Raw genomic sequence first — 53,670 nt, 5'->3', positions numbered from 1 at the left:
AGCAGGCGGGAGACCTGTCCGAGCAGGTCGTGCTCCGGGGAGAAGTCCTCGAGCAGCGCGGGGTCCAGCGCGGGGGCGCGCATCCCGAGGATCGCGTCCTCCTTGGTGCGGAAGTAGTTGAAGAACGTCCGCGGGGAGACGCCGGCCGCCTCGGCGACGGCCTCCACGGTCGTGCCGTCGGTCCCGCGCTCGACGACGAGAGCCGCGGCGGCCTCGTGGATGGCGGCCCAGGTCTCGGCCTTCTTGCGGGCTCGAAGGGACGAAGGGGCGGTGGGGTGCATGGATGCATTATTGCAGTTCTGCACAAAATGCACCACGGCAAGAAGTTGGCGTCGTGCGCGGGGCCCCTCGCGTGGCGGTGCGCGTGCGTGCTCGACGGCTTCGGCCGCCGCCCCGGGCCGGCGCGGCTTCGGACCTTCGCCTCCCGCCCCCGGGGGGCACCCCGGCCGGGTTCAGGTCAGGCTGCCCGGAACCCGCGGCGGCCCGTTGCCGTGGTCGGGCGGTGACTGAGGTGGTGGCCGGCCAGGTAGTACCAGCAGGGCCACGCGAGCCAGGCCGTCGCTCCCAGGGCGATCCCGGCCCCGCCGAGGCCCCACCGGATCCAGCCGGGGGCCCGCTCGACGGCCGCAAGTCCTGCCAGGGGCAGCCCGAGCAGGAAGGACCCGCCGATGGACCGTCCCAGGCGCGCCAGACCGCGGGGGTAGCCCGTGTTCCTCATGAGTGACCTGTGTGCCTGCACGAACCACACGGCCTGGGCAGCAATGGCTCCGATGGAGATGGCTGTCGAGACGCCGAAATCCAGCCGCTTGAACACCAGGAGGAAAGAGCTCGCCGAACCCGCGGCACACGCTGTGACCACCAGCCATTTCCCTACCGCGGAGCCCGGCGTGTCCTCGAGGCGCCGGTGGACCTGCAGGATCACGGGGATGACCACCAGGTTGAAGACACCGCCCGATGCGTCGTTGATAGTGCCGAAGACGTAAGGCCCGTTCTTGGGCACTTCGACGGCGTACATGGCCCCGAGCGTCGCCACGCCGACAACGCCCACCCCCGCTGCGGCATAGGCGAACGTGGCGGCCGCGCGGTCCCCGGGCATCTCGATCAACGTGTCCATAATGCTCCTTCGACCGAGGCCGACCGCAGAAGAACTCTTCCGGGATCTCACGGACCTGACCGTGGATTCCCTCAGGCTACTCTTGCTCCGGCGTGTCGCCCATGGGTGCCTTCGCGCACAGTTTTCCTGAGCTGCCACGGATCCGCCCGCAGCTGCCGAACGGCGGGCGTGACGCCGGCTCCGTGCGCTGTCGGGCACATCGGCCTGGGTGGGACGGTGCTGGTGGGCCGCGCGGCATCCGGCGGGGTCAATGGTGTGCCTCGGATCCTCGCCGAGGCCGACCTCGTGCGACGGTGGCGGACCGACCGCGCTCGACAGGTCGGATCCGGCCGCCGTCGTCGTTGGAAGGGGCGCCCGCCGACTCAGGCCGCCGTGACGAGTTCCGTCCGGTCGGTGTACTCGAGACCGTGGGCCTCGCTCACGGAGCGGTGGGTCACGTGGCCGGCGGCGGTGTTCAGGCCGGCGGCCAGGGCGGGGTCGGCGGCCAGGGCGGCCGCCACGCCCTTGTCGGCCAGGGCGACCACGTAGCGCAGCGTGACGTTGGTCAGCGCGTAGGTGGAGGTGTTCGGCACCGCGCCGGGCATGTTGGCCACGCAGTAGAAGAGGGTGTCGTGGACCCGGAAGATCGGGTCCTCGTGGGTGGTGGGCCGGCTGCCCTCGAAGCACCCGCCCTGGTCGACCGCGATGTCCACGAGCACGCTGCCCGGCTTCATCCTGGCGACCATCGCGTCCGTGACGAGCTTGGGGGCCCTCGCGCCGGGGATGAGCACGGAGCCGACGACGAGGTCCGCCTCGGTCACGGCGCGCTCGATCTCGAGCGCGTTGGAGGCAATGGTGGTCAGCCGCCCGGCGTACTGGGCGTCGAGGACGCGGAGGCGGTCGACGTCGATGTCGAGGATGCTCACGTCCGCGCCCAGGCCCACGGCCATGGCGGCGGCGTTGGTGCCGGCCACGCCGGCCCCGATCACGGTGACCTTCGCCGGGCGCACACCGGGCACTCCGCCCAGCAGCACGCCCTTGCCCCCCGCGGGGGCGGTCAGTGCCGCGGCGCCGGCCTGCACGGAGAGCCGCCCGGCCACCTCGCTCATCGGGGCCAGGAGGGGCAGGCGGCGGTCGGCGGTCTGGACCGTCTCGTAGGCGATCGCCGTGACCCCGGCCTCGAGCAGAGCGGCGGTGAGCTCCGGCTCGGCGGCGAGGTGCAGGTAGGTGAACAGGACGAGGCCCTTGCGGAAGCGGTGGTACTCGGCGGCCACGGGCTCCTTGACCTTCAGCACCATGTCGGCCCGCGCCCACAGCTCGTCCGCGTCGGCCACGAGCTGCGCGCCGGCGGCGGTGTAGTCGTCGTCGGAGATCCCGGAGCCGAGGCCCGCGCCGGACTGGACCAGCACCTGGTGGCCCCGGCCGCGCAGCTCGTGCACGCCGGAGGCGGTGATCGCCACGCGCCGCTCGTTGTTCTTGACCTCGGTGGGGACGGAGATGATCATGGTGGGCCTTCCGCAGGAAATCTCAATGGGATGTCTCCAGGCTAGAATTTCCACCAACATCCGTGGGCCCATCTGAAGAATCTTCGGAAAGTCGTGCCGAACTGGAGGAATGATGGAAAAGGTGACCCCTGTCACACCGACCGCGCCGAAGGATCTTCGTCCCGCCCCGGAGCTCGACGACCTGGACCGGCGGCTGCTGACCCTGCTGCGCGAGAACTCCCGGATGACGAACCAGGCGCTGAGCGAGCGGCTCGGGATCGCCCCGTCCACCTGCCTGGCGCGGATGAAGACCCTCCAGCGCACCGGGGTGATCCGCCGGTTCACGGTGGAGGTGGACCCGCGGGCGCTGGGCCGGGGCATCGAGGCGCTGATCAGCGTGCGCCTGCGCGCCGGGGCCCGCCACCTGATGTCCTCGTTCAGCGAGGGCCTCAAGGAGGTCCCCGAGGTCTCGCAGTTCTTCTTCCTGGCCGGCGCCGACGACTTCCTCATCCACGTGGTCGCCCGCGACACCGACCACATCCGCCAGTTCGTCCTGGAGCACCTGTCCTCGAACCAGGCCGTCGCGGCCACCCAGACGAGCCTCGTGTTCGAGCACGTCCACGGCTCCGCGGAGCTGTGACGGCGCGGGCGACGCCGGGGCCGCCTGCGCGGAGGGGGCCGGGGTCAGAGCGCCTGGACCAGCACCAGCACCGCCGCCAGCGCGGAGGCCACAAGGCCCGTCCGGCGCACGAACTCACGGTCGATCCGCCCGTTGACCACCCCGGAGACCGCGAAGCCGAGCAGCATGGCCGGGGCCAGGACGCCCGCGAAGGCCAGCGTCCGCGCGTCGAGGGCTCCCACGGCGATCAGCGCCGCCAGGGACATCAGGGCGCCGACCAGGAAGAACGCGCTCATCGTGCCGCGCATCCGGGCGCGCGAGGACCCGTGCCAGACGAGGGCCATGGGCGGGCCGCCGATGGACGTGGCCGTCCCCAGGAGGCCGGAGGCGGCTCCGGCCACCGCGACCGCGGCCGGGCGTGGCTTCGGCTGCCAGCCGCACGCGCCCAGCAGCACGGCGAGCAGGACCGTCCCGGCGAGGACCAGGGCGAGCATCCGCGGTGGCAGGGCGGCGACCAGCAGGGCGCCGGCGGCCGTGCCGGGAATCCGCCCGGCCAGCGCCCAGCCCGTGCCGCGCAGGTCCACGGCGGTGCGGTCCCTCAGCACGCCGAGCACGGTGAGCCCCGTCGCGAGGAGGATGATCGAGCCCGGCAGGAGCGACGGGTCGAGCAGGGCGATCACCGGTGCCGCCAGCAGGCCGAGGCCGAACCCGATCGCACCCTGGAGGCAGGACGCCACGACCACCACGAGCCCCACGAGGGCGAGTTCCACGCCGGTCATTCGTCACCTTCTGGTCACTCAGGAGGGGTGCGCGGGCTGCGCCCCGGATGCCCTCACTGTGACACGACTGCGCATTTCGCGCAATTTTGAGCCGCGGCAGGACGGGGCAGTCCGCCGTCGTGCGCGGGGAAGTGCGCAGTTCTGGCCGCTCGTTCTGCGCGTTTGCGGGACGGGAAGGCTCCTTGGGGTCGGGCTGGGGCTCGCGCCGGAGCGGGACCGCCGGGACCCAGTGTTGCGCAGATCACGCAACTGTGTCAGGATCCTACTCATAACGCGCAAACAGGTGACCGACATCACGTCGGCACGGCCTGGCCGCGCACCATCAGATTGCACCCGTCGCGGCATCCACGAACGTCCGCCCAGGGTGACGTTTCGCAAGGAGGCGGACTTTGTCGACGCAGACCACAGCCGAGCCGACGACCGGCCGGCAGCAGCAACCGGAGCAGCACGCCATTCCCCGCGGCCTCGGCCTCGTCACGTCGCTGGGCCCGGGGCTCGTCCTGGCCATGACGTTCCTGGGCACGGGCGACCTCGTCAGCTCCTCGGTGTCCGGCGCCAACTACGGCTACGCGCTGCTCTGGACGCTCGTGCTCTCCCTGATCGCCCGAACCTTCATCATCTCCGCGATCGCCAAGTACACCCTGATGAATCGGTTCGGGGACACCCAGATCCTCGAGGGCTTCAAGCGCATCCTGCCCTGGCTGCCCGGCCTCATGGCCGTGGTCGTGCTGATCGCCGGCTTCGTCACCCAGGCCACCTTCCTCAAGGCCTCCGCCATCGGGCTCTACCAGCTGACGGGAGGGAGCTGGGGCGGCTCGTGGGGCAACTTCATGTGCGCCCTCGTGGTCATGGCGGTGACGCTGTTCATGGTCACCCGGAGGCGGAGCTTCGTCATCCTCGAGTACTTCGCGCGCATCGCCTCGGTCCTCATGATCGGCGCGTTCGTCTACGCCCTCTTCCAACTGGGGCACATGGACGTGGCCGGCTTCGTCCGCGGCATGGCCTTCGAGATGCCCGCCAACTCCCTGGACAGCGCGTTCGCCCCCATCGTGGTGGCCAGCGCGACCATCGGCACCATCGCCGGCAACATGCCGAACATGCTCTACTCCGGCTTCATGAAGGACAAGGGCTGGGTCGGCCCGCGCTACCGCAGGATCCAGCAGCTCGACCTCATGGTCGGCATGGCGCCGCTGCTGCTGATCAATCTGCTCTTCTGGATCGTCGCCGCCGAGTTCTCCCGCGAGAATCCCGGATTCGTGATCAACTCCGAGGCCGACCTGTCCGGCATGATGGGCCTCATCGTCGGACCCCTCGGGCCCGCCCTGCTGTGGCTGTGCATCTTCCTGGCCGCCATGACCAGCTTCCCGCCCCAGTCCCGCGGTTTCGCGCAGCTGGCGATCAACGGCCTCCACCTCTGCACGAGCGGCGGCCAGAAGTACCTGGGCGGCAAGGACGAGCAGGACCCCCTGTTCAAGCGGATCCAGATCGGGCTGTTCATCCTCCTGCCGCTCGTGGCATCCCTGCCGGCGGCCCCGAACCTCATCGCCCTGAACATCGTGGGCACGAGCGTCTCCACGGTCCTGAGCCTGCCGTTCATCGTGATCGGGATCCTGGTGCTCACCGGCAGCAAGAAGTTCATGGCCGACTACGCCGTGAACACCTGGTGGCAGACCGCGCTGCTGGCGCTCCTGGGTGTGATCGCGGTCGTGGTCGGCTTCCAGATCGCCATGAACATCCCGGACATGTTCGCCGCCGCCTTCTCCGGCCAGTAGCAGCCCCGGCCCGCCGGGCCTCCTGCGCCGCGGGAGGCCCGGCGGGCGTCCCGCCCGGAGCGGAGCCCGCCAACTGCCCGCGCCGACTCCGCGGGCCTCCCGCCGCCCCTCCACGGACTCTTCACGGAGACGCTCCGCACCCCGAAAGGACTCCACCCGACATGACCACCACGACCGGCGACCACGACACCGTCAGGACCGACGGGCGGCTGCACGCCGACGGCGACCTGACCTACGCCTACCTCCCCGCGCCGACCGTGCAGAGCCACGCGGCCAACCTCATGACCCTGCCCGACGGCCGGCTGGGCTGTGTCTGGTTCGGCGGCACCCAGGAGGGCGTGCCGGACATCAGCGTGTGGTTCTCGACCCTGGCCCCCGGAGCGGAGGCGTGGTCCGCGCCGCGGCAGCTCTCCGACGACCCCACCCGCTCCGAGCAGAACCCCATCCTCTTCCCCGCGCCCGGCGGCGACCTGTGGCTGCTGTGGACCGCCCAGCACGCCGGCAACCAGGACACGGCCGAGGTGCGGCGCCGGATCTCCCGCGACAGCGGGGAGACCTGGGGGCCGGTGGAGACGCTGTTCCCGCCGAGCGAGGCCGGCGGCGTGTTCGTGCGCCAGCCCCCGGTCGTTCTGTCCTCGGGCCGGTGGATCATCCCGGTCTTCCGGTGCCTGTCCGTCCCCGGGCAGAAGTGGGTGGGCGACCACGACGACAGCGCCGTGATGATCTCCGACGACGCCGGCGCCACGTGGCGCGAGGTGCTCCTGCCGGGCAGCACCGGGTGCGTGCACATGAACGTCCAGGAGCTCGGCGACGGCACCCTCCTCGCGCTGTTCCGCAGCCGCTGGGCCGACGCGATCCACGAGTCCCGCTCCCGGGACGGCGGTGAGACCTGGGACGAGCCCACGCCCACGGAGCTGCCCAACAACAACTCCTCGATCCAGTACGTCCGTCTCGCCGACGGCCGCCTGGCCCTGGTCTACAACCACCGGCGGGCGGACGCCTCCACGGAGCGGCGCCTCTCCCTCTACGACGAGATCGACGACGACGGCCTGGCCCCGGAGCAGGCCGCCGCCGTCGAGCCGGAGCCGCGGGAGGGGGAGCGCACGGCGTTCTGGGGCACGCCCCGGGCGCCCATGACCCTCGCTCTCTCCGACGACGACGGACGCAGCTGGACCGTGTTGCGCGACCTCGACACCGGTGACGGGTACTGCCTGTCCAACAACTCGCGCGAGGGCCTGAACCGGGAGTTCTCCTACCCGAGCATTCACCAGGGTCCCGACGGAACGCTGCACATCGCCTACACGTACTTCCGGCAGGCCATCAAGTACGTCCGGCTGGACCTCCCGCGCGTGTGAGCGGACCGGCGCCAGACGTGCTGGTCACGGGTTGCGGCTCCGGCATCGGCCGGACCGTGGCGCAGGAGCTCCTGGGCGGCGGCTCGGTCGCCGGCCCGGTGCTCACGGGGTGCGGAGGGGCGTCGCTCCAGCGGCGCCGTCCTCGCGCACGTCGGACCCGTCGCCCGCGCCCCGCGGGTCCCGGCCGGCGCGCTCGCCGCGCCGGACCCGCACGGCCTCGGCGGCGTCCTCGGCCACGAGGTCCGCGTTGACGGCGGCGCCGGCGAACACCCCGGCGCCGGCCGCACCCGCGACCGTGGCCGAGAGGTCATCGGCGTTGCCGGCCGCCCACACGCCGGGGACCTCGGTGCGGCTCATGGGTCCCGTGGCGATGAACGCGCCCATCGGGTGGTCGCTCGGCTTTCCCCCGAGCTGCTCGAACAGCTCCGTACGGGCGAGGAACCGGGGGGCCACGACCAGCGCGTCGACCGGGACCTCCCCACCGTCGTCGAGCACCACGGCGCGCAGCTCGCCGTCCGCGGAGCGCAGCCGGGCGACCGTGCCGTCGACCACGCGGACGCCCAGGGCGGCCAGCTGCTCCTCGGCGTCGTCGCCGGGATCCGGCATCGTGTGCCGGAAGAGGGTGATCTCGTCGCTGAGCCGGCGGAACATCAGGGCCTGGTGGATGCTCATGGGGCTCGTGGCGAGCACGCCGATCCGCCGGCCGCGGACCTCCCAGCCGTGGCAATAGGGGCAGTGCAGCACACTGTGGCCCCACAGTTCGCGCACGCCGGGGATCTCGGGGAGCTCGTCGACCAGGCCCGTGGCGAGCACGAGGCGCCGGGCACGGACGGTCCCGCCGCTCGCGAGCTCCACCGCGAACACCTCCCGCTCCCGGCGCGCGGAGACGGCGAGGTCGCGGCGGATCTCCGCGCCGTAGCCCTCGGCCTCCCGGCGGCCGGCCGCGAGGAGCTCGAGCGGCGGGACGCCCTCGCGGCCGAGCACGTTGTGCGCGCCGGTGGAGGGGGCATTGCGCGGCTCTCCGGCGTCCACCACGAGCACCGAGCGGAGGGAGCGTGCCAGCGTGACGGTCGCGCTCAGCCCGGCCGGGCCGCCGCCGATCACCACGACGTCGTACTGCTGATCCGTGGACATGGGGGTCCCTTCCCGTCGGTCGCTCCCCGGAACTGTCAGGACTCCCTGTCGCGTCCGGAGCGTGATGCTTCCACGGTAGGCCGCCAATGCGTAGAGCGCATACACTCTTGCTTATGACGCAAGAAATGGTCCTCGACACCGTGGTCCGCCGTCGCATCCGCGGTCTGCGGCTGGCGCGCGGATGGTCTCTCGACACGCTCGCCGCCCGCTGCTTCCTGAGCGCGTCGACGCTGAGCCGGCTCGAGACCGGCCACCGCAGGATCGCGCTCGACCAGCTGGTGCCCATCGCCCGGGCGCTCGACACGACCCTCGACGAGCTCGTGGCCTCCGAGGACGACGAGGACGTGGTGATCCGCCCGCGGCCCGACCACGCCCGGGGTGTGACCACCTGGCTGCTCTCCACGGAGCGGGCGCTCCACGGGATGACCGTGGCCAAGATGCGCTTCACGGCCGATGAGCCCGTGGCGCCCGACCGGCTGGCGGTGCACCCCGGCCGGGACTGGTTCACCGTGCTCGCCGGCACCGCCCGTCTGCAGCTGGGGGAGCGGACCGTCCTGGTCGCGGCGGGACACGCGGCGCAGTTCTCGACGATGGTCCCGCACGCCATCAGCGGCCACGGCGGTCCGGTGGAGATCCTCACCGTCTTCGACGCCGAGGGCGAGCGAGCGCACCTGCGCGGAGAGAGCGGTTCCGGGGCCACCCCTGGTCATACCTAGGACTGCTAGGGTTAAATACCTAGTACATCTAGGTGTCAGGAGGCGCCGTGCGTATCGACAAGGACCTGGTCGCCGCCTCGGCGACCCCGCTCGTGCTGGGGATCCTCACGGAGGGCGACCTGTACGGGTACGCGATCCTCAAGCGCGTGGGCGAGCTCTCGGGCGGGTCCATGCAGTGGACCGACGGGATGCTCTACCCGCTGCTGCACCGACTGGAGCGGCTCGGCTTCGTCTCGTCCTCGTGGGGCACCTCCGAGTCCGGTCGCCGGCGCAAGCACTACGCCATCACCCCGGCGGGCCGGGCGGCGCTGGCCGACCGTCAGGAGCAGTGGGCGGTGGTGGCCGACGCGCTGCGGCAGGTGTGGCAGTCCGCGCAGCGGCCGCCCGCCGTCACCGAACGGTGGGCGTGATGGCGCTGCACGCGGAGCTCGAGGCCCAGATCGACCGGTGGCGGGGGTACGTCCAGCGGCGCCAGGCGATCTCGCCGGCCGACGTCGAGGAGCTGGAGGACCACCTGCGCGAGCAGGTCGCCGACCTCCGGGCGACCCGGCTCGACGACGAGGAGGCCTTCCTCGTGGCGATCAAGCGCCTCGGCAATCTCGACTCCGTCTCGCGCGAGTTCGCCCGGGAGCACTCCGACCGGCTGTGGAAGCAGCTCGTGCTCCTGCCCGAGGACGGTGCGGACACCGGCGCGCCGTCGTGGCGCGAGCTCGCCGTCGTCCTCGCGCTCGCCGTCGGGGCGGGACTGGCGGTCAAGGCGGGACTGACCTGGATCGACGACGGCGACGTGCTCGCGCGCAATCTGGGCCTGCTCGTCCTGCCCTTCCTCGCCGGCTACTTCGCGTGGAAGCGCCGGCTCACCGGGACCGTGCTCGCGTTGCTGCTGGTCCCGTTCGCCGCGCTGGCGGTCGTGCTCAACGTCTACCCCTTCGTGCCCGGCGGCTCCACCGCCCTGCTGGCCGCGCTGCACGCCCCGGTCCTCCTGTGGCTGCTGGCCGGGATCGCCTACGTCGGGGGCCGCTGGCGCTCCGACGCCCGGCGCATGGACTTCGTCCGCTTCACCGGCGAGCTCGCGATCTACTTCGTCCTCCTGGCCCTGGGCGGTGGCGTCCTCGTCGGGCTGACGGCCGGGGTCCTCCAGCTCGTGGGCACCGACCTCGAACCCGTCCTGGAGGCCTGGATCCTGCCGTTCGCCGTGCCGGGGGCGCTCGTCGTCGCCGCGTGGCTGGTCGAGGCCAAGCAGAACGTCGTCGAGAACATCGCGCCCGTGCTCACCCGGGTCTTCACGCCCCTGACGATTCTCATGCTCCTCACGCTGCTGGGCGTGCTCGCGGCGGCAGGCGGGCTCGTCGACGTCGACCGCGAGCTGCTCATCCTCATGGACGCCATCCTCGTGCTGGTCCTGTGCCTGCTGCTCTACGCGATGTCCGCGCGGGACGCGCTCGCGCCGCCGGGACTGTTCGACGCGCTGCAGCTGGTCCTCGTCGTCGCGGCCCTCGCGGTGGACGCGGTGATGCTCACCGCGATGCTGACCCGCATCGCCGAGTTCGGCCTCAGCCCCAACAAGATCGCCGCGCTCGGGCTGAACCTCCTGCTGCTGGTGCACCTGGCCCGCGCGGCCTGGCTCGGGGCGGGGTTCCTGCGCCGGCGGCGGCCGGTCGCCGCCCTCGAGCGCTGGCAGACGCGGTACCTGCCGGTCTACGGCGTGTGGGCGGCCGTGGTCGTCGTGGCCTTCCCGCCGGTCTTCGGTTTCGCCTGACACCCGGAACCGGTGCTCCCCGGGCTGTCGATGCCACCGTTCGCGAGGAACGCGAGAAGTCGCGCCCCGGGGCCTGGGACCAGGCCTTGGCGTGTCGGTGGTGGCCGGCAGAATGGGCTCATGACGGCGACGGCGCGGCGGCGAAAGGTGACTCCGGAGCCTGGTGAGGAGCTGCTGGAGTGGTCCTTCTACCTGGCGGACGAGAGCACCGGTGCCCGCCGGGAGGAAGTGCGTGCCGCCGCGACCGGGCTGCGGGAGGCCGTGGCGGCCGAGGGGCGGGCGTTCGGGGCGCAGGTGCGGTGCATCCACCGGTTGTGGCTGGCCGCCCAGGCCGCCCGCACGGCCGCACGGCACGAGGCGCTGGCCCAGGCCGAGGCCGCCGCTGCGGGCGGGGGCGAGGCCGTGCGCCAGGGCCCGTGGGGTGTGCTGCTGGAGCCCGAGCACGAGCTCGTGGTGGACGTGGCCGCCGAGGTCGGCGCCGCGATGCGCCTGCCCGCCGGCACCGCCCGGGCCCGGGTGCAGGAGGCCGTGGTGCTGGCCGAGACCCTCCCGGAGGTCCTGGCGGCCCTGGAGGAGGGGCGGATCGGGGCTGCCCAGGCCGCGGTCATGGTGGACCAGTGGCAGGAGCTCATCGGGGAGGACCCGATGGAGGTCCCCGGGCACGCGCCGGTCCCGCCACCGGTGGAGGCGGTGCACCGGCTGGTCGCCGAGCTGCTGGAACGGGCCCCGCACGCCACCGCCGCCCAGCTGCGCTCGATGGCCCGGGAGCGCCGGCGCGTGCTGGTGGCCGAGGCCGATGAGCGCGGCCGCCGTGCCGCGCGCAAGCACCGGGCGGTGTGGGTGGAGGCGGCACCCGAGGGGATGGCCTACCTGCACGCGCTGCTGGAGGCTCCCGTGGCGGTGGCCGTGCACAGCCGGCTGGAGGAGCTCGCGGCCCTGATGGGCGAGGAGGTCCCCGCTCCGGGTCTGGGCCTGTTCCCGGACCTGGACGTCCCCGAGCACGCCGAGGCCCGCTCGGGCGGAGAACTGCGCGCGGATGCGCTCGCGGACCTGCTGCTCTACGGGGTGCTGCCGCAGGAGCCCAGCTTCCCGCGCGGAGTGCGGGCGACGGTGAGCGTCATGGTCCCCGTCTCCGTGCTGACCGCCGAGCACCCCGCCGGAACGGACGCCGCGCCCACCGGCGCCGAGACGACCGGCGCGGCGACCGGGGCCGGTTGCCCGGCCCCGGTGCTGTCGGGGTACGGGCCGATCAGCGCGGAGGTCGCCCGGCAGCTGGCAGCCGGGGCCGGGGCGTGGCACCGGCTGCTCACGCACCCGGTGACCGGGGTCGTGCTGGACCACGACCGCACGGTCTACACGGTGCCGGCGGACCTGCGCCGGCTGGTCGAGCTGCGTGACGGGACCTGCCGGTTCCCCGGCTGCCGGCGGCGGGCCGAGGCCTGCGACCTGGACCACACGGTGGCCTGGGCCCAGGGCGGGGCCACGGCCGAGCACAATCTGGCCGCCCTGTGCCGGCACCACCACCGGATCAAGCACCGGACCGGTCACCTCGGGGCCTGGACGGTGCGCCGGGTCCCGGCCCCGCCCGGGGGCGGGAGCCGGGCGATCCTCTCCGGATCCGGGGCCGAGCTGGAGTGGATCTCCCCGGGCGGCCTCGTCCACCGCACCGTGCCCGAGCACCAGGTTCCTGGCCCCGGTCCCCGGATCGGCGATCCACCGCCCTACTGGTCGGACGAGGACCCGGCGCCCTTCTGAGGTGAGGGCGCTCCGGCGCTCTCCCCTCCGCCGCCGAGCCGTGCGCTACGGATGTCAGGGTCGGTGCCGGTCGGTGAGCATTGGCGATCGCGCGTCGACGGGTCGGTGCAGACGGCTCGGTGCAGACGGGTCGGTGCAGACGGCTCGGTGCAGACGGCTCGGTGCCGACGGATCCGCACCACGGCGGTGAGTCCGGCGGCGGAGCCGAGCGGCCCGGCGACGAGTCGGGCCCAGGCAGCGACTGCGCCCGCCGCACGTCGGTGGGCAGGGCGGCCACCGGTCGTGCGTCAGCCGGCCGTCCGCACTCGGGCCGTACGCCCTGGGGCCGTGCAGGTGTGGGGAGCGGGGGTGTCGGCCGTGCGGCGTCAGCCGCGCGCCTGGTCCAGGTGTTGGCGGGCCGCCTGCTCGAGGTGGGTCAGGTCCGAGGCGATCGTCACGAAGGTGAAGCCCTGCGCGATCCGCTGCCGGGCGATCTCGCCGCCGGGAGTGTGGATCGCGGCGATCCTGCCGGCCGCCCGGGCTGCGGCGAGCACCCGGTCGATCGCGGCGTCGAAGACGTCCTCGACCTCCGGGTCGTTGGGGAATCTCCCGCCGACGGCCAGGCACAGGTCCGAGGGTCCGATGTAGACGCCGTCCACGCCCTCGACCGCGCAGATCGCCTCCACGTTCTCCAGTCCCTGCGGGGTCTCGATCATCACGAGGACCAGCACGGAGTCGTCCGACTCGGCCGGGACGGGACCGACCCGCAGACCCGAGCGCATGGGCCCGTAGGAGCGTGCCCCCGCTCCGGGGTAGCGTGCGGCGCGCACCGCGGCGGCGGCCTCCTGGGGCGTGTCCACCATCGGCACGATCACCCCGCGGGCCCCGGCGTCGAGCGCCTGCCCGATGACGGCCGCGTCGTTCGCCTGGACCCGGACGATTCCGGCGGGCCCGTGCCCGGCGTCGATCGCCATGAGGTTGTGCAGGATCCCGGAGTAGCCCATGAGGCCGTGCTGGCCGTCGAGCGCGATGTAGTCGTAGCCGGTCATGGCCAGCCGCTCGTTGGAGACGGGCGAGTCGAGCACCGACCAGTACCCCAGGGTCACCTCCTGGTTCCTGGCCTTGCGGATGACGTCTGCTGCGGGGTGGTTCACGTCGGTGCCTGTCCTTCGGATCGGGTCGGGTCGGGTGGCGTGGATCGTTCAGCGGTTGTACGCGGGCATGGGGCCGCGCAGGTCGGAGCCCACCCGGTCGCACGCCTCGAGGAGCGAGTCGTCCAGCGGGCCGCGGGCGAGGACCTCCAGGTTGGCCATGAGCTGGTGCGGCTTGGAGCCGCCCAGCAGGACGGACCCGGTGGCCGGCTGCGAGACCAGCCACCGCAGTGCGAGCTCGATGAGCGGCATCCCGGCGTCGTCGGCGATCCGGGCCAGCTCGCCGATGGCGTCGAAGAGCTGCTCGTCCCAGTACCTCTCCTTGTACATCGCCGCCAGCCGGGAGCCTTGGAAGCGGCCGTCCTCCGGGACCGCGTCGAAGCGGTGCTTGCCGGTGAGCAGCCCGCCGCCCAGCGGGTTGTAGACCATGGTGTGCAGGCCGGTGGTGCGCGCGAACTCCGCGTACTCCTCCTCGATCCGCCGGGCCAGCAGGTTGTACAGCTGCTGGGCGACCATCGGGCGCGGGGCCCCGTTGCGGTCCGCGGCGGCATTGACCTCGGCGATCTGCCACGCCGCGAAGTTCGAGACGCCCAGAGCGCCGACCTTCCCCTCGTCCACCATGGCCGCGACCGTCTGGAGGGTCTCGTCCAGGCCGGCTCGGCGGTCGGGCTGGTGCAGGTAGAAGAGGTCGACGCGGTCCACGCGCAGCCGCCGGAGGCTGCCCTCGAGGGCCAGCCGGATTCCGCGCGCCGAGAGCGGGGAGTGCTCGCCGGCGTCGGGGTGCGGCATGCCGGCCTTGGTGGCCAGCACGAGCTCGTCGTGGCGGTCCGCCAGCAGGTCGCCGAGCATCGTCTCGGTGGCCCCGCCGGCGTAGCCGTTGGCGGTGTCCACGGCGGTGATGCCGGCCTGCAGGGCGGCGTCGAGCATCGCGGCGGCGCCGTCCCGGTCGACGGTGTCGCCGAAGGTCATGGTGCCCAGCACCAAGGTGGACATCGGGGTGTCGATGCCGGGGAGGCGGACGGTTTCCATGCGGGATCTTCTTCCTGTGGTGGAGAGCGGTGGCTGGTCGTCGTGCTGCACTCCTCACGGTGCCATGGTTGCGCGAAGTGCGCAACTAGTTTAGCGTGAAACACGCAATCAATTATCGAACCACGCCTGGAGGAGGTGAGGGCATGCGAGTACTGGCTCTGGCCGACGATCTGTCCGGCGCCAACGAGGTGGCCGCCGCGCTCGCCGCCCTGCCCGGCGCCGGCGATGTGGATGCGCACTCCGTGCAGTCCGCGCAGTTCGTGCCCGTGGCGGTGCACCTCGTGCCGACCGCACGACCGCACGACGACGAGGTCGTGACCGTGGTCAACACCGACACCCGCCGCGACGCGGCCCAGGAGGCCGCGGAGCGTCTGCACGGGATCCTCGCGGCGGCCTCGCCCGGCCGCACGATCTTCCTGAAGTTCGACTCGCTGATGCGCGGTCACCTCGGGGTCCAGCTGCGGGAGGCCCGCAGGACCGCCCCCGTCCTGTTCTGCCCCGCGGTGCCCGAGCTGGGACGGACGGTCCGGGACGGTGTCCTGCACGTGGGCGGGCGCCCGCTGCACGAGTCGGACCTGTGGGCCGTGGAGCCGTGCCCGCCCGCGCACAGCATCGCCGCGCAGCTGGCACCGGTTCCCGTGCGGCACCTGGACCTGGACACTGTCCGGGGCGACGAGCTGGGGGAGGTTGCGGTCCGCGAGGCCGCGGACGGCGCCGTGCTCGTGTGCGACGCCGAGGCCCCGGCCGACCTGGAGCGGATCGCCGCTGCCGGTCTCGCCGGAGGTTTCGTCCTGGCCGGCGCCGCCGGTCTGGCGGCCGCCCTCGGCCGGTGTCTTCACCCGGAGCTCGGCCCCGGCGGGGCCGGGGCCGCTGGTGACGTCGCGCCGCCGCACCCGCGCCGCACCGGCGTCCTCGTCGCCCTCGGCACCGCCAGCGCGGCCGCCCGCCGGCAGGTCCAGCGGCTGGAGTCCGCCGGCGTGACCGTCCACCGGCTGCGCCCCGAGCAGATCGCCGGCTTCTCCCTGGAGCACGAGGGGACCGTGGCCGTCACGGTCGACGCCGACCCGGACCCGGCTCTCTCCGCCGCGGTCACCGCCGGGCTCACCACCCTCGTGCGGCGCCACCACGCGGACCGGCACCTGGTCCTGAGCGGAGGCGAGACGGCCCAGGCCGTGCTCGGGGCCCTGGGCATCACCAGGCTCGTCCCGCTGCGCCAGGCGCACCCCGGCGCCGTGGTGACCGCGACCGACGACGGCCGCCTGGTCACCACCCGCCCGGGCAGCTACGGCGGCCCGGACAGCCTCCTCGAGATCCTCACCACCATGCAGACCCTGCAGGACACCACCGGAAAGGTCCCATCATGAGCACTCCCTCCGCCTCCGCCGTCACCGAACGCCACCGGGAGGACCCCGACGGAAGCGGCGTCCCCTTCGTCGCCGTCACCATGGGCGACGGCGCCGGCATCGGCCCGGAAGTGACCGTGGCCGCCGTGCTCGACGAGTCCGTGCTCGCCGCGTGCCGCCCGGTCGTCGTCGGCGACGCGGCGCGTCTGCGGATGGCCGCCCGGAGCATCGGCCTGGCGATGGAGCTGCGGTGCGTCGAGGACGTCGCGGACGCCGTCTTCGACGGCCACACCGTGAACGTGATCGACCTCGGCCTGCTGCCCGAGGACCTGCCCTGGGGGGAGCTCTCCGCGGTGGCCGGCGACGCGGCCTACCGGTACATTGAGGTGGCCTCCGAACTGGCCATGGCCGGGAAGGTGCAGGCGATCTGCACGGCTCCGCTCAACAAGGAGGCGCTGCACGCCGCTGGACACCTCTACCCCGGCCACACGGAGCTGCTCGCCGCGCTGACGGAGACCGAGGAGGTCTCCATGATGCTGTCCACCCCGAAGCTGCGCGTCATCCACGTCACCACGCACATCGGCCTGCTCGACGCCGTGGCGAGGATCGAGCCCGGCCTCGTGCGGCGGACCATCGAGCGAGGCCACGAAGCCCTCGTCCGCGCCGGCATCCCGCACCCGAGGATCGGCGTGGCCGCGATCAACCCGCACGCCGGGGAGAACGGGCTCTTCGGCTACGGCGAGGAGGCCGAGAAGATCACCCCCGGCGTCGAGGCAGCCCGAGCCATGGGCATCGACGCGGTGGGGCCTCTGCCCGCCGACACCCTCTTCTTCCTGGCCGGCCGCGGGGACTACGACCTGGTCGTGGCGATGTACCACGACCAGGGGCACGGGCCGGTGAAGGTCCTCGGCATCGAGGCCGGGGTCAACATCACCGTGGGACTGCCCGTCATCCGCACCTCGGTGGACCACGGCACGGCCTTCGACATCGCGGGCCGGAACATCGCGGACTCTCGTAGCATGGTCGAGGCCCTCCGCCAGGCCGCCGAGATGGCCACGCGCTGAGCGGTCCACCACCCCGAGGACGAGCGGAGCACTCCATGACCTTGCCGGCCAAGCTCAGGCGCGAGCAGATCTACGACCTGGCGAAGACCAGCGGGCTGGCCTCGGTGGAGGAGCTCTCCGAGCGCTTCCAGGTCACCGCCTCCACCATCCGCCGGGACCTCGCCCTGCTCAACGAACAGGGCCGGCTGGCCCGGACCTATGGCGGGGCCATGCCCCTCGACCCCCACCCGGAGGCGTCCCTGCGCCAGCGCGTGGGGGAGGCCTACGAGGAGAAGCAGGCCCTGGCCCGGTGGGCCGCCGCCCAGGTCCGGACGGGAGAGAACGTGCTGCTGGACGGCGGGTCGACGGTCGGCGCGCTCGCGCACCAGCTGCGCAGCCACCAGGACCTGGACGTCACGGCCATCGGGATCAACACCCTGCAGGAGCTCAACGGGTGCCCCGGCATCCGCCTGTACTGCCTGGGCGGTCAGCTGCGTGAGACGAGCCAGAGCTTCTTCGGCCCGCTCACCGAGCTGGGCCTGGCGCGCATGACGTTCGATCGCGTCTTCCTCGGGGCCGACGCCGTGACGGCCGAGCACGGGATCTGCGAGGCCGACCTCCTGCAGACGCGGCTCAAGGAGCTCATGGCGGCGCGCAGCACCCACGTCTACGTCCTCGCCCACGGCGGGAAGATTGGCATCCGCCCGTTCCACGCCTGGGCGGACCTGCCCCTGCCGTGGACGCTCGTCACCACCGACGACGCCCCCGCCGACGAGATCGAGCGGATGCGCGAGCGGGGCGTCGTCGTCGAGATCGTCGGTCCCCGCCCCGGCAGGTGACGGCCCGTCCGTCGTGACGGGCGGCCGGCTCACGGGCGCCGCGCGGCCCCGGCGATCTCTGCGGCCGGCCGCTCGGGTGCGGTGATGCCGGCCGCGTGACCGTGTCCCGGCGGGACGTGGACCGAGCTGTCGGGGAGGACCGCGGGGGAAGCGCCCTGGCCCGTGTCCATGGTGATCCCCCGGGCCGGGATCTGGCGCGTCGCCAGGATCCCGCACCTCCTGCCCTCTTGACAGAGATCCGCTACATGTCAGAGGAGGTTGAGCAGCAGGACGTAGGTCGCGGTGCCGGCGCCGACGCTCAGCAGCGTGCGGCGGCCGCCCAGCAGGTGTGCCGCCGCCGTGACGGCCACGGCGACCACGGCCAGGACGGCCGCCGGCGGATCGGCCGTGATCGTGGTGCGCAGCGTCGACCCCGCCAGGATGGCCAGGATGCCCACGGGCAGCCACGCCGCCAGGGTCAGGACCAGGGTGGAGTCCCGCAGCGTCGTGAGCGCGGCGAAGGGCACCGCCCGCAGGGCGACGGTGATGGTGAAGACGATCGCCAGCACGGCGAGGACGTAGCCGGTCTCAGGCACCGGTGGCCTCCTTCGCGGAGTTCTTCCGGGCGCGGTGGCGGGTGAGACCGTAGCGGGCCAGCAGCAGGACGAGGAACAGGATCAGCGCCGCGAAGAGCACCTGACCGGGGGCGGCGACGAGGGCGACGGCGAAGCTCAGGGCGGCCAGCAGCAGTGAGGGGATCTGCCGGCGGGTGCGGGCCGCGTCCAGGGTCAGCGTGACGAACAGGGCGCACAGGGCGAACTCGAGCCCCTCGACCGGACCGGGCATGAACGAGGCGATCAGCACCCCGGTCAGCCCGCCGCCGACCCAGTAGGACTGGAACGCGACCTGCATGCTGATCAGCCGCCACGGGGTCCACGACTCCCGGGAGGCGGCGGTCACGGCGTAGGCCTCGTCGACGAGCGCGTAGACCGAATAGGCCTTCGCGAGGCGGTTCTTCACGACGTGCAGCGGGAAGGAGAAGGCGTAGAAGACGTGCCGGAAGTTCACCAGGAACGTCGTCAGCGCCACCGTGGCCAGGGGTGCGGCGGCGACCAGCATCCCGACGAGCAGCAGCTCCAGGGAGCCGGCGAACCCGGCGATCGAGAGGGCCGGAGCCACCCACCAGGGCAGGCCGGCCTGGATCACCAGCAGTCCGAAGGCGATCCCGAGCGGGTACATCCCCAGCCCGGCCGCCAGCGAGCCGCGCACCCCTCGGGCGATCTCGCGGCGGCGGGAGAAGGAGGCCGGCGCCGCGGGGGGCGTCACCCGTGGTGCGGCGGTGCTCGGGGAGGTGTCCGGGGCCGGTGCCGGGCAGGGAGCTGGGGTCGTGTCCGGCATGGTGGCCGGTGCGGTCATCGTCACCCCTCGATCGTTGCACCATTCCCGGGGCACGCGATTGCGGATGTTGCCCGTGGATGAGGGTCTAGCGCAATATTGTTCTGTGGACCGGACGGACAGAGCAATCATCGACATCCTGGAGCACGAGGGGCGCATCGCGAACGTCGACCTCGCCGAGCGGGTCAACCTCACGCCGGGTCCCTGCCTGCGCCGGGTCCAGCGATTGGAGGCCACGGGCGTGATCCGCGGCTACCACGCCGAGATCGACCCGGGCGCCGTCGGGCGCGGCTTCGAGGTGATGCTCGACGTCGACCTGGCCCGCTTCGACCGCGAGAGCGTCGACGCCTTCGAGCAGGCCCTGGCCGCCTTCGAGGAGGTGGCCGAGTTGCACCGCCTGTTCGGCTCGCCCGACTACTTCGTGCGCATCGCCGTGGCCGACCTCGAGGCCTACGAACGGTTCCTCCGCGACCACGTCCAGACGCTCCCGGCGGTCCAGAGGGTCTCCTCGCGCTTCACCATGAAGGCCATCAAGCGCTGACGCGCGGTCCGGCGGTGCGCCCGTGGGCCCGGCCGTTCAGGCCCCTGCCGGGATCCTCCGGGCCGGCCGTGCGGGGCCGACGTCGTCGGCCCCGTCGTCCTTCTCGGCCAGGGCCACGTGACGCTCCGTGACCGCCGCGGCGAGGTCGAGGTCGTGCGTGACGAGGACCAGAGCCGCGTCGTGCTCGGCGACCTGATCCATGAGGCTGTGCACGGTCTCCTCCTGGGTGAGCAGGTCGAGGCGCGAGGTGGGCTCGTCGGCGAAGAGCACCCGCGGCTCCACGAGCATCGCGCGGATGACGGCCAGTCGTTGCAGCTCGCCGCCGGAGACCTCGCCGGGCCGCCTGCCCAGGAGCGCGGGGTCGAGGCCCAGCCGGTCCAGCAGCGTGCCGATGCGTGCCGGGTCGGCACGGTGGCGCCGCACGACGTCGTTCAGGCTCGCCCGGAGCGGTACGCGCGGGGCGAAGGCCGCGGACGGGTCCTGGTAGAGCTTCTGCGCCCTCCCCGCCGCGAGGTCGGGGTGGTGGTGGACCGACCCGGCGTCGGGTCGGACCAGCCGCAGGAGGACCCCGCCGAGCGTGGTCTTCCCGCACCCGCTCGGGCCGGAGAGGGACACCCGCTCACCGGCGGCGATCGCCAGGTCCACGTCCGTGAAGACCGGGCGGCCGCCGTAGGTCTTGGTCAGTCCCGAACCCTCGATGAGCGTGGTGCCGGGCTTCCTGCCGGTGTCCGTGCCGCGCCACGGCGGGTTCCAGCGGTGCGGCTCGGCGGCGAGCAGCCGCCGGGTCCAGGGGTGCTCCGGGGCGCCGAGCACCTGCTCCACCGGGCCCTGCTCGACGACGTGGGCCCGGCGCATGACGAGCAGAGTGCCGCTCAGTGCCCGGGCGAGGTCCAGGTCGTGGGTGATCGTCAGCAGCGAGCCTCCCCGCTCGACGTGCCGGCCGAGCAGGCGCGCGAGGGCGTCGCGGGATCCGGCGTCGAGCCCCTTGGACGGTTCGTCGGCGATGAGCACCTCCGCCCCGCCGATCGTCGCCGCCGCGAAGGCGACCCTCTGGGCCATCCCGCCCGAGAGCGTGTGCGGGTGGGCGCGCTCCACCCCGGCCAGCCCCAGGTCCTCGAGCCGGTGCCGCGCCTGCTCCAGGGCCCCCGTCCGGCCGCTCCGGCCCCGCAGGAAACCCGGGTGGCCCTCCGCGACCTGGCGGTGCACCCGCATCGTCGGGTCCAGCGCCAGGACCGGTTCCTGCGGGAGCATCGCCAGGTGGCGACCCCAGAGTCTGCGCCGTGCGCGCGTGCCGGCCAGCGGGGTCCGTCGGTTCCCCAGCAGGATCTCGCCGGAGACCCGCAGGCCGTGCGGGAGGCTGCCCATGAGGGCGTGGGCCAGCAGCGACTTGCCGGAGCCGCTCTCGCCGACGATCGTGACGGCCCGGCCCGGGGGGAGCGTGAGGCGGGGCACGTCCACGAGGGCGCGGCCCTCGTGGTCGATCCGGACGTCGAACAGGTCGATGGTCATCGGCGGACCTCCTGGGAACGCAGGCCGAGCAGCCCCACCAGCAGCAGGAGCAGCACCGCGACGGGGGCGAGCACCATCCAGGGGGCCTCGTGGTAGTAGGGGAGGGACTCGGTGACGAGCAGGCCCAGCTCGGCGGTGGGGGGCTTGAGCCCCACGCCGACGTAGCTGAGCGTGGACATGGCCAGCACCGCCGTGGCCGTGCCGAGGGTGGCCAGGGTGAGCAACACGGGGGCGAGTTCTGGCCACAGGTGGCGCCGCAGCACGTGGACCGGGCCCAGCCGGAGCAGGCCTGCAGCCTCCACCGCGGGGCTCGTGAGCACGCTGACGGACCGTGCGCGCACCACCCGGAAGTACTCGACCCACTGGGCGAGCGCGATCCCGACGTAGATGGTCCACAGCTCCCCGGAGGCCAGCGTGGCGAAGATCAGCACGACGAGCAGCGCGGGCAGGGCGAGGAAGACCTCGGAGGCCCCGAGCAGCAGCTGGTCCAGCCACCCGCGCCGCCAGGCGGCGAGCAGGCCCAGGGCGGTGCCGGCCACGGCGGCGGTCGCCACGCACAGCACGGCCAGTCCCAGCGACAGCCGGGTGGCGTGCGCCAGGCGGGCGATCACGCTGCGTCCGAGGTGGTCGTGGCCGAGCGGCTCCCCCGGAGACGGCGGCTGGAGGAACTGGCTCAGGTCCTGTCCCGTGTGCTGACGCCAGACCAGGGGTCCGACGAGGGCGAACAGCACGAGGGCGGCCAGCAGGGCGCCCGAGAGCAGCCGGGTGGCCGGGGTGCTCCGGGAGCGGCCGGCCGCCGCCCACCAGGAGCCCGGCGCGGGTGCCGGGCCCCCGGTGGGGCCGTCGTCGGGCAGGGCGGCGTCGACGCGCCGCTGAGCGGGGGCGCTCACAGGTCCTCCCTGGTTCGGGGGTCGAGGGCGAGGACGGCGAGGTCCACGAGGGTCGAGACGATCACCACGATGAGGGCGAGCGCCAGCACCGTGGCCTGCATGGCCGGGATGTCGCGCCAGAAGACGGCGTGCACGAGGGCGTGGCCCAGCCCGGGCCACGCGAAGAGGCTCTCCACCACCACGACGCCCTCGACGAGGACGAGCACCTGGACCCCGACATAGGCCACCAGGGTCACCCCTGCGTTGCGCAGGACGTGGCGGATGAGCACCACGTGCCGGCCCAGGCCCTTGGTCTCGGCGAAGCGGACCTGCTCGGAGTCGAGGACCTGCGCCACGGCGTCGCGGGTCACCCGGGCGAACAGGCCCGAGAGGCCCACCGCCAGGGTCAGGGCGGGGAGCACGACGCTGCCGCGCTCCCCGTGCCCGGCGGCGGGCACCCAGCCGAGCTGGACGGAGAAGACGATGATCAGCACCAGGCCCAGCACGAACGGGGGCAGCGCGCGCACCACCGCCACCCACGCGTCCGTGAGCCGGTCGACCACACCGCCGCGGGAGCGGGCCGCGAGCACGCCGGCGGCCGAGCCCAGGACGACCGACACGGCCAGCGCCGCGGCGGCGAGCTGAAGCGTCGCACCCAGGTGGTGGCTCAGCTCGTCGGTGACCGCGGCGCCGGTGACGAGGGACGTGCCGAGGTCCAGGCGCAGGGCGTCGGACATCCAGCCGGCGAGCTGCCGCCAGGCCGGGGCGTCGAGCCCCAGCTGCGCGCCGACCTGCGCGGCGGCCGTGGCGTCGACCTTGTCGTAGCCGTACCGTCCGGCCGCGATGCGGAAGGCGATGTCCCCGGGCAGGTTCTGCACGATGACGAAGCAGGTCACCGTGACCACCAGCAGCACGGCGACGGCCTGGGCGGCGCGCCGGAGCAGCACCCGGCCCGCGGCCCGGACCAGTGAGGGCGCGTGGGGCGCGCGTCCGGCCGGTGGTCGCGGGATGCGGGGAGCGGAGAGGGCGGGGGCGGTCATGCGGGGTCCTGCAGCGAGACGGACGCCAGGCCCCAGCCCCGCTCGAGCGGGTCGAGCTCGAAGCCCTCCACGGACTCGCTCACGACGGCGCTCTGCCGGTACCAGGAGACGGGCACGACCGGCAGCTGCTCCTGGAGCGTGGCGGCGATCCGCTCGCGGGCGGCGGCCGTCCCGGCCCCGCCGTCGTCCGGTTCTGTCGCGAGCCGCTCCATGGCGGAGAGCAGCTTCGGGTCGCTCCAGTTCATGGCGCCCCAGTCGCCGCCCTCTGCCGGGTAGTCCTTCAGGAGGGTGACCGTCGGGTCCGGGACGAGGGCGAAGTTGCGCGTGAACAGCGCCATCTCGAGCGAGCCGTCCCCGTGCCCGGCCGGGATCTCGCTCGAGTTGTCGACGCGCACCTGGACGTCGACGCCGACCTCGGTGAGCGCGGCCTGGACGGCGGTTGCCATCGTGGGCAGCTCGGGGCGGTCGGGGAAGGTCAGCAGCTCCAGGCGCAGGGGCTCGCCGTCCTTCTCCCGCACGCCGTCGGGGCCGGGCGTCCAGCCGGCCTCGTCCAGCAGCGCGGCGGCGTGCTCGGGGTCGTGCCGCAGGGGCTCGAGGCCGTGCTGGTGCCACGACTCGAGGGTGGGTGGGAACATCTGGGTGGCGGCGATCTCGGGGTCCCGGAGCACGGCCGTGGCCAGGGCCGGGCGGTCGAGGGCCGCCGACAGCGCTTCCCGGACGCGGAGGTCGGCGAGCGCGGGGTGCTCGTTGTCGAGCTTGAGCACGATGGCGCGGGGCAGCAGGGCCGACTCGACGCGCACGCCCGGCTTGCCCTCGACCCGCTGCAGGCTGGTCGGGTCCATGCCGAAGGTGATGTCCGCCTGCCCGCTCTCGGCCATGAGGGCCCGGTTCTCCGCGCGGCCGACGCTCTCGTACACCACCCGGTCGACCGAGGGGGCCTCGCCGTCGTAGTCGTCGAAGGCCTCGAGCTCGATCCGGGCCGGTGGGGCGACGTCCACGACCCGGTACGGGCCGGAGCCGACGACCTGCGACACCGTGCCGTCCTCCGCGTAGGAGGAGGGCGCGAGGATCTGGGTGCTGGTCGCCGCCAGCACCGCCGGCAGCGGCGCGAACGGCTCGGAGAGCTCGACGACGACGGCGTCCCCCTCGGGGCGCACCTGCTCGATCGGGGCGACGGCGATCGTGTTCGCCTCGGAGGAGCGGGCCGTCTCGAGCGCGGCGGCCACGGACCGTGCGTCGACCGGCGTCCCGTCGTGGAACCTCGCCCCCTCCCTGAGGGGGAACTCCCACATCAGCCCGTCCTCGGAGGCCGTCCACCGGGTGGCCAGTCCCGGGCGGAGCTCTCCGGTGCCGTCGGACTCGACGAGCGTCTCGGCCACCTGGAGCCGGGTGAAGATCCCCTCGGCGGTCTCGGGGTCGAGGCCGTGCACCTCGTAGGGGCCGATGACGTCGAGGACCGCGCCGTCCTCGGCCGCGGCGGCGACCTCCCGCTCCGGGGGCGCGCCGGTGCGCGCCGTCAGGACGATCGAGGTGGCGGCCACCACGGCGGTGGCCAGGAGGAGGGGGCGGTGTGCGGGCATGAGGAGTCCTTGTCCGAGGGGAGGGTGGGCCGTCGTCGGCGACGGCAGACTATCTGCTAATGATAATCATTCGCAAATACCGCGTGCACGGCGGCCCCGGAGGTCGTGCATCAACGTATTGTTATCCGTTTATGGATCTGGTGTACTGGTGAACGGGCTTGTCAGGGGCCCCCCGACACCAAGGAGGCGGTCATGGCCGGGCACGAGAACCAGGCGGAGCACACCAAGGCGGAGCACGCCCACGGGGACGACTGCGGGCACGAGTCCGTGCAGCACGACGACCACGTGGACTACGTCCACGACGGGCACAAGCACGCCGAGCACGACGACCACTACGACGAGCACTGAGCCGATCCGCCGGTGCCGTACCGACCAGGCCCCCGCCGCGTGCGGGGGCCTGGTCCATGCGGCTCTCCCGGCCGGACAGCCGTGCTGACCATGCGGCTTCCCTGGCACGGAGGATGCGATGACTCCCGACGGCGCTGATCTGGAGGCCGCGGCCCGGCTGTTCAGGGCGCTGGCCACGCCGTCCCGGCTGCGGCTGCTGTGCCTCCTGGGCGAGGGGCAGGCCACCGTCTCGCAGCTGGTGGAGCGGTCGGGGCTGTCCCAGCCCCTGGTCTCCCAGCACCTGCGCATCCTGCGCGAGACGGGTCTGGTGACGCTGACCCGTTCCGGGCGCGAGGCCGTGCACGCCCTGGCCGACACCCATGTGGGGCACATCGTGGCCGATGCGGTGGCCCACGCCGCGGAGCCGAGGAGCGCCTCCGGCGAGGTCCGAGGAGCTGCGCCGGAGCAGCGGTCCTCCGCCTGAGCCGTCGGTCAGCCCTCGTGCAGCCGCGGGGGCGGGCCGATGCCGCACACGGCGTCGCGCAGCGCCGCGGGAACGGCGTGGTCGGGCCGATCGAGCTCCTGAGGGCCGCCGGCGGCGATCCAGTGCCGCAGGGCGTCGAACCGGGCGTCGTCCTCGAGGCCGCTGAGCCACGCCATGGGGCCGATCCGTCCGCTGCTCCCGTCCCGCCGCGCGACCGCGGCGACGCACGCCAGGTGGCAGCGTCCCAGGCACGGCGAGGTGATGAGCACGCTCCCCCGGGTGCCCCGGATCGTGGAGCTGATCCGTCCCGTGCGGTCCTCGCCGCCCGTGAGCCGGTGCAGCGCGGTGCATCGCGTTCCGCCGCACCAGGCCAGCAGGGGCCCGCTCGCATCGCCGTGCCGGCCGGGGCGGGGCATCCTGCGGGGCAACGTCCTCCTGCGGTGGTCGGGTGGTTCCGGGGCGCTCATCGGAGCGTCCGGCCGGGCGGCGGTGGAGGGCAGCAATTGCCGCACGTGCTCGTGTCGGACCGCTCGGCGGTCTGCCGGCCGGCGCGCGCCTTCGCCGCCTTCTTCCGGGCCTTGGCGCGTACTGGGCTCTTGGGCATCGGGATTCCTCTCGGGTCGGTGAACGGCGGGGGCCGGCGGGGCTCCGCTCCCCGCCGGCCCGCCGCCGGTTCGGGAGTCAGCCCTGGCGGGCCTTCATGCGGGGGTTCTTCTTGTTGATCACGAAGGTCCGGCCCCTCCGGCGGACGACCTGGGCGCCGGGGGCCTTCTTCAGGGCGCGCAGCGAGTTGCGTACTTTCATCTCTTCCTCTCCTGTCCTCTGCTCATCTCGTTCTCTCCGTCACTGGCTTCCTGGCACGTTCTTCACCGCCTCTCCTGCCCTGTCGCTGTCTGCCCGCGCGGCGCCGGGCCGGCCGGGGCCGTCGTGCGCCGCTGCCGGACGTGGTGGGGGTGCGGATCCCCGGGGTCAGTGCGCGGCGCCGATCCCGAAGGGGTCGGTCAGTCCGGTGATCCCGGCTGCCAGCTCCGCCTGGGTGAGCCGGCACGAGGCGAGCAGCCGTGCCATCTCCGCCGGGTCGAGGTCCTCCCCGGTGGCGGTCAGCACCGTGGCGTGGTCCCCGGGGCCGTCCGGGACGAGGGGCTCCGCGCCGCCCTCCGCGGCGAGGAGGTCGGCCCGGTCCTCCGCCGGCCACGGCCCCGTGTTCTGCAGCCACACGCGCGGCCCGATGCCCTGCAGGACGAACCGGTACTCCGGGGCCACGGCCAGCCAGACCTGCCCGCTCAGGCGGCAGCAGCCCTGGGCCAGGACGGACAGTGCCCGGTGGAAGCGCTCGGGGTGAAGGGGGCGGTCCACCCGGTGCACGACCGTGGTGAAGGGCGAGGCCGGTGTGGAGTGCGGCTCGGGTGCCGGGCGCCCGGGGGTGGAGCGCCGGAGGGCCTCACCCCGGTGGTGGCCGCCCCGGCGGATCCCCGCGCCATGCTCCACGACGTCGGCGTGCGGTGCCAGCTCGCGCAGCAGCTGGATGCCGCGGAGGCGCTCCGGGGCGCTGACCGGCACCGGGTCGGGGTCCGCCGCCAGCACCGTGTCGTTGAAGGCCAGCTCGCCGACGAGGAACTCGCCGGGCGTCCTGTCGTCCCCGGCTGCCGTCGTGAGGCCGGTCTCGGCCAGGGTCTGCCCGTCCCAGAGCTGGTCCTCCACCGCGGCGGGGGAGCAGGCGAGAACGGCCGAGTCCACGGTGGGCGGCTGGTCCAGGTGGTGCTCGAGGGCCTGGATCGCCGTCGACGCCGGGACCCCCGCGGGCAGCCCCAGGACCACGTGCTCCTCGCCGTCGGCGGCCAGGCGGCCGAGGGCGGGTGCGAGGTCGAGCCGGACGGCGCAGCTGGGGCACCCGTGCTCGAGGGTCGTCTCCACCCGCTCCGCGGGGGATCCCCGGCGGAACGTCCGGCGCACGGCGCGGCCGTCGTCCAGGAGGTCGTGCACCACCACGACGGCGTGCGGGAAGGCCTCGGCCAGGATCTCGCAGGCCTGCCGGCGGCACAGGGCGTCCAGGGAGCTGATGACGGCGAGGTGCATGCCCTCACTCTACATAAGAATCATTCTCATTTTAACCGAGTGTGTCGCACCGCGTGGGGAGGCCTCCGCCGGAGGCCCGGCACGGACCGCGAGGGGCACGACGGCGTGGTGGGAGGCCGGCCCGGCCCGCGCGCGGGTGGGCTCAGCGGGTGTTCCGGGTCGGGGTGCGGAGCCCGACCCAGGCCATCTTCACGGCCAGCACGGTCGCGGCCGCGGTCAACCGTGCGGTCCGGCGGTCACCGCCGCGCCAGGCCTGCCGGACCGACCGCTCCGCCGCATAGCCGGCCGCCATGAGGAGACCCAGCACGCCCAGGGTCCGGGCCGCGCGCGGGTCCGGGCGGGCCAGCAGCCGCGCGGTGCACACCCCTTGGAGGACCAGCATGATGCCCGGAGCGGAGAGGTTCGTGCCCATCAGCACCGCGTCGCGCCCGAGGTGCTCCCGGGAGCCGCGCAGAAAGCCGACGTCGTAGGCGGTGCGCTCCCGCAGGGCCTTGCGCAGACCGGCCAGTCCGAGTCCGAGCTGCACGGCGGACACCAGGGCCAGGTAGTACCTCATGGTGGTGCTCCTTCGCTGCGCCGGGCCACTGCCCGGGGCCGGACCGTGGCACCACCCCACCCGACGCGGGGCCGGTCGTCAAGGGGTGCAGTCCGATCTGCCCGTGCCGGGCGTCGGCCACGCCTGCACCGGGGCATGGCCGCCGATGCGGCCGTCGCGGCCTCGTCGGCGCGGCGGCGGACCCGTCCCGCCCGGTGCGCCGCAGCGGGCAGGAGTCGTAGGATCGCGGACGGCGCGCCCGCCGTCGAGCGCGCCCGGCACACGGCAGTCAGGAGCGTCCATGGACCACCGCGGCACAGGCCAGGCGCGGCTCATCCTCCTGGGCGCGATCGCTCCGATCGTGTGGGGCACCACCTACGCCGTCACCACCGAGCTCCTGCCCCCGGGCCGGCCCATGACCGCCGCCGTGCTGCGCGCGCTGCCGGCCGGTCTGCTCCTGCTCGCGATCACGCGGCAGATGCTGCCGCCCGCGTGGTGGGGCCGCACGGCGGTGCTCGCCCTGCTGAACTTCGGGGCATTCTTCCCGCTGCTCTTCGTGGCCGCCTACCGCCTGCCGGGCGGCCTCGCGGCCGTCGTCGGCTCCGCGCAGCCGCTCGTGGCGGCGGCCCTGCTCCTCCTGGCGTTCCGCCAGAGGACCCCGCTGCCCCGGCTGCTGTGGTCGCTGGCCGCGGTGGCAGGCGTGGCCGTGGCCGTGTTGGCCGGGACCGTGACCGTGGACGCGCTCGGGCTCACGGCGGCCGTGGCCGGCACCTGCGCCATGGCCGCCGGCGTGGTGCTGGTCCGCCGCTGGGGGACGCCCGAGGGCATGAGCGGCCTCGCGGCGACGGGCTGGCAGCTGACCCTCGGCGGGCTGATGGCCGTCCCCCTCGTGCCGCTGCTGGACACCGGCCCCTTCGTCCTGGACCCGCCCGCGGTGGCGGGCTACCTGTGGCTCGCCCTGCCCGGCGGGGCCATCTCCTACGCCGCCTGGTTCCATGCCGGGCGTCGGGTCCCGCCCACGAGCCTGACCTTGCTGATGCCCCTCGTCCCGGTCACGGCCGCGGTGCTGGGCTGGATGCTGCTGGGGGAGACGTTCACGGGGCTGCAGGCGGCCGGCTTCGGCCTGGCCCTGGTGGCCTCGGTCATGGGGCAGCTGTGGGGGACGTCCCCGGCCCGGCGGCCCCGTCCGGATCCGTAGTTCCTCACCGGACCGGCCGGTCAGGGGTGCCTGCCGCTCAGCGCCCGCGGTGCGAGAACGTGACGTGCGTGACGCCCGACGGCGTCGTGACCGACTCGACGGTGAAGCGCTCCTCCAGGGCCTCGAGGCCGTCCCACAGGCGGACGCCGCGACCCAGCACGATCGGCACCACGACCAGGTGCATGTGGTCGACGAGGTCGGCAGCCAGGAACTGCCGGACCGTCGTGGGGCCACCGCCCAGGCGGACGTCGAGCCCGCCCGCCGCCTCCCTGGCCTGGGCCAGGGCGTCCTCCGGCGAGGCGTCGACGAAGTGGAAGGTCGTGCCTCCCTCCATCTCGAGCGGGGGACGCGGATGGTGGGTCAGCACGAACACGGGCGTGTGGAAGGGCGGGTTCGGTCCCCACCAGCCGGTCCACTCCTCGTCGGCCCATGGACCGCGCTGGGGGCCGAACTTGTTGCGGCCCATGATCTCGGCGCCGATGCCGTCGTCGGTCATCTCGGCGAGGGCGTCGTCGACCGAGCGCGAGCCGCCGGAGCGGCCGTGGACCGCCCGTCCCCTGCGGGTGCCGAAGAACCACTGCATGAGGCGCTGGTCGGCGTGACCGAAGGGCGCCTCGAGGGACTGCCCCTCGCCCGTGCCGAAGCCGTCGAGCGAGACCGCGAAGTTGTGGACGCGCAACGATGACATGGGAACCCCTCGCGTGGTCGGTGCGCACTGCCGTACCCCGCCATCGTGGTCCGCACCGGGCCGGGGTGGCAACCGGTTCGCGGGACGTGACCGGGCGAGCGCCCCGGTGGCCGGCGTCCGCCGGTGCGGGCCGGCCCGGTGGCCGTCGCCCGGGCCGCGGGGTCGTCGGCGCCAGGGAGAGGGCCTCGCCTCCTGCCCGACGTCGTACAGTGGCGGACCATGGAGATCAGGTGGCTGGAGTCCTTCGTCGCCGTCGCGGAGGAGCTGCACTTCGGCCGGGCCGCCACCCGGCTGCACATGGCACAGTCCCCCCTGAGCCAGACGATCCGCAAGCTCGAGAAGGACGTGGGTGCTCGGCTGTTCGAGCGCAACACCCGCAGCGTGGACCTCACCGCGGCGGGCCACGCCCTGCTCCCGCACGCCTACCGGATCCTCGAGGAGGTCGGCCTGGCACGCAAGGCGCCCACCGCGGCGCCGGGCAGCGTCTACGGGAGGGTCTCGATCGGCTTCTCCGGGGCGCTGAACCACCTCACCCTGCCGCCGCTGGCCCGTGCCCTGCGCCAGCGCCACCCCAACATCTCGCTCAATCTGGTCGGGCGGGTCATGTCCGGGGAGGCGGTCGACCGGCTCGTCGCAGGGACCCTCGACCTCGCCTTTGTGGGCCTGCCGCTGAACCCGGGCGCGGTCGCGACGCGGCTCATCGCGCGCGAACGGCTGGGCGTCGTGCTGCCCAGCGACCACCCGCTGGCCGAGCGCGACGCCGTGGACCTCCGCGAGCTCGCCGAGGAGGCGTTCATCGCCATGCCCCTTCTCTCCGGGTCCTCCCTCAACGACAGCGTCATGCGCGTCTGCACGGCCAGCGGCTTCCGCCCGCGCGTGGTCCAGGAGGTGCCCGACCCCTTCATCATGATGACCCTCGTCTCGGCCGGCGTGGGCGTGAGCATCATGACCGAGGGCGTGGTCGGGATCGTGCCGGCCGGGTCGGTGTTCCGGCCGCTCGCCGGGGTGCCGCAGTTCCACGACCACGCCCTCGCGTGGACCGCGGGCAGCGCCTCCCGGGTGCTCGGGGCGGTGCTCGACGTCGCCGCCGAGGTCCTGCCCACCCCCGGGGCCTGAGTCCGGCGGGAATTGGAATTGTGTGCCCTGGACACAAAGTGATTGACCGATTCTATGTTGGACGCGGCACAGTCCCGGTGGAAGAGTTGCCGAGTGTTCCCCGTTCCGCCGGCATCCGGCGGCGTGGACCGCGTTCCCGCGGCCCGTGATCGCCCCCGGGGGGCGATCACGGGCCGGACGCACCAGGGACCCGCTCGGCTCCCGGCAGCGATCCGGCTCCCGGCAGCGGCCCGGAACCCGGAGACGGCCAGGAGACCGGAACCACCACGGACGACCGGCGTCCCACGACGCCGGGGATCGGAGCAGGACGATGACATCCCCGCCAGCACCCGCCGGCCGGCCCCCGCTGGGCCTCGCCCAGCTCTCCCTCGTGGGCACCGCCCCACCGGACCTGGTGCTCGTCGCCGCCGAGGCCGGGTTCGACTTCATCGGGGCGCGCGTGCGGCCGGTGACCCCGGCCGAGCGCCCCTACGACCTCTCCCCGGGCTCGCCCATGCTCCGGGACGCCCTGGCCCGGATGCGGGACACGGGGGTCGCCGTGCGCGACATCGAGTTCCTGCTCCTCGACGGGACCGATCAGCGCGAGGCGTGGCTGGCGATGATGGAGGCCGGACACGCCCTGGGCGCCGGCTCCCTGACGGTGGCCTGCGCCGACGAGGACACCGCCCGCGCCACCGACACCCTCGCCCGGATGACCGAGGACGGCCGCGGCTTCGGCATCGTCCCGACCCTCGAGCCGATCTCCTACCAGGCGGTCCGCTCCGTGCCCGCCGCCGCCGAGCTCGCCCGGCGGGCCGGGTGCCGGATCGTGCTGGACGCCCTGCACTTCCGCCGCTCCGGCGGGACGCCCGAGCAGCTGCGCGAGCACGCCGACGTCGTCGAGATGCTCCAGCTGTGCGACGGCCCGGCCCAGCGCCCCGCCACCAGACAGGACCTCGTGCACGAGTCCCGCGCCGAGCGCGGCATCCCCGGCGAGGGGGAGTTCGACCTGCCGGCGCTCGTCGCCGCGTTCGGCCCGGACGTGCCGCTGAGCGTGGAGACCCCCTCGGAGCGGCACCTGGCCGAGCTCGGCGAGCAGGGCTGGGCCCGCCGCCTCCACGACGCGGCGCAGGCCGTGCTGGCCCGCGCCGAGGACCTGAGGGGAACAGCATGAACCCCCACCACAAGACCCCGGACGACGACGGCCACGGCACGGTCCCGGCGGAGTGCGACCTGCTGGTCGTGGGCTCCGGAGCCGGCGGGCTCTCGGCCGCCGTCACCGCGGCCCACCACGGGCTGCAGGTGCTCGTCGTCGAGAAGGCCCCCGTGTGCGGCGGGGCCACGTCCTGGTCCGGGGGCTGGGCGTGGACCCCCGGCAACCCCCTCGCGAAGACCGACGGCGTGGACGAGGACCGCGAGACGTTCCGCACCTACCTGCGCCACTGCCTCGGGGAGAACTACCGGGAGGACAAGGTCGAGGCCTTCCTGGAGGCCGTCCCGCACATGGTCGGCTTCTTCCACGGGAAGACCTCCCTGCAGTTCGTCCCGGGGGCGAAGATCAAGGACATCTACGGCAAGGTGCCGGGCGCGGGCACCGGCCACCGCTCCGTCGGGCCCCGGCCGCTCAACGCCCGCCGCATCCGCCCCGGGATCCGGGCACTGATGCGCCACCAGCTCTACGAGACGTCCTTCCTCGGCATGGGGGTCATGGCCGGGCCGGACCTCGCCAAGTTCCTCTCCGCCTCCCGGGGGGATCCGCGCGGCCTCTTCCACGCCACCTGGCGCTTCGGCCTGCACCTGGTGGACCTGCTCGTGCACCGCCGGAACACGCAGCTGGTCAACGGGACCGCGCTGACCGGGCGGCTGCTGACGTCCGCCGACGAGCTCGGCGTGCGGATCCGCGTGTCCACCCCCGCCCGGCGGCTGCTGACCGACGGGACCGGGCGCGTCACGGGCGCCGTCGTCGAGGGCCCCGACGGAGAGCACACCGTTCGGGCCCGCCGCGGCGTGGTGCTGGCCGCGGGTGGCTTCCCGCAGGACGTGGAGCGGCGCCGCCGCCTGTTCCCCCGAACGCCCACCGGCCGCGAGCACTGGACCCTGGCGCCGCAGGAGGCGGACGGGGACGGCATCCGGCTGGGCGAGCAGGCCGGGGCGGACTTCCGCACCGACGTCGCGTCCCCCGCGGCCTGGTGCCCGGTCTCGCTGGTGCCCTACCGCAGCGGCCGGATCGGCACGTTCCCGCACATCATGGACCGCGCCAAGCCCGGCAGCATCGGGGTGCTCGCGGACGGCCGGCGCTTCGTCAACGAGGCCAACGGCTACTACGACTACGTGGCGGCCCTGATCCGGGCCGTCCCGGAGGGCGAGCCCGTGCAGGCCTGGCAGATCGCCGACTCCCGCTTCGTGCGCCGGTACCCGCTGGGCATGGCCAAGCCGCTGCCCGTCCCACTGTTCCCCTACCTGCGCTCGGGCTACCTGAAGAAGGGGCGCACGCTCGAGGAGCTCGCCGGCGCGTGCGGGATCGACCCCGTGGCGCTCCGGGAGACGGTGCGGCGGTTCAACGAGAGCGCCCGTCGCGGGGAGGACCCGGAGTTCGGGCGCGGGGAGACCGAGTTCAACCGCTACGGCGGGGACCCCCGCGTGGGCCCCAACCCCTCGCTCGCCCCGCTCGAGAAGGGCCCGTTCTACGCCGTGCGCATCGTCCCCGGCAGCTTCGGGACGTTCGCCGGGCTGGCCGCGGACCCTCGTGCCCGGGTGCTCGACCGCAACGGCGAGCCCGTCCCCGGCCTGTGGGTGGCCGGCAACGACCACGTCAACGTCATGGGCGGCCACTACCCGGCCGGCGGCATCAACCTCGGCCCGGCTCTGACCTTCGGGTACGTGGCCGGGCGGGACGCCGCGGGCGTCACGCGCTACGAGGACGAGGCCGCCGTCCCGGCGGGCCGGTAAAGTCGGTCGCGCGTCGCCCCCGAACGGGCGCGCAGCGCCCACCTCGATCCAGGACCGTGCCATGACCTGCACCTCGTTGCCCTCCGCGGCGATCCCCGACGTCCCGCCCGCCGCCGGCGGCCGACGGGACCCGCTCTGCGCCGGCCTGGACATCGGCGGGACCGCGATCAAGTACGCCGTGGTGGACCCGCTCCGCGGAGCCACCGTCGGGCCGGTCCGGAGGGTCCGCACCCCCCATCCCGCCACCCCGGCGGCCGTGATCGCGGCGCTGCGCGGCGTGCTGACCCAGCTGGAGAGCGAGCTCGGGGGCGGCACCTCGCTCACCGGGGTGGGAGTGGGCGTCCCCGGGATCATCGACGACGGCGTGGCGCGCTCCGCCGTCCACCTCGACGACTCCTGGATCGGCGCCGATGCCCGCAGGCTCATCGCCGAGGGGCTGGAACGTCCGGCGGCGGTGCTCAACGACGCCGACGCGGCCGGTCTGGCCGAGGTGCAGTTCGGTGCGGCCCGTGGAGTGGGTGGCACCGTCCTGATCATCACACTGGGCACCGGCATCGGTTCGGCGCTCTTCCGCGACGGAGTGCTGATGCCCAACACCGAGCTGGGGCACATCTGGTTCGAAGGCCGCGACGTGGACGGCTGGGCCGGTGCCTCCGCGCGCGTGGCGGAGGGCCTGGACTGGCCCACCTACACCGACCGCGTCCAGCGGTACCTGTCCCACCTGGAGAAACTGATCAGCCCGGACCTCGTCGTCCTCGGCGGGGGGATCAGCGAGCGGCAGGAGCAGTTCCTGCCGCACCTGCGGCTGCGGGCCCGGGTGGTGCCCGCCCGGCTGCGCAACGCCGCCGGCATCGTCGGCGCAGGGCTCCAGGCCTACCGGGAGAGCCTGGCCGCGCGGTAGCACCCCGGCCGGCGAACGGAAGGCCGCCATCCCCGGTCCCAGGGGCCCGAAGCGGAGACACGCTGCGCAGATGTGGGGACACGAAACCGCTATATATATGCGAACTCATCAGGAATAATAGGGCGTGTTCCACCGGAACCGGCCACGAACCCCGCCGCCTCTCTGGGCAGCCCCCAGCTCTCGAGTACTCCCAGCGCGGTGGATCCGTTGCTCCGCCTCATCAGATCCGAAGGATTTCCCCCATGCGTCACTTCTCTCGCATCGCCCTGGGCTTCGCCGGGGCAGCCGTTCTCGTCGGCTCCACGGTGATCCCCGCGACGGCCGATGACACCCCTGTCAGTGCCAACGTCAGTGGTTACGGGCTCGAAATCGCTGTGCCCGAGACCAACAGTCTGGCCTTCGGCGAGGTGACGCCGGGCCAGTCTCCGACTCTCGGCGTCAGCGGCGTCACCGTGACCGACCTCCGGGCCGGAACCACTCCCTGGGTCGCCAGCGTCAACATCAGCGGCTTCACCGCTGACGGGGCCCAGTCGGTCGACGGATTCGCCCTGGGATACGCCCCGGGCCTGGCCACGTTCACCAGCGGCATCGGCGTCGCCGGAGTGCCCACGACCGTGGACCCCGTGCCCACCACCCCCGCGAACGTCCAGCAGCCCGTGTCGGTGCTGGGCAACAACACCGCCACGTGGGACGCCACCGTGACACTGCACGTTCCGGGCAGCGCTCTCGAGGGTTCTTACGGGACCACGCTGACCCACTCCGTGCTGTAGGCGCCGCGCGGCGGGGCGGCTCGGCCACCGGCCGCCCCGCCGCGCCACACGGTCCGCCCCCAGGACCTCCTCGTGAAAGCACCCTCCATGACGCCCCAGCCCGCCGTTCTCCGGCCCCTGCTCGTCGCGATCGCCGCCGCCCTGTTGCTGGCCGTCACGGCGCTGCCCTCTCCGGCCGGACCACTCTCAGGGACCCGCGCCCAGAACGACGCTCCGACCCATTCCTCCACGGGCGTGGGCATCCGCTTGCTGGACATCCCCACCGAGACCCGTGACGATCCCCGGGCCCAGTCCTACATCGTGGACCACGTGGAGCCGGGCGAAACGGTCGAGCGCCGGATCGAGGTCGCGAACCGCTCCTCGTCCCCGCAGGCCGTGCGGGTCTACGCCGCGGCGGCGCGGATCGTCGACGGCTCGTTCCAGCCCTACGACGAGTCGCCCAACGAGCTGTCCACCTGGATCACGACCGACCCGAGGCAGGTCGAGCTCGGCCCCGACGAGCAGGCCGAGTCGCTCGTGACCATCCGCATCCCCGAGGACGCTGCCGAGGGCGAGCAGTACGCCGCCGTCTGGGCGGAGGTCCGCGGCAGCGAGGAGAAGCAGGGTGAGGTGGCACTGGCCCACCGGGCGGGCGTTCGCGTATACCTGTCCGTGGGAGGGGGCAACGGCCCGCCAGCGGACTTCAGCATCGGGACGATGACCGCCGGGCGCGACGACGACGGCAATCCGGTGGTGACCGCCGAGGTGACCAACACGGGCGGCCGGGCCGTGGACCTCACCGGAGAGCTCTCCCTCGCCGAGGGGCCCGGCGGAGTCAGTGCCGGCCCGTTCGCGATGGACGGCGGGGCCACCATCGCGCCCAAGGGCCGCAGCCAGGTGCGTGTCGTCCTGGACCCGGAGCTCCCCGCGGGCACCTGGACGGGGACCCTGGAACTCACCAGCGGCCTCCTTTCCCGCGAGACCACGGGGGAGCTGACGTTTTCCGAGACGGGCCCGCCCGCACCCGTCGAGACCGGGACCTTCGCCTGGTGGTGGATCGCCGCGGCGATCGTGCTGGCCCTGCTGTTGTTCGTCGGCGCCCTCTGGCGACGTCGCGCCCGCCGGGCCACCGCGGCCTCCGTGCGGGAATAGTCCGCGGACAGCGCCGTCGCGGTGTTCGCCCGGACGTCCTGGCCCCCTCGGGGCCGGCCGCGAGGTCGCCCGCATCAGCGGGTCGAAGGACAATTTGCTGTCCGCGGAGAGGGGAAGCCGTCCCCACCATGTCCTATTCGCAGTCACGGTCCCACGACGCTGCGACTCTCGACCCCGTCGTCAACGACCGGGAGGAGGTCGTCATCACCCGCGCCGGTCGCGAGCCGGTGGTGATCGAGGCCCTGGACGAGCATCGGGTGGTGCACCTCGTCGCCGGGGACGAGACCCGCATCGCCGCCTGCCTGTACCGCTGCGGCTCCCGATCCTCACCACGGCAGAGCGCCCGGCCCACCGGGGCCGGGCGCTCGCGCATTGGGGTTCCGCTCGGGCTACAGGGTCGACTCGTCGACCGGGGAGATCTCCACGACGATCGGCTCGTCGAAGACCGGCTCCTCCGTCCCGGGCTCCTCATCCGTCGGCTCCTCGGTGACCGGCTCCTCGGCCGCCGGCTCCTCGGTGGCGGGCTCCTCAGCGACCGGTTCCTCGGCGGTGGCACCCTGATGTGCCGGTGACCAGAGGGGGCTCCGCTAGAACGGCACCTCGGTCGCGAGCAGCCCTTCGCCGGCACGGCGGCCCGAGACCGTCCGGCAGAACTCCACGGCGCTGAGCTCCAGCTCGGGGGCCGGCGCGGCCCCGGTGCGGGTCCACGTTCCTCCGGCCGGTCCCGTCAGGACGAGCCGGAACGGCCGCCCGTGCCGGACCGCCCACTCCTCGACGACGTCGGCGACGATCGCGCCGTCGTGCTCCGCCGTCATCGGGACACCGCGGCCGGTGGCGCGCTGCAGGTCGATGCGGTGCATCCACGGGTCCCGCGTGAGGACGGTGTCCAGCAGGTATCCGATGGTCCACCACTCCTCACGACCGCCGACGTGCTGGGCGGGGTTCATCCGCCGGGAGCGGACGAGCGCCGGGGTCATGCGGCGCCCTCGGGCGGCCCGGGGGCCCTGGTGACGGATCTCGCGGCGCAGCTGCTCCGGGCCGGCGTCGGCGCGCTCGGCGACCTGCAGGGCCGTGAGCGCGTCGATGTGCTGGATCCCGGAGGCGGACGCCTCCCGGGTGGCCTTCCGGGTCTGCCGGAGCGTCTCGATCGGAGAGGCGGCCATCGCCATCATGCCGGCCACGTGTGCCACGAGTTCCCGCACGGTCCAGTCGGGGCAGTCCGTGGGGCGGTCCCAGTCCGGGGCCTGCAGGGATTCCACGGCGTCGGCCACCCGCCGGTACTCCTCGATGGCCAGGCGCATGGCGACGGCGCGGTCAAGGGCCGAGCGCCGGGGGGTCTCGCGAGTGCCGGTCGTTGTCGTCGTGTTCATGGCGGTCTCCTTCGTCGCTCACAGGTCCAGGTTGTCGGCGTACATGTCCACGGCCCGGTCCAGCAGGCGGGCCCACCGGTCGCCACCGGGGTCGTTGGCGAGCTGGGCGTCCACGAGCCCGCTGAGAAGGGCGGTCCACAGGTCGACGTCCTCGTCCCGGGTCACACCGTGGGCGGCCGCGGCGGCCTTGAACCGCTCCAGGACGTCGACGGCCGGCGCGTACGCCTCGGCGCTCGGCACGAAGTCCGGTACGGCGCGCGCGTTCATGAGCTGGTTCCTCGTCGGGTCGCTGACGCAGAAGTCGAAGTAGATGTGGGCCACCGTCCTGAGCCACTCGCGCGCGTCCCCGGTGGGGTCCTCCGGGACACCTGTCTCCATCGCGGCGAGGCACTCCCGCCACGCCTGCGCGAACATCGCGTCGATGATCGCATTGCGGGAGTCGAAGTGGGTGTACAGGGACGGGGCCTGCATACCGACCTCGCGCGCGACCTCGCGCAGCGTGAACCCGGACAGGCCGTGCTCCCGGGCCAGCGCCCAGGCGGTCTCCAGGATCCTGCCGCGCACCAGCTCACGACGTTCGGTCTTCCAATGTCCAGTAGGATTGCCTAACATAATTAGGAGTATGGACCCCGCCGGAGCCTGGAGCAACCGGGACGACGGCACCCGGGTCCGGTTCCGGGTGTGGGGAGGTGCGGGTCCGTCGGGGGACGGGTGCTCGGGCACGCAGGGCCGCGGTGGTGCGACGGCGGTGTACCACAACGTGGACAAGGCTCTCGAGGCGGGGTACGTCCCGGTCGGTGGGTGCGAGCCCGGCATGGGCTACCACTACGTCGACTTCGCGAACTTCGAATCGACGGACCCGCTCGTGCCGGCCGCGCTGCTCTACGCCCCGAGCGGCAACGGGAAGCTTCGCCTCGCGGGGGTCGAGTGGTTCGCGGTCGACGCGGACCAGGACCTGACCACGGACGACGACAAGCCGAGCATGTTCGGCAAGGAGTTCGACGGCCCGATGCCCGGCCACGCACCGGGCATGCCGATCCACTACGACCTCCACGCCTACATCTGGCAGGGCAACCCCGACGGGGTGCTCGAGACGTGGAACCGGAACATCCGGTGTCCGGCCCACTGACGCAGCGCAACGGCACATGACGCGGCGGCGCCCCGTGTCTCAGAGCACGAGCACCAGGGCGGCGATGACGCCCACGATGACCAGGAAGACGATGCCCCAGGCCTTGAGGTTGTCGGTGTCGTCCTCTTCCTCCTCGGGCGGCCGGGGCGGCGGCCAGCCGCCGGGCCCGGCGGCTGGTCCCTGCCCACCGGGCCACGCGGGTCCCCGGCCGGGCTCCTGACCGGGAGGCCCCGAGGGTGACGCCGGGGGTCCCTCACCCCAGGCCGGAGCGTCGGGGGCTCCCTGCGGGGAGCCGTAGGGGGGCGGAGCGCCGGGCGCCGGGCCCTGCGAGGACGTGTACGGAGGCGCCTGCGGGGAGGTGTCCGGGGGAGGGGTCCCGGCCCCCGGCGTTCCCGCGGCCGGAGGTGTGGCACTCGGCGGCGGGGGCGCCGGCGGCAGGGTCTCGCCGGTGAGCACCGGGCCGTCCTCGCGGTGGCCCTTCTCGGCCTGCGTCAGCAGCGTCACGAACTGTTCGAGCGACTCGGAGCCGTCGTGCTCCCGGGCCAGGAACCGCTCGGCGCGGCGGCGCACCACCCGGTAGACACGCCCGTCGTCGGGGATGCCGAGGTCCCGGGCCGCCCGCGCCACCGTGAGCGGAGGCTGTTCCGGCACGGGGTTGGTGCCCCACTCCAGGAGCCCGGTCAGCACGGGCCGCTCCAGCACCCGGGCCATCGCCGCCCGCGCTCCCGGCACCCGGGTGAGCTCGAGCAGCCCGCTCGGCGGGGCCGAGGGGCAGCCCGGGACGTCACTGGTCAGCTTCGCGGCGCGCTCGAGCCAGAAGGTGTCGCCGAACAGCGTGGCGAGGAGCACGGCCGCCGCGAGCCGGTCGTCGTCGGGCGCCGAGTCCTCGGGGGCGTCCGCCCAGTGCGCACCCAGGGCGCGGCGGGCGGGTTCACCGGCCACCCGCACGCGCAGCTGCGGTTCCTCGGGGCCACGGGCCGTCTCCGCGGGATGCTCCACCGCGTGCCGCACCTTGGGGTCGAGCTCGGGGTCCATGGGTCACCTCTCCGTCGTCGTCCGTGGGTCCATCGTCTCAAACACCACCCCGAAGAGGCGTGGAGCCCGCGTGGCTCAGGCGGGGAGCAGGCTGCGCAGCTGCCCGGCGGCCAGACGCGGCTCGGGGGCGTCCGTGACCGCGCGGACGACGACGACGCCCCTCGCCCCGGCCTCCAGTACCGAGGGCACCCGCTGCTCGTCGATGCCGCCGATCGCGAACCACGGCACGGGGGGCGCGTCCGGATCCGCGGCGAGGCGGGCGCCGGTCAGCTCGGCCACCTCCCGGACGAACTCCAGGCCCGTGGCGGGCCGGCCGGGCTTGGTGGGGGTCTCCCACACCGGACCCGTGCAGAAGTAGTCGACGTCCGGGTCCTCGAGCGCGGCGCGGGCCTGGCCGATGTCGTGGGTGGAGCGCCCGATGAGCACGTCCGGGCCCAGCAGCCGCCGGGCCTGCGCCGGGCTGAGGTCGTGCTGGCCCACGTGGAAGACGTCCGCGCCCACGAGTGCGGCGATGTCGGCGCGGTCGTTGACGGCGAACAGCCCGTCGTACTCCGCGGCCACTCGCCCCAGCAGCTGCAGGGCGGCGATCTCTTCGTCGGCGTCGATGCTCTTGTCCCGCAGCTGGACGATGTCCGTCCCGCCGGCGTAGGCGGCGTGGAGGAACTCCTCGAGGTCGCCGCGGTCCCGGCGGGCGTCCGTGCAGACGTAGAGCCGGGCGCCGAAGAGCCTGTCCGCACGGGTGGTTCTGAGCTCCGACTCGGGAGGTACGGAGGTGTCACGGGTATGCTTGGCCACACGCTGATGATAGATCAGCGGTTCTGCGGGAGCCCCCACGGGGGCTGAGAGGGCGCCCAGCGCCGACCGCCACACCTGATGCGGGTCATGCCGCCGTAGGAAAGGACATCGCCGATGACGTCCGTGCACTCCACCCCCGTCGGGCCGTCCCAGGGCCCCGAGCACGTCCGGGCCGACGTCGCCGTCGTCGGCGCCGGGGTGGTCGGCCTCGCCACCGCGTGGGAGCTGCGCCGCCGCGGCCGCTCGGTGGTCGTGGTGGACCCCGAGCCCGGGTCCGGGGCCAGCCGGGCGGCCGCCGGGATGCTCGCCCCGGTGAGCGAGGTCCAGTACCAGCAGGAGCCGCTCTACCCGCTCATGCTCGCCTCCGCCGCCGAGTACCCCCGGTTCGTGGCCGAGCTCGAGGAGGCCGCCGGCGGCTCCGTGGGGCACCGCGCCACCGAGACCCTGGTCTGCGGCGTGGACGCCGCGGACCGGCAGGCGCTGGCCGATCTCGCCGGCTTCCAGCGGCGGCACGGCATGGCGGTGGAGCAGCTGCCGCTGCGCGCCGCGCGCGCCCTGGAGCCGGCCCTGAGCCCCCGGCTCTCGGCCGCGTTCCGGATTCCTGACGACCACCAGATCGACCCGCGCCGCCTGGTCGCCGGCCTGCTGGCGGCGCTGACCGCGCCCCGGCCGCCGGGGTCCGCCGCGTCACCGGGGGCCCCGGCGCGCGACGGCGGGCCCGCCCGGCTGGTGCACGACCGCGCCGTGGCGGTGCGCCGCAATGCGGACGGAGCCGTCACCGGCGTGCGCCTGGCCGGTGGGGGCATGGTCTCGGCGGCCGGGACGGTGCTGTCGCCGGGCACCGGACTGCAGGACCTCGAGGACCTGCCCGGCTCCTGGAGCCCGCCGCTGCGGCCTGTGCACGGGGACATCCTCCGCACCCGCGTCCCCGCCGGCACGCCCCACCTCCTGGAGCGCACCGTCCGCGGCCTGGTCCACGGCATCCCGGTCTACCTGGTGCCGCGCGAGGACGGGACCGTCGTCGTCGGGGCGACCTCCCGCGAGGACGACCTCCCCGGGCCCAGCGCCGGCGGCGTGTTCCGGCTGCTGCGGGACGCCCAGGCCCTCGTGCCCGGCGTCGCCGACCTCGAGCTCGTGGAGGTCATGGCCCGCGCCCGCCCCGGCACCCCGGACGACATCCCCTACCTCGGCCGCGTGCGGGACCCGGACGGCGCACCCGTGCCGGGTCTCGTGGTCTCCACCGGCTACTTCCGCCACGGGGTGCTGCTCACCCCCCTCGCCGCGCGGCTGGCCGCGCAGCTCGTGCTCGGGGAGGGCGGCCCCGACCCGGCCGCCGACGCCGGGCACCTCGACACCACCGACCCGCACCGCTTCGACCCGGAGGCGCCCACCGGGCATCCCCAGCCGGTCGCTTCCGGGCCCGGAGCCCAGAACAGGAGCACCCCATGACCGCGATCACCCTCAACGGCCGCCCGCAGCAGGTGGCGGGCGGCACGACCGTCGTCGACCTCGTCGCGGAGACCGTCGGCCGCCCCCTGGGCCCCGACGGGACCCCGCAGGACGGCCGCCGGCTGGGCGTGGCCGTGGCCGTGGACGCCGCGGTCGTCCCCCGCAGCCGCTGGGGCCGGACCCCGGTGGCCGAGGGCCAGTCCGTCGAGATCATCACCGCCGTCCAAGGAGGCTGACATGACCGCCCCGCACCCTGAGCCCGACGTCCTCGAGATCGACGGCGTCCGGCTGTCCTCCCGGCTCGTCATGGGCACCGGCGGGCTGAGCTCGCTGCACACCCTCGAGCAGGCGCTCCTCGCCTCCGGGACCGAGCTGACCACCGTGGCCCTGCGCCGCTACGCCCCCGGGCAGGGGGACTCGCTGTTCGCGATGCTCGAGCGCAACGACATCCGGATCCTGCCCAACACCGCCGGCTGCTACACCGCCCGCGACGCGCTGCTGACCGCCGAGCTCGGCCGCGAGGCCCTGGAGACCGACTGGGTCAAGCTGGAGGTCATCGCCGACGAGGACACGCTGCTGCCCGACGTCGTGGAGCTGCTCGACGCCACCGAGCAGCTCGTGGCCCGCGGCTTCAAGGTCTTCGCCTACACCTCCGACGACCCGGCCGTGGCCCGCCGGCTCGAGGACGTGGGCGCGACCGCCGTCATGCCGCTGGGCGCGCCCATCGGCACGGGCCTGGGCATCCTCAACCCGCACAACATCGAGCTCATCGCCTCCCGCGCCTCGGTGCCCGTGGTCCTCGACGCGGGGATCGGCACCGCCTCCGAGGCGGCCCTGGCCATGGAGCTCGGCTGCGACGCCGTGCTGCTCGCCAGCGCCGTGACCCGCGCCCAGGACCCCGTGGCCATGGCCGCCGCGATGCGCCACGCCGTGGCCGCCGGGCGGCTCGCCGCCGGCGCCGGGCGCATCCCGGCCAGGCGCCACGCGCTCGCGTCCTCGCCCATGGCCGGGCGGATCGACACGGACGGCTCCGATGCGGCGGACGCCCCGGACGCCCGGGACGTCCCGCGCGGGGACTGGGCGCCCGTGGGGGAGGGCCGGTGAGCCCGCTGCCCCCGCTCGTCGCGCCCGGCCCCGATCTGACCCGCGAGGAGCTCGAGCGCTATGCCCGCCACCTGACCCTGCCCGGGATCGGCCCCGAGGGCCAGCGGCGGCTCAAGAACGCCCGCGTGCTCGTCGTCGGCGCCGGCGGGCTGGGCTCACCGGCCCTGCAGTACCTGGCCGCCGCCGGGGTGGGGACCATCGGGATCGTCGACGACGACGTCGTGGCCGTCTCGAACCTCCAACGCCAGGTGGTGCACACGACCGCCGACGTCGGCCGGCCCAAGGCCGAGTCCGCCGCCGACGCCGTCGCCGCGCTCAACCCGCTCGTGGACGTCCGCACCCACACCGTCCGGCTGGGCGCGGACAACGCCGTGGAGATCCTCGGCGGCTACGACCTCGTCCTGGACGGCGCCGACAACTTCGCGACCCGCTACGTGGTCAGCGACGCCGCGGCCCTGACCGGCACGCCCTGCGTGTGGGGCTCGATCCTGCGTTTCGAGGGCCAGGTCAGCGTCTTCTGGGCCGGCCACGGACCCACCTACCGGGACCTCTATCCCGAGGCGCCGCCGGACGGTGAAGTCCCCAGCTGCGCCGAGGGCGGGGTCTTCGGCATGCTCCCCGCCACGGTGGGGTCGGTCATGGTCACCGAGGCCGTCAAGCTGATCACCGGCACGGGCGAGCCACTCCTCGGCCGGATCCTGCTGCACGACGCGCTCGCGATGACGTGGCGCGAGATGCGCCTGGCCGCAGACCCGGATGCGGCGCCCGTCACCGCCGTCGTCGAGCCCGAGGCCGTGTGCGCGCTGCCGGGGGCCGGGCCGACGGAGACGCTCAGCGCCCCGGAGCTGGCCCGCCTGCTGGAGCGCCGGGAGCGCGGAGAGGCCTCCTTCGCCCTGGTGGACGTGCGCGAGGACTGGGAGCGGGAGCTCGTGGCCATCCCCGGCGCCCTGGCCGTGCCCCTGCAGGAGCTCCTGGACCGGGGCGCGGACGCCCTGCCCGCGGAGGCCCGCGGTGCGGACCTCGTGCTGCACTGCAAGGCCGGCGCCCGCTCCGCCACCGCGCTGGAGGCCCTCCGGCCGTTCTTCGCCCGGCGGGAGGAGCGCGTCCGGCACCTCGAGGGTGGGGTCCTGGCTTGGGTGGCGCAGGTCGAACCGGACAAGCCCGTCTACTGAGGAGTGTCGCGGTCCTCAACCAGGCCTGACCGGCCGCGCTTCGGCGAGGTCCACCCTTGCCCGGCGGACCGGCCCCGGTGGCATCCCGAGCGCATCAGTGCGGTGACCGGCGGAGGAGGTCGACCGGGCGTCCCCCCGCCGGGGAGCAAGCAGTGTCTGATGCGTCAGGTCGTCCGGGCCGCGGGGACGCGTCGCCGCAGCGCGAGCGGCAGTGTCAGCAGTGAGATCCCTCCGGCGACCAGCAGTGCGGTGCTGAACGAGGTTCCCGCGGCGATCATCCCCACCACGACCGCACCGAGGCCGGTTCCGACGTCGAAGCCGATGTTCCACACCGCGCTGGCCGGGCCGTAGTGCTGCCGTCTGACTTCTTGGAAGGTCACGACCAGGGTGAGGTTCTGCAGGCCGCCGTAGCTGATGCCCACCATCACTGCTCCGACCATCAGCGCCGGGGCCACGGTGGCCTGGGGATCGCCGACCGCCCAGGCGAGCACGGCCATGCCTGCCGTGGTCAGCAGCACCAGCGGCCAGATGAACCTGGACGGTCCGAACCGGTCGGACAGTGCGCCGATCCGCCAGCGTGCGAGGGCGGCCGCCACGCTCATGAGCAGCAATGCCAGGGCGGTCAGTGCGGCACTGCTGCTCATCTGGGCCATGAAGGTGATCAGAGCGCCACCGGCCAGGGTGACGCCGGTCAGCAGTGCCATCGGCCGGAGGAGACACAGGTAGGGCGCCCGCTCATCGCCCATCTCCTTCTCCGGGATGTGGTCCAGCATCCGGGCCAGGCCGATCGCGGGCACGACGGCGACAGCAGGCAGGGCCGCCACGGCGAAGACGACCCAGAAGCCGAGCTGTTCGGCCATCCAGGGTCCCGCCGACAGGAACAGGATCTGCGGTCCCGCGATCGCCAGTCCGTAGGCACCGATCGCCTTCCCGCGACGCTGTGGCTCGACCAGCTCGGCGACCAGGGCGCTGCCGGTCACGGTGAGCACGCCGAAGCCGAGTCCGCGCACCGCGGAGAGCACCAAGGTCGGCCCGAGTGCATCGCTGAGCCCGTGCGCCAGTGCGGGCAGTCCCAGCAGGAGCATGCCCGTGACGAGGACCGGCGCCCAGCCGAAGCGGCGCAGCGCACCGGGGACGAACAGCTGCGTGAGCACGGTGAAGAGCATGAGCACGCCGTTCACCAGCCCCGCGCCGGCGGTGTCGGCGCCGCCGTGCACCGCCCACAACGGCGCAACCGGCAGCAGCGCGGCGTATCCCGAGAAGCCCAGGACCGTCATCGTCAGCAGCAACGGCATCCCCGGCGCCCGCCAGACCGAGTCGTTCACGGCCGGACGAGGTCCGTGACGATGATCCCGGCCTCGCGGCACGCGTCAGCGGTGGCTGCGCTCGCCGCACGGCCTCGTGGCGCTGCGCGTGAGTGCTTGTTGCGGACATCGATGATCGACATGGTGCCGCCAGCCTATGCCCGGCGCGCCTCAGCTCTGTACGTGACCACTGTGGGTTCCGCCCGTGAAGTCGGCCGAGTGCCGGATGACCGGTTCCGAACGGAGGCCTCGACGTCATCTCCGTACCTCTCTCCCTCCTGCCATCCCTCCCTCCTCGAGATGCATGACGGGGGATCTTCGGGACGGGGAGGTCGAACAATGCACTAACAGTGCAGTATGATGCACTTATGGATGAGAGCACGACGGATCTCGCGGCGGCCATCGGCGCCCGGGTGAAACAGGAACGGCAGGTCCGGCGCTGGACGCTGGACCGCTTGGCCGAGGCCGCCGGGGTCAGCCGCCGCATGCTGGTCAACGTGGAGCAGGGTGCGACCAATCCCAGTGTGGGGACCTTGCTGAGGATCAGCGAGGCCCTGGGCATCGGGCTGCCGGCGCTGGTGGAGGCTCCGCGGCCCAGGCCGGTGACGGTCACCCGCCACGGTGAGGGGGCCACCTTGTGGAGCGGGGAGCACGGCGGTCGGGGGATCCTGGTGGCCGGCACGGAATCCCCGGACGTGGTGGAGCTGTGGGACTGGACCCTGGGCCCGGGTGACCGGCACGCCGGCGAGTCGCACACCCCGGGCACCAAGGAGCTGCTCCAGGTCCAGCAGGGCACGATCGCCGTCGAGGTCGCCGACCGGACGATCACTCTCGAGACCGGTGATGCGGTGTCCTTCCCGGGCGATGTCGCCCACGCCTACGCCAATTCGGGCACTGAGCCGGCTCGATTTTCCCTGACCGTATTCGAACCGGGCGTGGGCTCGGGACACCACCAGGAGTTTTCCGATGACTGAACCGAGCACGCTGGAGCGGTTGCTCGAGGGGGCCTGGGTCGAGGCCGAGGTGTTCGCCTTGCGCCCGGACTACCGGGCCGTGCTGCTGGCCGTCGACGGGCTCGTGCCGGGCCCGAGTGATGCGGCCGGTGAGGCGCTGCTGCAGGCGGCCGAAGCGGCCACCGCCCAAGCACTTGCCGACCGGCCGGTGGAGGAGCTGCCGCACGTGGCGGCGTGGCGGGAGGCCTACCGGGCCTTCGGGGCCAAGCCGCAGCGCACCCGCAACAGCCTGGAGGCGCTGCTGCGCCGTGCGGGGAACGGGCTGCCGCGGGTGAACCGGCTGACCGATCTCTACAACGCGGTCTCGGTGCTGCACCGGATCCCGCTGGGCGGGGAGGACCTGGCTGGCTACCGCGGTGCGCCCCGGCTGGTCCGCGCCACCGGTGCCGAGGCCTTCGACACCGTGGCCGGTGGTGCGCCGGTGATCGAGCACCCCGATCCCGGAGAGGTGGTGTGGTGCGACGAGGCCGGGGTGACCTGCCGGCGCTGGAACTGGCGCCAGGGCCGGCGCACGGGACTGCGCGAGGACACCACCACCGCGCTGTTCGTCCTCGACGCGCTGGCGCCCATGACCGATGAGGCGCTGCACGCCGCCGCCGATGAGCTGACCGATCACCTGACCCGGTTCGGCCCCGAGGTGCGCGTGGCCCGCCGGCTGCTCGCCGCCGGCACGACGCCCGAGCATGGAGACTGACATGCCCGCCCACCCCTGGGGGCAGCCCCCCGGTCGCCGGTGCGTGCGCGGGGACAGGTCGTGACCACGCACGCCCGCTCCCGCACCGTGGTGCCCCCCTGGGGGCCGGCTGTGGCGGCGATGCTCTCGGTGCAGCTGGGATCGGCCCTGTCCGTGGGCCTGATGGCCACCGTGGGCCCGGCCGGGACCGCCTGGCTGCGGCTGAGCCTGGGGGCGCTGGTCTTCCTGGTGCTGGCCCGCCCGCCGCTGCGGGATGTCCGGCGCTCTGACGTGCCGGCGCTGCTGGGTCTGGGCGTGACCACCGGGCTGGTGACCGTCGGCTTCCTCGCCGCGATCGAGCGCATCCCGCTGGGCACGGCAGTGGCGATCGAGTTCCTCGGCCCGCTGACCGTGGCCGCCGTGCGCGCCCACAGCGCCCGGGCGCTGACCCCGCCCGCTCTGGCGCTGGTCGGTGTGGTGCTGCTCACCGAGCCCTGGCACGGGGAGATCGATCCGGCCGGGGTCGGTTTCGCCGGACTGGCGGCCATCGGGTGGGCGGTCTACATCCTGCTCACCCAGCGGATCGGCGACCGTTTCACCGGTCTCGGAGCGCTGTCCCTGACCGTGCCCGTCGCCGCGGCCACGGCGGCGGTCATCGGCATCCCGCAGGCCTCCGGGCGGATCACCCTCGGGGTGCTCGCCGCCGCGGCCGGGCTCGCCCTGCTCCTGCCCGTCCTGCCCTTCGCCCTGGAGCTGCTGGCCCTGCGCCGCATGACCCCGACCGCGTTCGGGACCCTGATGGCCCTGGAGCCGGCCTTCGGGGTGCTCCTCGGACTGCTCGTGCTCCACCAACGGCCCTCGAGCGTCCAGATCACCGGCATCCTGCTCGTCGTCCTCGCAGGTGCCGCCGCACAGCGCGGGGGCCGGCGTCCACGGACTCCCGGACCGGCCTCCGGCCACACCGCACTCGACCCCGTCGGCCAGCGGCGCAGGTGGACTCCCACACCGACGACGACGTGGTCGGCCTCTTCCGCACCGGCGCCGAGCACTCCTCGGCGCCGGTGATCGTCGACGACGACCCGGGCGCCACCCACATCACCGTCACCACCGAGCGCTGCCGGCGCATCGCCGACCTGCCCGCTGTCGCCGGACCCGGCCGGCGCGCCCAACGCCGAGCGCAGAGCTGGGACGTGGCCGGTGACGGGCTCACCGTCACGGCCGCGTTCTCCGTCGCCGCGATGCCGAGCCACGCGGTGGCCATCGTTCCGGTCCTGGGCGGGGCTTCCGTGGCGGGCGCCTCGGTGGCGGCCTCCGGCGACGGGAGGCCTGGTCGCGCTCCTCCCCCGAGCACCGGAGCCACCAGGATCCTCATCCAGGTCCTGTTCGTGCTGAAGCGGCGGGGGCCGCCGGAGGCGCAGGAACCACGCACGCGATCGACGGCACATGCCCTACGTTGGTCGGGTGAACCCCGCCCCGTCCGTCCCGTGGACCGAGCGCCACCAGGTGGCCCTCTACCTGATGGCCATCGCGGCCGCGGTGCTCACGGGCTGGACGGTGCCTGCCGCGCCCGCGCTCGCCCCGGCCGTCACCCCGGTCCTGGGACTGCTCCTGTTCGCCACCTTCCTGGCGGTCCCGCTGACGGCCCTGCGCGCGGCCTTCGCCGACCTCCGTTTCCTGGCCGCGGTGCTGACGGTGAACTTCGCCGTCGTGCCCCTGCTCGTGTGGGGGCTCTCCCGGGCGGTGGCGGGGCACGACGCCCTGCTGCTGGGGGTGCTGCTGGCGCTGCTGACCCCGTGCGTGGACTACGTCATCGCGTTCACCGGACTCGCCGGCGGTGCCGCCGAGCGCCTCCTGGCGGCCGCCCCGCTGCTGCTGCTCGTGCAGATGCTGCTCCTGCCGCTCTACCTCCTGGTCCTCGCGGGCCCGGAGACCGTGGCGCTGGTCGAAACACGTCCCTTCGTGAAGGCGTTCCTGCTGCTGGTCCTCGCGCCCCTGGTGGCGGCCGCGACCGTGCAGAGGGCGGCCCGCCGCTCCGCGGGGGCCCGAGCCGTGGCGGCCGCGACCGTCTCGACGATGGTGCCGCTCATGGCGCTCACCCTGTTCACCGTGATCGCCTCGCAGGTCCGCGGGGTGGGGGAGCAGCTGGCGGAGCTCGCCGTCGTCGTCCCGCTCTACGTGATCTTCCCCGTGCTCCTGGTTCCCGTGGGACTGCTGGCCGCCCGCCTGACGCGCCTCGACGTCCCCGCGTCCCGGGCCCTCGTGTTCTCCGGGGTCACCCGCAACTCCCTGGTCGTGCTCCCGCTGGCCCTCGCCCTGCCGGAGCGGCTCGCGCTGACACCGTTCGTCGTCGTCACCCAGACGCTCGTGGAGCTCGTGGCGATGGTGGTGCTCGTGCGGCTCGTGCCGGTCCTCGTGCCGGGACGCCGGCCACCGGGGTGACCCGGCCCGCGGCCACCGGGTTCCCGCCGACGAGCGCGTCAGGCCTCGTGCGGGGCGTCCGGGGTTCGTAGACTGGCGGTCCGCGCCGCGGATCGGCAGCAGTCGATGACCGCGGTTCCCGAGCGGACCCGGAGCAGCAGTCGAACAGAGAAGAGATCTTCCATGGCCGACCAGAACGACGGCACCGCCAAGGTGCGCGAGCTCATCAAGAACACCCGCATCGCCATGCTCACCCACGTGGACGAGCACGGGCACCTCATCTCCAAACCGATGGCCACCCAGGACGTGGACTTCGACGGCACCGTGTACTTCATCGCCCGCCGCACGTCCGACCAGGTGCAGGACCTCCAGCAGCGTCCTTCCGTCAACGTCGCCTACGCCGGGGAGAGCGCCTGGGTCTCCCTCACCGGCACGGCCCTCGTCCTCAACGACAACGCGAAGCTGAAGGAGCTGTGGGACACCTTCACGGGCGCCTGGCTCGAGGGCGGCCCGGAGGACCCGGACAACGTCCTCATCGAGATCACGGGCCGCTCCGCCGAGTACTGGGACACCCCGGGCAGCGGCAAGGTCACCCAGGTCGCCAACCTCGTGAAGTCCAAGGTCGCCGACGACACCATCAAGGGCGACAAGGGCGTCGTCGACCTCTGACACGACGCCCACCGCCACGGGCGGGAGGGGTTCCGTCCGCCCGGACGGAACCCCTCCCGCCCGGGCGTGTCCCGGGGCCCGGGCGTAGACTCGGGGCATGAGCACTGCACTGGTCCGACCCCGCAACGGCAAGCTGATCGCCGGCGTCTGCGCGGCCCTCGCGGCCCGCTTCGGCCTCCCCAAGTTCCTGGTCCGCGTCGGGTTCGTCATCTTCGGCCTCGTGGGCGTGGGGGAGCTGGTCTACATCGCGCTGTGGATCATGATCCCGAAGGAAGGCTGACCCCCCTCGTCCAGCGCCGGCCCCCGGGCAGCCCGCGGCCAGAGCCCCGCGACCCGCGGCGGCCGGCGGCGGCCTGCCCTCGTGGAGCGGCGCATCACGGTGGGGCCCCTCGCGGTGGACTTGCGCGGGACCTTCGAGCCCGCCTCGCGACCGGTGGTGCTCGTGCACGGCATCGGGGTGTCGGGGCGGTACCTGTGGCCTCTGGCGGGGGAGATCGCGGGGCCGCACGACGTGTACGTGCTGGACCTGCCGGGCTCCGGAGCCACGCCGAAGCCGCGGCGGCCGCTGACCGTGGCCGAGCTCGGGGACGTCGTCGCGGCGGTGATCGCGCGGCTGCGGCTGGACGCGCCCGTCGTCGTCGGGCACTCCATGGGATGCCAGGTCGCGGTGCACACCGTCAAGGACCATCCCGGCCTGTGCTCCGCGTACGTCCTGCTCGCACCGGCCGTGGACCCGGAGGCCCGTGGCCTGCTCGTGCAGGCGGGGCGGTTGCTCCGGGACGCGGTGCGCGAGCCCCTGGACACCATCGCCGTGGTGATCCGCGGCTATCTCCGGATGGGCCCGGTCCGGTTCCTGCGCACCGCCCGCTATCTGCTCCACGACCGGATCGAGGAGAACATCCGCCGGTGCGCCGTTCCCGGACTGGTCGTGCGCGGGCAGGACGACCCCGTCTCCCGGAGGGGCTGGGCCCGGCACCTGGCCCGCTCCGCCCCCGACGCCGACTACCTGGAGATTCCGGGTGCCGCGCACGCCCTCCCGCACACCCGGCCGGAGGAGGTCGCCGCCGTGTGCGCCGCCTTCGTCGCCGCGCACGGACCGGCTACACCGTCACGACCTCCAGGCCGAGGTCGGCGGCGGAGTCGGCCTCGTCACGCGTGAGCACGTGGTCGGTGACGACGGTGGTCAGCTCGCCGGCGTCGGCGACCCACCCGAAGCCGGTCCTCCCCCACTTCGTCTCGTCGCACAGCAGCAGCGTGCGACCGGAGAACCGGATGGCGGCCGCCTTGATAGCGGCGTCCTCGGCGTCGTAGGAAGTGACGCCGTCGGACAGGGAGAACCCGCAGCAGGAGACCACCGCGGTGTCGAAGCGCATGGTCGCGATGCCGTTCAGCGCCCTGGCCCCGGTGGCCGACAGCTCGTCGGGGCGGATGTCCCCGCCGCACATGGTGACCCTGATCCCGGCGTCCGCCAGGACGGTGGCCGCCCGCAGGGAGAGGGGGACCACGCGCAGGCTCGGGTCCTCGATCCGGTGCGCCAGGTCCAGGCACGTCGTGCCCCCGTCGAGCACGACGCTCTCGCCGGGGGCGAGCAGCGCGGCGGCCGCGGCGGCGATGCGTCCCTTGCCCGCGGCGTTGACCGCGGCGCGTGCGGCGAACGGCGTGGCGACGCCCCGCAGCGAGAGGCGGCGCGCACCACCGTGCGTGCGCCGGAGGGCGCCCTCGCGGTCGAGCTGCACCAGGTCCCGGCGCACGGTGGCCTCCGAGGCTCCCAGCGTCTCGACCAGTTCGGCCACGGTCACGCTGTCGGTGCTCTCGAGGAGGCGCAGGATGCCCTCTCTCCGTTCCTGGGTCCGCATAGGGCCATGGTACCCATTCATGAGCGATCGATCACAAATCGGCGACTGATCGATCAATAGCTGTAGACTGAGAGCATGCGCCTCCTCCTCATCCGCCACGGCCAGATCCAGTCCAACGCCGACCAGGTGATCGACAGCCGCATCCCCGGCCCGCCCCTCACCCGGCTGGGCGAGCAGCAGGCCGCGGCCCTGCCCGAGGGGTTGCGCCACGAGGACATCGGATCCGTCTGGGTCTCGAGCATGGTCCGCACCCACCAGACCGCCGCGCCCCTGGCCCGGGCGCACGGCCTGACCCCGGTGGAGCGGCACGGCCTCCACGAGATCCAGGCCAGCCACTGGGAGCTCTCCGGGGACCCCGAGCACGTCACCGCCTACTACGACGTCGTCCTGTCGTGGGCCCACGGTGACCTCGACCGGCGGATGCCCGGCGGGGAGCTCGGCCACGACTTCTTCGCGCGCTACGACGCCGTCGTCGAGGAGGCCGTGCGGGCCGCCCGGAGCGCGGGCCTGGGGACGGTCGCGCTCGTCAGCCACGGCACGGCCATCCGGTGCTGGACCAGCCGGCGCACGGACAACCTCGCGGCCGCCGACCTCGAGCGGCGACCGCTCGAGAACACCGGAGTGGTGGTGCTCGAGGAGTCCGCCGACCCGGCGCGGCCCTGGACCTGCCGCAGCTGGATGGGCGAGCCCGTCAGCGGTGTCGGCGTCCACGAGCCCGCCGGGCCGGCCGGGACGTCGATCTTCTGAGCCAGGAGTGCCGGCGGGC

At 73.7% G+C, this 53,670-nt stretch carries 58 protein-coding genes and 1 riboswitch (1 of these 59 only partly in view); of the genes, 34 read left to right on the top strand and 24 right to left on the bottom strand.

What is annotated here, in order from left to right:
* The 3 genes from ACH9EU_RS04080 to ald form a co-directional block, all read right to left on the bottom strand.
* On the bottom strand, positions 1-281 hold the 5' end (the start) of the coding sequence (locus ACH9EU_RS04080) for a TetR family transcriptional regulator (protein WP_396412662.1). 346 nt of this gene lie to the left of the window's left edge; only the first 281 of its 627 coding nucleotides appear in the window; it begins with the start codon at positions 279-281; its stop codon lies off the left edge, out of view.
* 176 nt (positions 282-457) lie between these two features.
* A complete protein-coding gene (locus ACH9EU_RS04075; protein WP_396412661.1) occupies positions 458-1,114 on the bottom strand; it encodes a hypothetical protein in 657 nt (218 codons plus the stop codon).
* A gap of 362 nt (positions 1,115-1,476) precedes the next feature.
* Positions 1,477-2,598: an alanine dehydrogenase gene (gene ald / locus ACH9EU_RS04070; protein WP_396412660.1), complete on the bottom strand. Its 1,122-nt coding sequence runs from the start codon at positions 2,596-2,598 to the stop codon at positions 1,477-1,479.
* A gap of 121 nt (positions 2,599-2,719) precedes the next feature.
* On the opposite strand from ald, the gene ACH9EU_RS04065 reads away from it, so the two are divergent.
* Positions 2,720-3,217 (top strand): winged helix-turn-helix transcriptional regulator, encoded by a 498-nt coding sequence (locus ACH9EU_RS04065; protein ID WP_396412659.1) that lies wholly within the window; start codon positions 2,720-2,722, stop codon positions 3,215-3,217.
* 44 nt (positions 3,218-3,261) lie between these two features.
* Here ACH9EU_RS04065 and ACH9EU_RS04060 read toward each other — a convergent pair whose 3' ends face one another.
* Positions 3,262-3,975: a TSUP family transporter gene (locus ACH9EU_RS04060; RefSeq protein WP_396412658.1), complete on the bottom strand. Its 714-nt coding sequence runs from the start codon at positions 3,973-3,975 to the stop codon at positions 3,262-3,264.
* 389 nt (positions 3,976-4,364) lie between these two features.
* Between ACH9EU_RS04060 and ACH9EU_RS04055 the strand changes: the two genes are divergently transcribed.
* Together ACH9EU_RS04055 and ACH9EU_RS04050 are read left to right on the top strand one after the other, a co-directional pair.
* Positions 4,365-5,747, top strand: a complete 1,383-nt coding sequence (locus tag ACH9EU_RS04055; protein ID WP_396412657.1) for an Nramp family divalent metal transporter — start codon at positions 4,365-4,367, stop codon at positions 5,745-5,747.
* A gap of 161 nt (positions 5,748-5,908) precedes the next feature.
* Positions 5,909-7,102 (top strand): exo-alpha-sialidase, encoded by a 1,194-nt coding sequence (locus tag ACH9EU_RS04050; protein ID WP_396412656.1) that lies wholly within the window; start codon positions 5,909-5,911, stop codon positions 7,100-7,102.
* A 102-nt stretch (positions 7,103-7,204) separates the two neighbouring features.
* Here ACH9EU_RS04050 and ACH9EU_RS04045 read toward each other — a convergent pair whose 3' ends face one another.
* Positions 7,205-8,236, bottom strand: a complete 1,032-nt coding sequence (locus ACH9EU_RS04045; protein ID WP_396412655.1) for an FAD-dependent oxidoreductase — start codon at positions 8,234-8,236, stop codon at positions 7,205-7,207.
* A gap of 113 nt (positions 8,237-8,349) precedes the next feature.
* Between ACH9EU_RS04045 and ACH9EU_RS04040 the strand changes: the two genes are divergently transcribed.
* The 4 genes from ACH9EU_RS04040 (at position 8,350) to ACH9EU_RS04025 (ending at position 12,466) form a co-directional block, all read left to right on the top strand.
* Positions 8,350-8,952: a helix-turn-helix domain-containing protein gene (locus ACH9EU_RS04040; protein WP_396412654.1), complete on the top strand. Its 603-nt coding sequence runs from the start codon at positions 8,350-8,352 to the stop codon at positions 8,950-8,952.
* Between the two features lie 47 nt (positions 8,953-8,999).
* On the top strand, positions 9,000-9,362 hold the full coding sequence (locus ACH9EU_RS04035) for a helix-turn-helix transcriptional regulator (RefSeq protein ID WP_396412653.1): 363 nt from the start codon (positions 9,000-9,002) through the stop codon (positions 9,360-9,362).
* The gene (locus ACH9EU_RS04030; protein WP_396412652.1) at positions 9,362-10,711 is read left to right on the top strand and encodes a permease prefix domain 1-containing protein; all 1,350 of its coding nucleotides are present in this window, start codon (positions 9,362-9,364) and stop codon (positions 10,709-10,711) included. Before ACH9EU_RS04035 ends, ACH9EU_RS04030 begins: the two co-directional genes overlap by 1 nt.
* Before the next feature lie 120 nt (positions 10,712-10,831).
* The gene (locus tag ACH9EU_RS04025) at positions 10,832-12,466 is read left to right on the top strand and encodes an HNH endonuclease signature motif containing protein (protein WP_396412651.1); all 1,635 of its coding nucleotides are present in this window, start codon (positions 10,832-10,834) and stop codon (positions 12,464-12,466) included.
* Positions 12,467-12,831: 365 nt separating this feature from the next.
* Here the strand turns inward: ACH9EU_RS04025 and ACH9EU_RS04020 are convergent, their stop codons facing one another.
* Both ACH9EU_RS04020 and ACH9EU_RS04015 read right to left on the bottom strand, forming a co-directional pair.
* A complete protein-coding gene (locus ACH9EU_RS04020; protein WP_396412650.1) occupies positions 12,832-13,599 on the bottom strand; it encodes an aldolase/citrate lyase family protein in 768 nt (255 codons plus the stop codon).
* 48 nt (positions 13,600-13,647) lie between these two features.
* Positions 13,648-14,625 (bottom strand): aldo/keto reductase, encoded by a 978-nt coding sequence (locus tag ACH9EU_RS04015; protein WP_396412649.1) that lies wholly within the window; start codon positions 14,623-14,625, stop codon positions 13,648-13,650.
* Positions 14,626-14,768: 143 nt separating this feature from the next.
* Here ACH9EU_RS04015 and ACH9EU_RS04010 point away from each other — a divergent pair, with 143 nt between their 5' ends.
* Genes ACH9EU_RS04010 through ACH9EU_RS04000 form a run of 3 tightly spaced genes read left to right on the top strand, consistent with a single transcriptional unit; the run spans position 14,769 to position 17,850 of the window.
* A complete protein-coding gene (locus ACH9EU_RS04010) occupies positions 14,769-15,989 on the top strand; it encodes a four-carbon acid sugar kinase family protein (RefSeq protein WP_396412648.1) in 1,221 nt (406 codons plus the stop codon).
* Complete coding sequence (pdxA, locus tag ACH9EU_RS04005; RefSeq protein ID WP_396412647.1) at positions 15,986-17,032, top strand: 4-hydroxythreonine-4-phosphate dehydrogenase PdxA; 1,047 nt, start codon at positions 15,986-15,988, stop codon at positions 17,030-17,032. Before ACH9EU_RS04010 ends, pdxA begins: the two co-directional genes overlap by 4 nt.
* Positions 17,033-17,067: 35 nt before the next feature.
* Positions 17,068-17,850: a DeoR family transcriptional regulator gene (locus ACH9EU_RS04000; RefSeq protein ID WP_396412646.1), complete on the top strand. Its 783-nt coding sequence runs from the start codon at positions 17,068-17,070 to the stop codon at positions 17,848-17,850.
* A 248-nt stretch (positions 17,851-18,098) separates the two neighbouring features.
* On the opposite strand, the gene ACH9EU_RS03995 is transcribed toward ACH9EU_RS04000, so the two are convergent.
* Positions 18,099-18,425 carry an AzlD domain-containing protein gene (locus tag ACH9EU_RS03995; protein WP_396412645.1) on the bottom strand — a complete coding sequence of 109 codons (327 nt, stop codon included), beginning with the start codon at positions 18,423-18,425 and terminating at the stop codon, positions 18,099-18,101.
* The gene (locus tag ACH9EU_RS03990; RefSeq protein ID WP_396412644.1) at positions 18,418-19,245 is read right to left on the bottom strand and encodes an AzlC family ABC transporter permease; all 828 of its coding nucleotides are present in this window, start codon (positions 19,243-19,245) and stop codon (positions 18,418-18,420) included. The genes ACH9EU_RS03995 and ACH9EU_RS03990 overlap by 8 nt, the downstream gene beginning before the upstream one ends.
* An 85-nt stretch (positions 19,246-19,330) precedes the next feature.
* Between ACH9EU_RS03990 and ACH9EU_RS03985 the strand changes: the two genes are divergently transcribed.
* A complete protein-coding gene (locus ACH9EU_RS03985) occupies positions 19,331-19,765 on the top strand; it encodes an Lrp/AsnC ligand binding domain-containing protein (protein ID WP_396412643.1) in 435 nt (144 codons plus the stop codon).
* A 36-nt stretch (positions 19,766-19,801) separates the two neighbouring features.
* Here ACH9EU_RS03985 and ACH9EU_RS03980 read toward each other — a convergent pair whose 3' ends face one another.
* From ACH9EU_RS03980 to ACH9EU_RS03965, 4 genes are read right to left on the bottom strand one after another with little or no spacing between them, the layout of a single operon-like run.
* Entirely contained in the window at positions 19,802-21,274 is a 1,473-nt protein-coding gene (locus ACH9EU_RS03980; RefSeq protein ID WP_396412642.1) for an ATP-binding cassette domain-containing protein, read from the bottom strand.
* Positions 21,271-22,164 (bottom strand): ABC transporter permease subunit, encoded by an 894-nt coding sequence (locus tag ACH9EU_RS03975; protein WP_396412641.1) that lies wholly within the window; start codon positions 22,162-22,164, stop codon positions 21,271-21,273. The genes ACH9EU_RS03980 and ACH9EU_RS03975 overlap by 4 nt, the downstream gene beginning before the upstream one ends.
* Positions 22,161-23,183 carry an ABC transporter permease subunit gene (locus ACH9EU_RS03970; protein ID WP_396412640.1) on the bottom strand — a complete coding sequence of 341 codons (1,023 nt, stop codon included), beginning with the start codon at positions 23,181-23,183 and terminating at the stop codon, positions 22,161-22,163. Before ACH9EU_RS03970 ends, ACH9EU_RS03975 begins: the two co-directional genes overlap by 4 nt.
* Positions 23,180-24,763, bottom strand: a complete 1,584-nt coding sequence (locus ACH9EU_RS03965) for an ABC transporter substrate-binding protein (protein WP_396412639.1) — start codon at positions 24,761-24,763, stop codon at positions 23,180-23,182. The genes ACH9EU_RS03970 and ACH9EU_RS03965 overlap by 4 nt, the downstream gene beginning before the upstream one ends.
* A gap of 192 nt (positions 24,764-24,955) precedes the next feature.
* Here ACH9EU_RS03965 and ACH9EU_RS03960 point away from each other — a divergent pair, with 192 nt between their 5' ends.
* Together ACH9EU_RS03960 and ACH9EU_RS03955 are read left to right on the top strand one after the other, a co-directional pair.
* Complete coding sequence (locus ACH9EU_RS03960) at positions 24,956-25,111, top strand: zinc transporter permease (RefSeq protein WP_396412638.1); 156 nt, start codon at positions 24,956-24,958, stop codon at positions 25,109-25,111.
* Between the two features lie 118 nt (positions 25,112-25,229).
* On the top strand, positions 25,230-25,574 hold the full coding sequence (locus ACH9EU_RS03955; RefSeq protein WP_396412637.1) for a metalloregulator ArsR/SmtB family transcription factor: 345 nt from the start codon (positions 25,230-25,232) through the stop codon (positions 25,572-25,574).
* Between the two features lie 8 nt (positions 25,575-25,582).
* On the opposite strand, the gene ACH9EU_RS03950 is transcribed toward ACH9EU_RS03955, so the two are convergent.
* The 4 genes from ACH9EU_RS03950 to ACH9EU_RS03935 all read right to left on the bottom strand — a co-directional run bounded on the left by ACH9EU_RS03950 (position 25,583) and on the right by ACH9EU_RS03935 (position 28,206).
* Positions 25,583-25,990, bottom strand: coding sequence for a hypothetical protein (locus tag ACH9EU_RS03950; protein WP_396412636.1), 408 nt, complete (start codon positions 25,988-25,990; stop codon positions 25,583-25,585).
* A 265-nt stretch (positions 25,991-26,255) separates the two neighbouring features.
* Positions 26,256-26,378 carry a type B 50S ribosomal protein L36 gene (gene ykgO / locus ACH9EU_RS03945; protein WP_396412635.1) on the bottom strand — a complete coding sequence of 41 codons (123 nt, stop codon included), beginning with the start codon at positions 26,376-26,378 and terminating at the stop codon, positions 26,256-26,258.
* A 165-nt stretch (positions 26,379-26,543) separates the two neighbouring features.
* Entirely contained in the window at positions 26,544-27,650 is a 1,107-nt protein-coding gene (locus ACH9EU_RS03940) for a GTP-binding protein (protein ID WP_396412634.1), read from the bottom strand.
* 142 nt (positions 27,651-27,792) lie between these two features.
* Positions 27,793-28,206, bottom strand: coding sequence for a hypothetical protein (locus ACH9EU_RS03935; RefSeq protein ID WP_396412633.1), 414 nt, complete (start codon positions 28,204-28,206; stop codon positions 27,793-27,795).
* A 280-nt stretch (positions 28,207-28,486) separates the two neighbouring features.
* On the opposite strand from ACH9EU_RS03935, the gene ACH9EU_RS03930 reads away from it, so the two are divergent.
* Complete coding sequence (locus ACH9EU_RS03930; RefSeq protein ID WP_396412632.1) at positions 28,487-29,383, top strand: EamA family transporter; 897 nt, start codon at positions 28,487-28,489, stop codon at positions 29,381-29,383.
* Between the two features lie 37 nt (positions 29,384-29,420).
* Here the strand turns inward: ACH9EU_RS03930 and ACH9EU_RS03925 are convergent, their stop codons facing one another.
* Positions 29,421-30,071, bottom strand: coding sequence for a dihydrofolate reductase family protein (locus ACH9EU_RS03925; RefSeq protein WP_396412631.1), 651 nt, complete (start codon positions 30,069-30,071; stop codon positions 29,421-29,423).
* A gap of 219 nt (positions 30,072-30,290) precedes the next feature.
* On the opposite strand from ACH9EU_RS03925, the gene ACH9EU_RS03920 reads away from it, so the two are divergent.
* The 7 genes from ACH9EU_RS03920 to ACH9EU_RS03890 all read left to right on the top strand — a co-directional run bounded on the left by ACH9EU_RS03920 (position 30,291) and on the right by ACH9EU_RS03890 (position 37,489).
* A complete protein-coding gene (locus tag ACH9EU_RS03920) occupies positions 30,291-31,187 on the top strand; it encodes a LysR substrate-binding domain-containing protein (RefSeq protein ID WP_396412630.1) in 897 nt (298 codons plus the stop codon).
* A gap of 310 nt (positions 31,188-31,497) precedes the next feature.
* Positions 31,498-32,340, top strand: coding sequence for a sugar phosphate isomerase/epimerase family protein (locus ACH9EU_RS03915; RefSeq protein ID WP_396412629.1), 843 nt, complete (start codon positions 31,498-31,500; stop codon positions 32,338-32,340).
* Complete coding sequence (locus ACH9EU_RS03910; protein ID WP_396412628.1) at positions 32,337-34,115, top strand: FAD-dependent oxidoreductase; 1,779 nt, start codon at positions 32,337-32,339, stop codon at positions 34,113-34,115. Before ACH9EU_RS03915 ends, ACH9EU_RS03910 begins: the two co-directional genes overlap by 4 nt.
* Positions 34,116-34,176: 61 nt before the next feature.
* Positions 34,177-35,016, top strand: coding sequence for a polyphosphate--glucose phosphotransferase (ppgK, locus tag ACH9EU_RS03905; protein WP_396412627.1), 840 nt, complete (start codon positions 34,177-34,179; stop codon positions 35,014-35,016).
* 242 nt (positions 35,017-35,258) lie between these two features.
* Positions 35,259-35,786, top strand: a complete 528-nt coding sequence (locus tag ACH9EU_RS03900; RefSeq protein WP_396412626.1) for a hypothetical protein — start codon at positions 35,259-35,261, stop codon at positions 35,784-35,786.
* 72 nt (positions 35,787-35,858) lie between these two features.
* The gene (locus tag ACH9EU_RS03895; protein WP_396412625.1) at positions 35,859-36,917 is read left to right on the top strand and encodes a hypothetical protein; all 1,059 of its coding nucleotides are present in this window, start codon (positions 35,859-35,861) and stop codon (positions 36,915-36,917) included.
* A 128-nt stretch (positions 36,918-37,045) separates the two neighbouring features.
* On the top strand, positions 37,046-37,489 hold the full coding sequence (locus tag ACH9EU_RS03890; protein WP_396412624.1) for a type II toxin-antitoxin system Phd/YefM family antitoxin: 444 nt from the start codon (positions 37,046-37,048) through the stop codon (positions 37,487-37,489).
* Positions 37,490-37,504: 15 nt separating this feature from the next.
* On the opposite strand, the gene ACH9EU_RS03885 is transcribed toward ACH9EU_RS03890, so the two are convergent.
* Entirely contained in the window at positions 37,505-38,287 is a 783-nt protein-coding gene (locus ACH9EU_RS03885; RefSeq protein ID WP_396412623.1) for a maleylpyruvate isomerase family mycothiol-dependent enzyme, read from the bottom strand.
* Positions 38,288-38,305: 18 nt separating this feature from the next.
* Positions 38,306-38,899, bottom strand: a complete 594-nt coding sequence (locus ACH9EU_RS03880; protein WP_396412622.1) for a TetR family transcriptional regulator — start codon at positions 38,897-38,899, stop codon at positions 38,306-38,308.
* Between the two features lie 10 nt (positions 38,900-38,909).
* Here ACH9EU_RS03880 and ACH9EU_RS03875 point away from each other — a divergent pair, with 10 nt between their 5' ends.
* Positions 38,910-39,416, top strand: a complete 507-nt coding sequence (locus tag ACH9EU_RS03875; RefSeq protein WP_396412621.1) for a hypothetical protein — start codon at positions 38,910-38,912, stop codon at positions 39,414-39,416.
* A gap of 39 nt (positions 39,417-39,455) precedes the next feature.
* On the opposite strand, the gene ACH9EU_RS03870 is transcribed toward ACH9EU_RS03875, so the two are convergent.
* Positions 39,456-40,451, bottom strand: coding sequence for a hypothetical protein (locus ACH9EU_RS03870; protein WP_396412620.1), 996 nt, complete (start codon positions 40,449-40,451; stop codon positions 39,456-39,458).
* Positions 40,452-40,526: 75 nt separating this feature from the next.
* Positions 40,527-41,246: a thiamine phosphate synthase gene (gene thiE / locus ACH9EU_RS03865; RefSeq protein WP_396412619.1), complete on the bottom strand. Its 720-nt coding sequence runs from the start codon at positions 41,244-41,246 to the stop codon at positions 40,527-40,529.
* 15 nt (positions 41,247-41,261) lie between these two features.
* A riboswitch (TPP riboswitch) is annotated at positions 41,262-41,365 on the top strand.
* On the opposite strand from thiE, the gene ACH9EU_RS03860 reads away from it, so the two are divergent.
* The 4 genes from ACH9EU_RS03860 to moeB all read left to right on the top strand — a co-directional run bounded on the left by ACH9EU_RS03860 (position 41,361) and on the right by moeB (position 44,971).
* Positions 41,361-42,695 (top strand): FAD-dependent oxidoreductase, encoded by a 1,335-nt coding sequence (locus ACH9EU_RS03860; RefSeq protein ID WP_396412618.1) that lies wholly within the window; start codon positions 41,361-41,363, stop codon positions 42,693-42,695. Its footprint overlaps the riboswitch before it by 5 nt.
* Positions 42,692-42,931 carry a sulfur carrier protein ThiS gene (thiS, locus tag ACH9EU_RS03855; protein ID WP_396412617.1) on the top strand — a complete coding sequence of 80 codons (240 nt, stop codon included), beginning with the start codon at positions 42,692-42,694 and terminating at the stop codon, positions 42,929-42,931. Before ACH9EU_RS03860 ends, thiS begins: the two co-directional genes overlap by 4 nt.
* A 1-nt stretch (position 42,932) precedes the next feature.
* Positions 42,933-43,799, top strand: a complete 867-nt coding sequence (locus ACH9EU_RS03850) for a thiazole synthase (protein WP_396412616.1) — start codon at positions 42,933-42,935, stop codon at positions 43,797-43,799.
* A complete protein-coding gene (gene moeB / locus ACH9EU_RS03845; RefSeq protein WP_396412615.1) occupies positions 43,796-44,971 on the top strand; it encodes a molybdopterin-synthase adenylyltransferase MoeB in 1,176 nt (391 codons plus the stop codon). The genes ACH9EU_RS03850 and moeB overlap by 4 nt, the downstream gene beginning before the upstream one ends.
* A gap of 164 nt (positions 44,972-45,135) precedes the next feature.
* Here the strand turns inward: moeB and ACH9EU_RS03840 are convergent, their stop codons facing one another.
* Positions 45,136-46,296: an MFS transporter gene (locus tag ACH9EU_RS03840; RefSeq protein ID WP_396412614.1), complete on the bottom strand. Its 1,161-nt coding sequence runs from the start codon at positions 46,294-46,296 to the stop codon at positions 45,136-45,138.
* A gap of 347 nt (positions 46,297-46,643) precedes the next feature.
* On the opposite strand from ACH9EU_RS03840, the gene ACH9EU_RS03835 reads away from it, so the two are divergent.
* From ACH9EU_RS03835 to ACH9EU_RS03805, 7 genes are all read left to right on the top strand, one after another.
* Positions 46,644-47,249 (top strand): cupin domain-containing protein, encoded by a 606-nt coding sequence (locus tag ACH9EU_RS03835; protein ID WP_396412613.1) that lies wholly within the window; start codon positions 46,644-46,646, stop codon positions 47,247-47,249.
* Positions 47,242-47,982 carry a phenylalanine--tRNA ligase beta subunit-related protein gene (locus ACH9EU_RS03830; RefSeq protein WP_396412612.1) on the top strand — a complete coding sequence of 247 codons (741 nt, stop codon included), beginning with the start codon at positions 47,242-47,244 and terminating at the stop codon, positions 47,980-47,982. The genes ACH9EU_RS03835 and ACH9EU_RS03830 overlap by 8 nt, the downstream gene beginning before the upstream one ends.
* Positions 47,983-48,102: 120 nt before the next feature.
* A complete protein-coding gene (locus ACH9EU_RS03825) occupies positions 48,103-49,026 on the top strand; it encodes an EamA family transporter (protein WP_396412680.1) in 924 nt (307 codons plus the stop codon).
* Between the two features lie 378 nt (positions 49,027-49,404).
* The gene (locus ACH9EU_RS03820; protein WP_396412611.1) at positions 49,405-50,400 is read left to right on the top strand and encodes a bile acid:sodium symporter; all 996 of its coding nucleotides are present in this window, start codon (positions 49,405-49,407) and stop codon (positions 50,398-50,400) included.
* Between the two features lie 162 nt (positions 50,401-50,562).
* A complete protein-coding gene (locus ACH9EU_RS03815) occupies positions 50,563-51,048 on the top strand; it encodes a pyridoxamine 5'-phosphate oxidase family protein (protein WP_396412610.1) in 486 nt (161 codons plus the stop codon).
* Between the two features lie 97 nt (positions 51,049-51,145).
* A complete protein-coding gene (locus ACH9EU_RS03810; RefSeq protein WP_396412609.1) occupies positions 51,146-51,328 on the top strand; it encodes a PspC domain-containing protein in 183 nt (60 codons plus the stop codon).
* A gap of 81 nt (positions 51,329-51,409) precedes the next feature.
* Entirely contained in the window at positions 51,410-52,207 is a 798-nt protein-coding gene (locus tag ACH9EU_RS03805) for an alpha/beta fold hydrolase (RefSeq protein ID WP_396412608.1), read from the top strand.
* Here the strand turns inward: ACH9EU_RS03805 and ACH9EU_RS03800 are convergent.
* Entirely contained in the window at positions 52,149-52,904 is a 756-nt protein-coding gene (locus ACH9EU_RS03800) for a DeoR family transcriptional regulator (RefSeq protein WP_396412607.1), read from the bottom strand. The two genes, ACH9EU_RS03805 and ACH9EU_RS03800, sit on opposite strands and share 59 nt — an antisense overlap.
* A gap of 75 nt (positions 52,905-52,979) precedes the next feature.
* Here ACH9EU_RS03800 and ACH9EU_RS03795 point away from each other — a divergent pair, with 75 nt between their 5' ends.
* Positions 52,980-53,651 (top strand): histidine phosphatase family protein, encoded by a 672-nt coding sequence (locus tag ACH9EU_RS03795; RefSeq protein ID WP_396412606.1) that lies wholly within the window; start codon positions 52,980-52,982, stop codon positions 53,649-53,651.
* Positions 53,652-53,670 lie beyond the last annotated feature (19 nt).

This window comes from Kocuria rhizosphaerae, assembly GCF_044462265.1.
GTDB classification, from domain to species: Bacteria; Actinomycetota; Actinomycetes; order Actinomycetales; family Micrococcaceae; genus Kocuria; species Kocuria rhizosphaerae.
This window is presented reverse-complemented; position numbering and strand designations above follow the sequence as displayed.

Bases quoted from the DNA above. Each gene is read 5' to 3' on its own strand.
- ACH9EU_RS04075 (WP_396412661.1), bottom strand. From the start codon at position 1,114: ATGGACACGTTGATCGAGATGCCCGGGGACCGCGCGGCCGCCACGTTC.
- ald (WP_396412660.1), bottom strand. From the start codon at position 2,598: ATGATCATCTCCGTCCCCACCGAGGTCAAGAACAACGAGCGGCGCGTG.
- ACH9EU_RS04060 (WP_396412658.1), bottom strand. From the start codon at position 3,975: ATGACCGGCGTGGAACTCGCCCTCGTGGGGCTCGTGGTGGTCGTGGCG.
- ACH9EU_RS04050 (WP_396412656.1), top strand. From the start codon at position 5,909: ATGACCACCACGACCGGCGACCACGACACCGTCAGGACCGACGGGCGG.
- ACH9EU_RS04045 (WP_396412655.1), bottom strand. From the start codon at position 8,236: ATGTCCACGGATCAGCAGTACGACGTCGTGGTGATCGGCGGCGGCCCG.
- ACH9EU_RS04040 (WP_396412654.1), top strand. From the start codon at position 8,350: ATGACGCAAGAAATGGTCCTCGACACCGTGGTCCGCCGTCGCATCCGC.
- ACH9EU_RS04030 (WP_396412652.1), top strand. From the start codon at position 9,362: ATGGCGCTGCACGCGGAGCTCGAGGCCCAGATCGACCGGTGGCGGGGG.
- ACH9EU_RS04025 (WP_396412651.1), top strand. From the start codon at position 10,832: ATGACGGCGACGGCGCGGCGGCGAAAGGTGACTCCGGAGCCTGGTGAG.
- ACH9EU_RS04015 (WP_396412649.1), bottom strand. From the start codon at position 14,625: ATGGAAACCGTCCGCCTCCCCGGCATCGACACCCCGATGTCCACCTTG.
- ACH9EU_RS04010 (WP_396412648.1), top strand. From the start codon at position 14,769: ATGCGAGTACTGGCTCTGGCCGACGATCTGTCCGGCGCCAACGAGGTG.
- pdxA (WP_396412647.1), top strand. From the start codon at position 15,986: ATGAGCACTCCCTCCGCCTCCGCCGTCACCGAACGCCACCGGGAGGAC.
- ACH9EU_RS04000 (WP_396412646.1), top strand. From the start codon at position 17,068: ATGACCTTGCCGGCCAAGCTCAGGCGCGAGCAGATCTACGACCTGGCG.
- ACH9EU_RS03990 (WP_396412644.1), bottom strand. From the start codon at position 19,245: ATGACCGCACCGGCCACCATGCCGGACACGACCCCAGCTCCCTGCCCG.
- ACH9EU_RS03980 (WP_396412642.1), bottom strand. From the start codon at position 21,274: ATGACCATCGACCTGTTCGACGTCCGGATCGACCACGAGGGCCGCGCC.
- ACH9EU_RS03970 (WP_396412640.1), bottom strand. From the start codon at position 23,183: ATGACCGCCCCCGCCCTCTCCGCTCCCCGCATCCCGCGACCACCGGCC.
- ACH9EU_RS03965 (WP_396412639.1), bottom strand. From the start codon at position 24,763: ATGCCCGCACACCGCCCCCTCCTCCTGGCCACCGCCGTGGTGGCCGCC.
- ACH9EU_RS03960 (WP_396412638.1), top strand. From the start codon at position 24,956: ATGGCCGGGCACGAGAACCAGGCGGAGCACACCAAGGCGGAGCACGCC.
- ACH9EU_RS03955 (WP_396412637.1), top strand. From the start codon at position 25,230: ATGACTCCCGACGGCGCTGATCTGGAGGCCGCGGCCCGGCTGTTCAGG.
- ACH9EU_RS03950 (WP_396412636.1), bottom strand. From the start codon at position 25,990: ATGCCCCGCCCCGGCCGGCACGGCGATGCGAGCGGGCCCCTGCTGGCC.
- ykgO (WP_396412635.1), bottom strand. From the start codon at position 26,378: ATGAAAGTACGCAACTCGCTGCGCGCCCTGAAGAAGGCCCCCGGCGCC.
- ACH9EU_RS03940 (WP_396412634.1), bottom strand. From the start codon at position 27,650: ATGCACCTCGCCGTCATCAGCTCCCTGGACGCCCTGTGCCGCCGGCAG.
- ACH9EU_RS03935 (WP_396412633.1), bottom strand. From the start codon at position 28,206: ATGAGGTACTACCTGGCCCTGGTGTCCGCCGTGCAGCTCGGACTCGGA.
- ACH9EU_RS03930 (WP_396412632.1), top strand. From the start codon at position 28,487: ATGGACCACCGCGGCACAGGCCAGGCGCGGCTCATCCTCCTGGGCGCG.
- ACH9EU_RS03925 (WP_396412631.1), bottom strand. From the start codon at position 30,071: ATGTCATCGTTGCGCGTCCACAACTTCGCGGTCTCGCTCGACGGCTTC.
- ACH9EU_RS03920 (WP_396412630.1), top strand. From the start codon at position 30,291: ATGGAGATCAGGTGGCTGGAGTCCTTCGTCGCCGTCGCGGAGGAGCTG.
- ACH9EU_RS03915 (WP_396412629.1), top strand. From the start codon at position 31,498: ATGACATCCCCGCCAGCACCCGCCGGCCGGCCCCCGCTGGGCCTCGCC.
- ACH9EU_RS03910 (WP_396412628.1), top strand. From the start codon at position 32,337: ATGAACCCCCACCACAAGACCCCGGACGACGACGGCCACGGCACGGTC.
- ppgK (WP_396412627.1), top strand. From the start codon at position 34,177: ATGACCTGCACCTCGTTGCCCTCCGCGGCGATCCCCGACGTCCCGCCC.
- ACH9EU_RS03900 (WP_396412626.1), top strand. From the start codon at position 35,259: ATGCGTCACTTCTCTCGCATCGCCCTGGGCTTCGCCGGGGCAGCCGTT.
- ACH9EU_RS03890 (WP_396412624.1), top strand. From the start codon at position 37,046: ATGTCCTATTCGCAGTCACGGTCCCACGACGCTGCGACTCTCGACCCC.
- ACH9EU_RS03885 (WP_396412623.1), bottom strand. From the start codon at position 38,287: ATGAACACGACGACAACGACCGGCACTCGCGAGACCCCCCGGCGCTCG.
- ACH9EU_RS03880 (WP_396412622.1), bottom strand. From the start codon at position 38,899: ATGTTAGGCAATCCTACTGGACATTGGAAGACCGAACGTCGTGAGCTG.
- ACH9EU_RS03875 (WP_396412621.1), top strand. From the start codon at position 38,910: ATGGACCCCGCCGGAGCCTGGAGCAACCGGGACGACGGCACCCGGGTC.
- ACH9EU_RS03870 (WP_396412620.1), bottom strand. From the start codon at position 40,451: ATGGACCCCGAGCTCGACCCCAAGGTGCGGCACGCGGTGGAGCATCCC.
- ACH9EU_RS03860 (WP_396412618.1), top strand. From the start codon at position 41,361: ATGACGTCCGTGCACTCCACCCCCGTCGGGCCGTCCCAGGGCCCCGAG.
- thiS (WP_396412617.1), top strand. From the start codon at position 42,692: ATGACCGCGATCACCCTCAACGGCCGCCCGCAGCAGGTGGCGGGCGGC.
- ACH9EU_RS03850 (WP_396412616.1), top strand. From the start codon at position 42,933: ATGACCGCCCCGCACCCTGAGCCCGACGTCCTCGAGATCGACGGCGTC.
- ACH9EU_RS03835 (WP_396412613.1), top strand. From the start codon at position 46,644: ATGGATGAGAGCACGACGGATCTCGCGGCGGCCATCGGCGCCCGGGTG.
- ACH9EU_RS03830 (WP_396412612.1), top strand. From the start codon at position 47,242: ATGACTGAACCGAGCACGCTGGAGCGGTTGCTCGAGGGGGCCTGGGTC.
- ACH9EU_RS03825 (WP_396412680.1), top strand. From the start codon at position 48,103: ATGCTCTCGGTGCAGCTGGGATCGGCCCTGTCCGTGGGCCTGATGGCC.
- ACH9EU_RS03820 (WP_396412611.1), top strand. From the start codon at position 49,405: ATGCCCTACGTTGGTCGGGTGAACCCCGCCCCGTCCGTCCCGTGGACC.
- ACH9EU_RS03815 (WP_396412610.1), top strand. From the start codon at position 50,563: ATGGCCGACCAGAACGACGGCACCGCCAAGGTGCGCGAGCTCATCAAG.
- ACH9EU_RS03810 (WP_396412609.1), top strand. From the start codon at position 51,146: ATGAGCACTGCACTGGTCCGACCCCGCAACGGCAAGCTGATCGCCGGC.
- ACH9EU_RS03800 (WP_396412607.1), bottom strand. From the start codon at position 52,904: ATGCGGACCCAGGAACGGAGAGAGGGCATCCTGCGCCTCCTCGAGAGC.
- ACH9EU_RS03795 (WP_396412606.1), top strand. From the start codon at position 52,980: ATGCGCCTCCTCCTCATCCGCCACGGCCAGATCCAGTCCAACGCCGAC.